This is a genomic window from Saccharothrix luteola (genome assembly GCF_020859565.1).
In the GTDB taxonomy this organism is placed as follows: domain Bacteria; phylum Actinomycetota; class Actinomycetes; order Mycobacteriales; family Pseudonocardiaceae; genus Actinosynnema; species Actinosynnema luteola.
In genome coordinates, this window is record NZ_JAJHUO010000043.1 from 1 (window position 1) to 57,671 (window position 57,671).

Below are 57,671 nucleotides of genomic sequence, written 5' to 3' on the forward strand. Positions count from 1 at the left end.
GCTACCCGATGGGCATCCAGAACATCGTCAACGTCACCGTGCCCCTGGCCTCCTACGCCAAGCCCGGCGCGTTCAACGACCCGGACATGATGGAAGTCGGCCGCGGCGGCATGAACGACACCGAGATGCGCAGCCACTTCGCCCTGTGGGCGATCATGGCCTCGCCGCTCATCGCGGGCAACGACCTGCGGAACATGGACGCCGCCACGCAGACCATCCTGAAGAACGCCAACCTCATCGCCATCAACCAGGACCCGCTCGGGTTGCAGGGCGTCCAGGTGTCCTTCGACGGCACCCGGCGCGTGCTCGCCAAGCGGCTGTCCAACGGGGACGTGGCGGTCTCCCTGTTCAACCAGGGCAACACCACCACGACCATCTCGACGACGGCGAGCACCATCGGCAAGACCGGGAGCTCCTTCACCCTGCGCGACCTCTGGACGGGGGCGACCTCCACGACCACGGGCCCCATCTCGGCGAGCGTGCCCGGCCACGGCACGGCCGTGTTCCGGGTGAGCGGCGGCGGCACCACCACGCCACCCACGACCTTCGCGCTGCGCAGCGCGTCGGCCGGCCGATGCGTGGACGCGCCCGAGAGCTCCACCACCAACGGCACCCGACCGGTGATCTGGGACTGCCACGGCGCGGCCAACCAGCAGTTCACGCAAAGCGGCAACACCTTGCAGCTGCTCGGCAAGTGCCTGGAAACGCCGACCAACGCCACGGCCGGCTCGCCGGTCCAGTTGTGGGACTGCAACGGCGGCACGAACCAGCAGTGGACCCTGAACAGCAGCGGCACGATCAGCAACACGCGCAACGGGCTGTGCCTCGACGTGAACAACAACGGCACCGCGAACAACACCCCGGTGATCGTGTGGACCTGCCACGACGGCACCAACCAGCGCTGGACCCGAGTCTGACCCGACCGATCACCCGTCAGCGCGCCGCGCGCCCCTGACACGCGGACGTGGACCCCGAGTGCCCCGGCCGTCGCCTCACGCGACGGCCGGGGTAATCGGGGTGCCTACTGGCTGATCCGAACACAAGTTGAGCCGTGACTGACCAGGAACCGCCCAGTTTTGCTCGTCTATCGCCTGAACTTCGCTCCTCTGGTTCACTTAGTGCCGTGCACGACGATCCCTGGGGCCCTTCGCCTTCTTCCGGGCAGTTGCTCCGGCTGCTGCTCGACGGGGCGCCGCGCACCCGCGCCGAGCTGACGCACGAGACCGGCCTGACGCGCTCCGCCGTCGCCGCCAGGCTCGACGCGCTGCTCGGCGCCGGCCTGGTGGACGATCGCGGCACCGGTGTGTCCACGGGCGGACGGCCCGCGAGCCGCTTCGCCTTCAACGCACGCGCCCGGCTCGTCCTCGCGGCCGAGCTCGGCGCCACCCACGGAGCCGTCGCCGTCACCGACCTCAACGGCGGCCTGCTCGCGTCCCGGCGACTCGCCCTGGACATCGCCGACGGTCCCGAACCGGTGTTGGCGGCGCTGGTCGGGGCGTGGCGCGACCTGCTCGCGGACCCGGACCTGGCCGGGGTGCCCCTGGCCGGCGTGGGCATCGGCCTGCCCGGTCCGGTCGAGCACTCGTCAGGCCGCCCCAACCGCCCGCCGATCATGCCCGGGTGGCACGGTTTCGACGTGCCCTCGCGGATCCGGGCGGAGTTCGGCGTTCCGGTGCTGGTGGACAACGAGGTCAACCTGATGGCGCTCGGCGAGCACGCGCACTCCTTCCGCGACGTCGACCACATGATCGTGGTGAAGGCGGCGACGGGCATCGGCTCCGGCTTCATCAGCAACGGCGTCCTGCACCGGGGAGCGGCCGGAGCCGCCGGCGACCTCGGGCACATCCGGGCTCCTCAAGGCGGCGACGCACCGTGCCGCTGCGGCAACACGGGCTGCCTGGAAGCCGTCGCCGGTGGTCCCGCGGTCGCCGCGCGGTTGCGGGCCAAGGGGATCGAGGCGCACACGAACGCCGACGTGGTGGCCCTGGTCCGCGACAGCAACGTCGAAGCAGGTCAAGAGGTCCGGCAGGCGGGCCGCGCCATCGGGGAGGTGCTGGCGGCCTGCGTCAACATGTTCAACCCCTCGCTCGTCGTGGTCGGCGGCTCCCTCGCGGCCGCGGGCGAGATGCTGCTGGCCGGGGTCCGGGAGGCGATCTACCGCCGTTCCCTGCCCCTGGCGACGGAGAACCTGCGCATCGTCCCGTCGCTCGCGGGCCGTGACGCGGGCGTGATCGGCGCGGCGACCATGGTCGTCCACCACGTGCTGTCGCCCGCCGTGGTGGACGACCAGCTCGGTTGGCCTTCGCGGTAGCGCGCGCCGCCGTCGTCCCGGATCACCCCCGTCCACCGCCCTCCGGCACGGGGTCGGGCGCGATGACCCCGGAATCCGGCCCCGACGGGAGCTGGACGTGGACGTGGCCCCGCCCCGCCTCGACGTTGATCAGGTCCAGTTGGACCGCCGCCACCGACCAGGTCCGCAGCGCCAGGGTCCGCTGATCACCCGCGAGCGAAACGAGCCTGCTCTTGAGCGGCTCGGTGGCGGTGAGCGACGCTTCGAACCCGTCGACCGCCGTGGCGAGCTGCTGCACGGCGACCCGCATACCGGTCCGCGTCATGTTGATGCCGTTGCCCGCGGAAGGTGATGTCTCGTGCGGCTTCACCGCGGCGGCCACGACGTCCTTCCACCCCTTCACCACATCGGCGCTGGGTGGCGACGCCGGTTGCGCGCCGCCGATCGGGGCCGCCTCCGCCATCGCCGCCAGCACCGGCGTCAACCGGTCTCGCGTCTCCTTGGCCAGGTCCGTCAACGGCCCCAGCTGCGCGAGGTCCCGTTCGGCCTCCTCCTGACGCAGCTCCGCGATCCGCCGCTCGGTCGCGTCCGGCCCGTCCGCCGAGGTGATGACGAACGCCGTGGCCAAACCGAGGACGAACGCGGTGACGAGACCGGACGCGGCGAGCCAGGTGCCCCGGCGCGGCGACGGCGGTGCGGATCGGCGAGCGGGTCCACCGGGGCGTGGCCGCCGGGTCGACGAGGTCCTGACCATCACTTCACTCCTCTGCGTCCACGGATCGCCGGACGGGTGGGTCAGCGGCCCCGGTGCCAGGGACCGGGGCCGCTGACGTGGACCCCTCGCTAGCGGAGGGTCCACCTCTGGTTGGTCCCACCCGTGCACGTCCAGATGATCAGCTGCGTGCCGTCGGCGGAGCTGCCGCCGTTGGCGTCGAGGCACTTGGCGCCGTTGCGGATCGTGCCGTCGGACTGCACCGACCAGTTCTGCCCGGACGAGCCGTTGCACGACCACAGCTGGACCAGCGTGCCGTCGACCTGGCTCCCGCCGTTGACGTCCAGGCACTTGTCGAGCGTCCGGAACGTGCTGCCGGTCTGCGTCCACTTCTGGTTCGCCTGGCCGTTGCACGTCCACAACTGCACCTTGGCGCCGTCGGTCGAGGCGCCGCCGTTCACGTCGACGCACTTGCCGCCGACACCGACGATCTCCTTCGCGCCGCCACCCCCGCCGCCGCTGCCCGCTCCCGGCCCGATGTAGGTGATCGAGTCGAGGTCGAAGTTGTTGTTGGCGGAGGACTTGAACACCACGAACAGCTCGACCGTGCCGCCGGGCTTCGTCACGTTCACCGGCGGCGTGCTGACGTAGTTGTCCCAGTTACCGGTGTTGACGACCGGCGCCGAGGCGATCAGCGGGCCGGTCGGCGAGCCGGAGCGCAGTTCGACGGAACCGCCGCCCGTGGGCGAGGACACCTTGAACGACACCTGGTTGATCCCGGTGAAGTTCACCGGCTTGAACGAGATCCAGTCGTTGTTGCTGATGTCGCCGACCCTGGCGCCCGACTCGGCGCCGGCCTGGGACACCACCCGCACACCGGACGAGCCGTTGAAGAACTCGGCCTGCTTGTGCTTGGGCTGCAACACCACCGTCGCGCTCCCGGTGAGCGAGGGCAGACCGGTGGCACCCTTGTCGGCGTACTCGGTCGAGCCGATGATGTGCGCGTTCCCGTTCTGGTGCTCGGCGTCGGCCTCGGCCTTGAGCGAGCCCGAGCACCCGGTGATCGGGCCCCCGAGCGGGTGCTTGTGCGCGTCGTGACCGATGTTGCCCTGGGTGATCACCCGGGCGCAGTCGATCGTGCCGTCCTCGGGGTCGCTGACCGACACCGCGTAGGGAATGGTGTCGCCCCACGCGAACATGGCGCCGTCCGCGGGACTGGTGACGGTCACGGTCGGCGCGGTGTTGCCCGACGTCACGGTGACGTTCGCGGTGCCCGTCCGCCCGCTCGGGTCGGTGACGGTCAACTGGGCGTTGAACGTGCCCCGCGTGGTGTAGGTGTGCGACGGGTTCGCCTCGGTGGACGTGCCGCCGTCGCCGAACCGCCACGAGTACCTCAGCGCGCCGCCCTCGGGGTCACTGGAACCCGCGCTGGAGAACCGCACCGTCAGCGGGGTCCCGCCCGAGCCAGGCGTCGCGGTGGCCCGCGCGACCGGGCTGCGCTCACCGGCGCTGTAGTCGATGCGGAAGAGGCCCGCACCCGGCAGGTGCACGTTGTCGTCCCAGCCCTCGCCCCAGGTCAGCAGGTACATCGAGCCGTCCGGGCCGAACTTCGCGTCCATCGGCGAGGCGAAGGACATGCCCGACAGGAAGTTGTTGATCTTCAGCAGGTTGCCCGACGAGTCGAGCCGGAACTCGAACATCGTGTTGCGAGCCCACTCGCCGAGGAACGGCGTCCCGTCGAAGTACGCCGGGAACTTGGTCGGCGACGGGTTGGCCGCGTTGTACCGGTAGATCGGGAACGCCATCGGCGCCTCGCCGCCGGAACCCATCTCCGGGAACTTGTTGCCCTCGCTCGCGCTGTTGCCGTACCAGACGTCGGCGGCGCGCGCGGCGGGCAGGGTCGACAAACCGGTGTTGTTGGGCGAGTTGTTCACCGGCGCGGCGCAGTTGAACTTGCCGCCGGACGTCCCGGTGGCGAAGTTGAAGTCGTTGTAGGGCGTGTTGTTGCCGACGCAGTACGGCCAGCCGTAGTTGCCCGGCGACTTCACCACGTTCCACTCGACCAGGCCACCGGGACCGCGGTTGGGGTTGTCCGATCCCGCGTCCGGTCCGTAGTCCGCCAGGTAGACCACGCCGGTGGTCGGGTGCACGCTGAACCGGAACGGGTTGCGGAAGCCCATCGCGTAGATCTCGGGACGGGTCCTCGCCGTGCCGGGGGCGAACAGGTTGCCCTGGGGGACGGTGTACGTGCCGTCGGCTTCGGGGTGGATCCGCAGGATCTTGCCGCGCAGGTCGTTGGTGTTGGCCGCGGTGCCCTGCGCGTCGTACAGCGAGCGGCCCGGCCGCTCGTCGATCGGCGCGTAGCCGTCCGACGCGAACGGGTTGGTGTCGTCGCCGACACCGACGTAGAGGTTCTTCCCCGGGCCGAACGCGAGGTAGCCGCCGGTGTGGCCGGGCTCCTCCTTGCGCGACATGGGCACCTTGAGGAGGACCTTCTCGGTGGAGAGGTCGACCGCGTCCCCGTTCATGGTGAAGCGGGAGATCCGTGCGGCTTCCTCGGTCGTGCTCCCGGGCGAGTAGTTCAGGTAGACCCACCTGTTGGTGGCGAAATCGGGGTCGAGCGCCAAGCCGGTGAGGCCGTCCTCCGAGTTCTGCCCGCCGCCGTACACGTTCAGCGTGGCGGCGGTGACGGTGGTGCGGGTGTCCGGCTTGTAGATCTTCAGCTTGCCGCCGTACTCGGTGAAGAACACGCGGCCGTCGGGGGCGATGTCGACCGCGCCGGGCGCGATCGTGGTCTCGTCCAGCGCGATCTTCTCGAAGCTGCTCCACGAGGTGGGACCGCAGTCGGCCTGCACCTTGCCGCCCGCCGACTCCACGCCGCCCTTGACGTGCTCGCGGAACAGCGGCTCGGAGTAGCTGGACGCCTGGTGGCCCATCGCGGTGGCCCACAGCCTGCCGCCCTCGAAGTTGCGGCACCACGAGATCGGGTGGTCCGCGCCCATCCTGGACGACCCCGGGTCGTAGGTGGACTCGTCCGCGGTGACCAGCACGTGCGCGGTGCCGCGGACCGAGCGGGTGAAGTTGTACCACTCCTCGGTGCGCGTCCAACGGTCCGGCAGCGCCGCACCGGACGGGTGCTTGCGGTCGGCGACCTTGGCCGTGCCGGACACGATGGCCGAGTGCGCGGTCATGCTCGCGCCGAGCATCTGGTCCCACCACGGGAACTGCTGCTCGATGTTCATGTCCGTCGCGTTGTGGATCGCGACGAAACCTCCGCCGCCACGCATGTACTTCTGCGCCGCGGCGCGCTGCGCGTCGTTGTCCCACACCATGCCGGAGGTCTGGAGCATGACCACGACGTCGAACGTGGCGAGGGCGGCGTCGTTGAACACCGACGAGTCCTCGCTCCTGGTCAGCTCCCACTCGTTCTGGGCGGCCAACTGCTCGAACATCGTAATGCCTGCGGGGATCGAGTCGTGCCGGTACGCCCCGGCGGCGGTCTTGCTGAACAGCAGGACGTGGAACCCTTCCGGGTGCGCCTGGGCGGCCACCGGGACCGCGACGCCGGTGCCGAGCAGGACACAGCCGATCACTGACAGCAGTCGTATGAAGTAGTGCACAACCACTCCAAGCTCTCGTCGTTGAGGCGACTTGGTCTCGTGGTGGTTCAACGGCTCCGCGGCCGGGCGGGCACCTTCGCCGCCACGCGCAGGCCTTCACCGCTCAGCGGCGACTTCCCAACCCATGTGCTGACACCGATGTCCCACATGGGGAGAACGTAAGTCACCAGATACGGCGCGGTCAATGCATAAGTACAGCTGCTAAAAACCAAACTTTGGACGATCACTAGCCAAAAGGGCCGTACGGGCGAATCCCGCGGTCACGCCTCCATCTCGGCGTCGAGCACCTGCGGTGACAGCAGGTGCCTCGTGACCATCGCCGCGGCGCCACGCGCCCCTGCCGTCGAGCCCGTGCGCGACGCGACGATCCGCAGGTTCTCCGTCGCCAGCGGCAGGGACCGCCGGTAGACCGACTCGCGCACGCCCGCGAGCAGCATCTCCCCCGCCTGCGCCACCATGCCGCCGATCACGACCAGCGACGGGTTGAACATGCTCACCGCGCCGGCCAGCACCTCGCCGAGCTCCCGTCCCGCCTGCCGCAGCACCCGGCCGGCCTCGACGTTGCCGGACCGCACCAGGTGCACCACGTCGGCGGTGCTGTTCGCGTCGAGGCCCAGCCCCCGCAGCCTCGCCGCCAGCGCGGGGCCTCCCACGACGGCCTCCAGGCAGCCGGAGTTGCCGCACCGGCACGGCACGTCCCCGGCGTGCGGCACCTGGATGTGCCCGAGGTCGCCCGCCGCGCCGGCCGCGCCCCGGTGCAGCACGCCGTTGCTGATCAGGCCGGCCCCGATGCCGGTCGCCATCTTCACCACGATCATGTGCTCGACGTCCGGGTACGACGCCGCGTGCTCGCCCAACGCCATCAGGTTGACTTCGTTGTCGACCAACACCGGCACGCCGAACTCCGCACCGATCGACGCGGGCACGTCGAACCCGTCCCAGCCAGGCATTATCGGCGGGTTGACCGGCCTGCCGGTGGAGTGCTCGACCGGCCCGGGAAGCCCGATGCCCACGCCCGCGACCTCCGCGCCACCCGCCGTGCGCAGCAGCTCCCGCCAGGCCTTCACCAAGGACGCCAGGATCGGCACCGGTCCCTCGGCGATGTCCAGGCCCACCTCCTCGACCGCGGTCAGCCCGCACGAGAGGTCGGCCACCGCCACCGTGGCCTGTGTGGCGCCCACCTGGGCCACCAGCACCAGTCGAGCCCCGGGGTTGAAGACGAACCGACTGGCCGGGCGGCCGCCGGTGGACTCGTCGGCGCCGGTGTCCACGATCAGGTTCGCCGCCAGCAGCGAGTCCATCCGGGCACGCACGGTGGACCGGGCCAGACCGGTCTCCTCCACCAGTTCCGCCCGCGTGCGCGGCCGGCCGTCCATCAGCAAGTGCAACAACGCGGACGGCGAGCTGGGGTCGGTACCGGAAGGGCTTGGCATGCGGGCAATTGTCGCAGCAAGTACACAAGGCCGCCCGAGCCGCCCGGATGTCACCGCGGACGGCGGTCAGGGCCGCCTACCTGGGATGTGCGGCAGCCGTAAGCCACCGCCGTCGGTCCGAAACCCGGCGCCGGCGACTACCGGAGGTCCAGGCGCGAGCGGTCGTACAGCTCCGTGTGGATCGCGGCGTGCCGCGAGCGCAACGCGGCGTAGTCGGCGCCGAGCGCGGCCAGCTCCGCCTGCAACGGCAGTGAGTCCCACGCGGTCGGCGATTCGTACCGGTCGAGCTTGGTGAGCAGCGGCAGTCGCGTCGCCCCGGTCACGACGATGGTGGAGCCGCCGGCGGTGACGGTGCCGCCGGTGGGAACGACCCGCGTGACGCCCTCGTAGCCGAAGGCGGCCGGCCCGGACGGGTAGGCGCCGCGCAGGTTCAGGTAGCCGGAGCCGTTGCTGACCGTCGCACGGGTGGTGAAGCGCAGGTCGGCGAGCAGCCCTTCCAGCGCGGCGTCGACGCTGAGCGTGGTGTCGACCGTCCGGCCGGGAGCGGGCGCCGGCTCGTGGACGATCACGTGGTCGGCGCGGGAGGCGAACGCGCGGCGGGTCCAGGTGCCGTGGTCGTCGGTCCACGTCGAGCTGACCTCGCCGGTGCGGGAATCGGTCACCCGGCGGTAGTCCTCGACCGCGGTCGCGCCGGGGGCCGAGACCCGGAGTTCGTGGGCCGGGTGGTTCGGGGTGAGGTCGCGGCTGCCGTTCGGCAGCACCACGCGGTGGTAGTTGAAGATCACCTTCTCCAGCGCCGGCGTGCCGCGCCGCACTCGCCGTTCCCGGTGTTGAACGACGACTGCATGGGACTCCCCCTGTCGGGGCGCACACCGCCCGACGAACCGCGAGCGGGGTGTCCATCGTGGATGGTCCTGTCGTGACTGCTCGAACGCCGTCTGCCGTGATCGTGACCCGCTAGCCCGGCCGCGGCCTTCCGGAACGGTTCCTGCCCGGTCCCGCCCGCCGGTCGAGGCGGGCGGGACCGGGCAGTGCTCAGCCGGCCCGTCCGGCGACCACGCCCACGGCGTCGACGACGAGGGTGCCGCTCAGCACCTTGACCTGCACGGTGTGCTCCTGGTTCGCCAGACCCCGCAAGGCGTACGTCTGGTGGAACTGGGGCGAGGCGACGGTGGCCGCGGAGGCGTGGACGACGGTCCCGTCGACCGTCACCTCCAGGACCGCCGACCCGTTGTTCTGCCCCACGATGTCGAGCCCGGTCCCGGTGAACACGTAGGTCAGGGTGGAACCGGCGCCCCGGCTGGTCGAGAGGGTGCGCTGGATGTCGTACATGTTGGTGCCGTTGACGTGCGACCACGACCCGCCGTAGCGCAGCTTGACCGCGGGCGTCTGGCCGAGGTCGTGCATCTCCAGGTTGTCCAGCAGTTCGGCGTAGTTGGACGGGGTGGTCCCGACCGTCTGGACGCGGAGGTTGTCGAACCGGGTGTAGTAGTAGCCGCTGCCCAGTTCCACCCGTCCGGACAGCTTCGGGGTCGCGTCGGCGAGGGTGTGCAGGGCGGTGCCGTCGAGGTAGGCGGTGACCTGGCTCCCCACCGCCCGCAGGGCGATGTTGTGCCACGCGGTGTGCGCGGTGTCGAAACCGGGGATGGTGACCCCGCCCGCACCGGTGGCGACGTTGCCGCCGGCCACGACGCGGTCCTCGACCAGGACGCTCCAGCCGCCGTCGAACCAGAACTTCAGCTTGTACGGCGCGGCCTTGTCCCCGTGCTGCTGGCGGACGCCGATGGCGGCGTAGTTCTTGCCGGACTGCGTGCTGTTGTCCTCGAAGGAGACGTCGGCACCGGCCTGGTAGTCCAGCCACCGGTTGTCACCGATCCGGGTGACCGGGTCACCGGGGTTCCAGGCGCCTCCCAGGCCTTGCGCGACCTGGTCGACCTGCTGCCGCAGGACGTAGTTGCCCGACCCGTCGGGCAGGTACGCCTCGAACGCCCCGTTGCGATCACTGGTGAACAGCGGGATCGCGCTCTTCGAACCACCGCGGGATTCGACGAAGTCCTGGCTGCCGACGACCTTGCCGCCCGAGCCGATCACCGGCACGGTCTTGTCGCGGTAGTCGAAGTCGTCCGCGTACAGGACGTCGTCGCTCGGGTCGTGGCCCGAACCGGTGCGGTCGGTGTCGAGGACGGTCCGCTCGCCCTCGACGGGGAGCGGGGTGCCGAACGCGGGCCTGGGGATGTTGGGCAGCGTGGTCGCGGTCAACGCGGAGTACGGCTTCACGGTGATCGTGTACGTGCCGTCCTTGTCGGTGTTGACGTTGCCCACGTGCCGCAGGTGGTTGGCGTTGAACCGCTGGCCGGCGTCGGCCGCGCGGGTCTCCCACAACTTGAGCACCTGGCGGCCGGTGTAGGCCATGTCGACCGCCCGCAGGTGGTAGACCCGAGGCCACTCGCTGTCGTTGACGAAGACCGTGGAGAAGTTCTTCTTGTCGGGCGCGGCGAGGGTGAGGTAGCTGGGGGTGCCGTTGCGCCCGTTGACGGGGTTGGTGCCGGTGGCCCCGGTGTAGCTGGCCTGCGGGACGGCCCGCCAGATGCCGGCGGTGTTGTCCGGGTTCTCCCACCCGGTCTTGGCGAACCAGCTGAAGTGCCGCAGGACGTCGATCGCCAGGTCGTAGTGCAGCCACCCCGACCACGGGTCGCGGGCGCTGACCAGCTCCTTGTAGCCGTACTGGCCGCCTTCGTAGAACGAGCCGACGGCGGGCTGGTAGATGAAGTTCGTGCGCCGGGAGTTGGCGAAGCCCTTGATGACGGTGTTGCCCATCTCCAGGGCGCTGTTCTTGCCGCCCACCCCGGTGCCCACCGTGGTCGGGTCCGCCATGGTGTTGTTCGGCCGGAACGAGGAGTTGCCGAACGTCGCCTGCGCCTCGCTGTTCCAGACCTCCTTGTCGAAGGACTCGGCCAGGCGCTTGAAGTCGCCCGCGGCGGTGTCGTCGGTGTTGTAGTGGTAGGCCGCCACCGCGACGGCGTCGCGCAGCGAGGCGTCCGCGACCATCTCGTCGCCGAAGGTGCCGAGGCTCGCCTCGTCGGAGATGGTCACGCCGATCCGGCGGTACAGGTCGCGCTCGGTGGCGTCGGCGAAGCCCGTGCCGTCGGTGCGCACCAGCTCGGCGTACCGCTTGGACCAGTTCAGGTCCGCGGTGTGCTCGTTCACGCCCGGGTTGACGTAGTCGACCATGTAGCCGTAGGTCCGGTAGGCGGCGAGGATCGACTTCTTGTACCAGGTGTAGATCTTGTCGTTGGTGTTCGCCCAGGCGGGCGCGTTCCACCGCAGGATCGACACCTTCAGCGCGGGGTTGATCTTCTTGGCGTCGGCGGCGAGCTGGAAGCCCTGGTGCCGCGTGACGTTGACGTCCTCGGTCTCCCAGCGCATCGTCGAGGGGTCCGGGCCGGTGGAGTTGTTCCGGTCGTTGCCCATCTCGATCTTGACGTTGGTGAGCACGGGGTTCTTACCGCCGAACAGCACTTGGAGCAGTTCGAGGTACTTGGCGGGCTGCTCGGACTTGTAGTCCATCAGCAGCTCGCTCGAGCTGTTGCCGCTCAGCAGGCCGAAACCCTTGAACGTCAGGCCGTTGACGTTGTCCGCGCGGACGTCGTCGCCGTCCACCACGACGGCGCGCGGGGACAGGTCGGGCGGCCCCACCACGGACCACTGCTGGTTGGTGCTGCCGCTGCTCGCGTACATCTTGAGGTCGGCGCCGGAGTCGCTGCGCCCGGCGCCGTCGAGGTACAACCCGGTGGCCGCGTTGCGGAACTTGACGTGCCCGTCGACGTTCTCGCGCGTCCACTGCTGGCCCTGCGACGACGTGGTCTGCCACTGGGCGCACACCGCGCCGTTCGCCGCACGCCCGGCGCTGTCGAGGTAGAGCCCGGTCGCCCGGTTCCTGATCCGGACGTGGGAACCGGACTCCTCGATCAGCCACTGCTGGTTGGCCGACCCCGAAGGGGGGTGCTGCGCCGCGGCGTCGCCGTCGGCGGTGCGGCCCATGCCGTCCACCGACATCCCGGTGGCCCGATTGACGATCGTCACGTAGGTGACCGACGCGTCCTGGGCGACGGCGGTGGGCGGCAACGCGGACACGTGGAGCCCGACTGCCGTCACCAGCGCGACGAGCGGCTTCACCACACGCCATCGCGACTTCGGTCGAGATGAACGACCAAGGACCATGACTTCTCCAATCGGGACCTGACACGGCAACGCTGCACGGCTCGCGGGTCACCGCGCGTCGGTGGTCCCACCGGTCCTGCGCAGGCAGGCGGGAGGACGAGCCGAACGCGGCGGCTCCTTGGCGAGGTGAAGAGGTCCGACCGCACGGCGGATGCCTCGAACCCTGTTCCGAGAGACCGAGACGCATTTGTGCGATCGTGTTCGATGGTGTTCGTTTGACGTCCCGACAGATTTTCGCCACGGTCGCAATGCTTGTCAAGGAGTCGTTTCGACAGCCCAAAGGCCCGATTCAATCAATTTCGCACGTTTTACGACATTGGCAAACATCAGCGGACATCGGCGATCGGGGCCTGTTCGCAGAACCGCACCCGTGCGCGGACGTCCGGCTGGCAACCGACGTCCGCACCCGGGTGCGGTCAGGTCAACTCGCGGTGCAGGAGGTTGCCGGGGCGCTGTTGGCCCCGCGCGACGAACCCGTGAAACCGAAGGTGGTGCGGTGCCCGCATCGCTTTCGAGCAGCAGCCCGCGGTCCGACGTCATCGGGCGCTGAACCGGGGTCCCGTGGAGAGGTGGCGGCCGCTCCACGAGACCCGTCGTCGAGTGGTCAGGCCGTCGTGCAGACGGCGGTCGGGACCGGGTTGGCGCCGGTGGAGGAGCCCGTGAAGCCGAACGTGGTGGTGCCGTTGGGTGCGAGGTTGCCGTTGTAGTTGGCGTTGCGCACGGTCACTTCCTGGCCGCTGGTGGTGGACACGCCGTTCCACAGGCTGCCCACGGTCTGACCCTGGGCGAGGGTCCACTTGACGGTCCAGCCGGTGATGCGGACGGCACCGGTGTTGCGGACGGTGACTTCGCCCTGGTATCCACCGTTCCACTGGCCGACCACGCGGTAGGTGGCCGTGCAGCCGGTGCCGTTGTTGCCGGTCGTGGTCGTGGTGGTGGTCGTGGTGCCGCCGAGGGCTTCGTACACGGCCCAGTAAGAGGGCTTCTTGTTGAAGTTCTCGTCGTAGATCAGCGCGGCGCCCTCGCCGGGGAACACCGAGGGGATCCAGGAGTAGCCGTCGGAGAAGTCCCACACCGTGATGCCGACGCAGCGGGTCACCGCGAGGCAGGCGTTGGTGACGGTGCGGTAGTCGGCGGCCTGCTGGGCGTCCTTGGCCGCGTCACGGGGCGTGCGCATCCGGATGTCCAGCTCGGTGATGGCGACGTCGACGCCGAGGTCGGCGAAGCGCTTGATGTTCTGCTGCAGCGTGCCGGGGACCTGGCCGAGGATCAGGTGGGCCTGCAGGCCCACGCCGTCGATCGGGATGCCCTGCTGCTTGAACGACTTGACCATGTTGTACATGGCGTCGCTCTTGGCGTTGATGCCCTCCACGTTGTAGTCGTTGTAGTAGAGCTTGGCGTTCGGGTCGGCGGCGCGGGCGGCCTTGAACGCCTCGGCGATGTAGCTGTCGCCGATCTTCTGCTGGAACACCGACTGGCGGCGGGTGCCGTCCTCCTCGAACGCCTCGTTGACGACGTCCCAGTGCACGACCTTGCCCCTGTAGTGGCCGGCGACGTTGGCGATGTGGTTGCGCATCACGCCGAGCAGCTCACCGGCCGGCACGCCGTTGACCCAGTCGGGGAGCTGGTTGTGCCAGACGAGGGTGTGGCCGCGCACGATCTGGTCGTGCGCCTGGGCGAAGGCGACGATCTGGTCGGCCTGGGTGAAGTCGAACCGCCCGCGGCTGGGCTCGCTGTACATCCACTTCTGCGTGTTGCCGACGGTGATCTGGTCGAACTCGCTGCCCAGCACGGCGGTGTAGGCCGAGTTGTTCAGCGTCGGGTTGTCCGTGGCGGAGCCGAAGTAGCGGCCCTTGGCGGCGGCGAGCTGCCCCAGGGTCGGTGCGGCGGCCTCCGAGGACGGCGCGGCGACCGCCATGCCGACGGCGAGCGTGCCGGTGACCGCGGCGGCGGTCGCGGCGGCGAGGACGCGGCGTGCGCGGCCTGCTGGTGCTGACATGTTCATTCTCCTGACATCGGTGTCGGGACCGGCCGCACGGGTGTGCCAGGGCGGGTGGCGTGCCGTGCGGCCGAACGGGTGCGGGAGGGAGGTGCCGTGCACCCGCTCGTGGCCCGGTCGAGCGCATGTTCCGACCGGGGCCGTGATCGGCGTCGTGGTGCCGATCAGGTCTGTCGCGACCCGTGCTCGACGGGTCGGCCGGGGTGGTGTCGTGCCGGTGGGCCCTCACCGCGGGCGCGGCAAGACGTCGGCGGCCTCGTAGTCGAACCAGTCGAAGCAGGCCGTGCCCCCGGTGACGCACATGCCGATCACCCGTCCGGTGAAGCCGGTGGAGACCTCCGCGGACAGGTGGCGGCCGTCGAGTTCGGCCAACGGCTCGGGTTCACCGCCGACCTGGGAGCCGACGAGGTCCGGCGCGCCCGGGCGGACGTCGGCGCCGTCCGCGCGGGTGGTGATCACCAGGGTCACGGGGCCGGGCGGCACGGGTCGTTCGGCCACGCGTTGGCGCAGCGGTCCGATCCGGGCGATGACGGCGACGTGCCCGTCCGCGACTTCCAGGTCGTACTGGTGCGCCTCGTCCGACCGCACGGACACCCCCGCGCGGCCCGTGCCCGGATGCAACCCCCGGTCGCGCCAGGACGGGTCGGAGTTGCGCGGGCGCCCGCGAGGGCGAGTGACCAGGTGGTACGGCGGAGGTTCACGGTGGGTGTCTCCAGGTGGACGGGGGGAGGAAAGGCGAGATCGGGAGGGTGCCCCGGTGGGAGCGACCACCGCGATCCGTGGTGGTGCGACGTTGCGGGCGGTCGGTGCAGGGTCCGCTAGAAAGTTTCGGCGCGATTTCCGATCGTTAATGCGGCAGACAGTAAGCCGCGTCACGTAGGCCGTCAAGAGTCAGGGCGAAACCTTCCGAAAGTTTCGGCCGAATTGCCGTACTAGACTCCCCGCCATGACCTCCACCGACCACCCGTCGACAGACGCCACCGACCGCGGTGGTGCGACCATCGCCCGCATCGCCGAGCTGGCGGGCGTGTCGACCGCCACCGTGTCGAAAGTCGTCAACGGGCGCGCGGAGGTCGCACCGGAGACCCGCGCCCTCGTCGAGGCGGTGATCCGGGAGCACGGGTACCGCAGGCAGAAGAAGGCCAACCGCGCGACGCTGGTCGAACTGGTGCTCCACGAGCTCGAAGGCGCCTACGCCATGGAGATCATCAAGGGCGTCGAGCGGGTGGCGGGCGAGCACGAGCTCGCCGTCGTGCTCACCGAGCTGAACGGCCGCCACACCCCCGGCCGGACCTGGATCGACGGCGTGCTGGCCCGCAAACCCGCCGGCGTCATCACCGTGTTCTCCGCGCCCGACTCCGCCCAGCGCGCGCAACTGTCCAGCCGCGGCATCCCGTTCGTGCTGGTCGATCCCATCAGCGACCCCACCCACGAGTACCCGTCCGTGGGGACCAGCAACTGGGACGGAGGCTTGGCCGCGACCCGCCACCTGGTCGACCTCGGCCACCGGCACATCGCCGCCATCACCGGCCCCTCCCACGTGCTGTCCAGCCGCGCCCGCCTCGACGGCTACCGCGCCGCGCTCGACGCCGTCGGCGTCCCCGTCGACCCCGCGCTCATCCGCGTCGGCGACTTCAACGTCGTCGACGGCCTCACCCACGCCCGCGAACTGCTGCGGCTCGCCGACCCCCCGACCGCGATCTTCGCGTTCAACGACGCCCAGGCCCTCGGCGTCTACCAGGCCGCCCACGAGGCCGGCGTGCGCATCCCCCACGACCTCAGCGTCGTCGGCTTCGACGACCTCCCGTCCGCCCAGTGGGCCATCCCCGCGCTCACCACGGTCCGCCAACCCCTCAGCGACATGGCCGCCGCGGCCACCGGCATGATCGTCGCGCTCTCACAGGGCGACCCCCTCCCCCAGAACCGCCTCATACTCACCACCGAACTCATCCCGCGCGCCAGCACGACCGGGCCCGCGAGGTGACGTGACGACGACCAACGTGCTCCAGCAACGTTCGGATATCCGAGCGGAACGTTAATCAAGGCCACAGCCATGAATCGAGCCGGGCAGCCCCGCCCGACATGGCGGCGTCGAGGAACTCGCCGCTGTCGCGGTTGACGATCCGCTCGAAGGTCGCCACCGGCTCCACCTGCAACGGCCAGGAACGCGACTTCTGCTCGTAGCGGTGGGACCTCGTCCACGTCGATGCCCCCACCGCTCAGCTCGTCGGATCCGCTGCGCGCAGCGGCCGGGACCGGTCCCTCGCCGCGGTCGCTAGCGTGTGCGCATGATCCGACGAGCGGTGGTCGTGGTGACGGCTGCGGTGGTGGTTTCCGGTTGTTCCCCGAGTGGTGGCGGGTCCGTCGCGGAGCGGACGAGCGGTACGACCGCGACCACCATCACGACGACGACCACTCCGCCCGTTGCCGGGGAACAGCGGCTGTGCGCCCAGCTGGCGTCCATCGACCTGACGAATCCGCAACAGCTGCTCACGATCGAGCTGCCCAGGACCACGGACCGCGCCTTCGACGTCCCGTCGGCCTTCCTGGCGGCGAAGCTCACCGCGCTGGAGTCCGCGCTCAACGCCGGCACCGACCCGGCCTACCCGACGCAGGAGGCGGCGACCGCGGTGACGAGGGTGCTGGACGCGTGCCGGGAGGGCGGCTACCTGTAGCGCGCCGGACGCTCAGGCAGAGCCCGGGTCGGGCGTCCGTTCGAAACACGTCTCCAGCACCACGATCGCATTCGTGCCGGACACACCGGCGATGTCGTGCACGTCCTTCAGCACGGCCTGCAACGCGCGCGTGCCCGCCGTGCGCACCTTGAGCAGCAGCGACGCCGTCCCCGCCACGATGTGGGCCTCCTCCACCGCGGGCAGCGCGCGCAGCGCGTCGGCCGTCTCCGGCGAGCCGACCCACGCCGACGAGTCGACCAGCACGAACGCCAGCACGTCCAACCCGAGCGCGACCGGGTCGATCTCCACCGTCGTCCGCCTGATCACACCCCGCTCGCGCAGCTTGCGCACCCGTTCGTGCGCTGCCGCCGCAGACAGCCCTACTTGCGCACCCAGCACGGCGTACGACTGCGTCGCGTCCTCCCGCAGCGCGGCCAGCACGGCCCGATCAGTATCGTCCATCTCCCCTACCTCCACCTGATGTCATCAAGCAGTATAGGTTGCACACCAGATGTGATTCGGCGATGAAGGGGAAATGATGGACGTCATCCCGACGAAGGTGGAGTCGTTCGACGACCGGCTGCTGCTGTTCGGCGACGACCTGCTGGAGCGCCTGGCCACCGGGTGCAAGTGGACCGAGGGCCCCGCCTACGTCCCCGCCGGCCGGTACCTGCTGTTCAGCGACATCCCCAACGACCGCGTCCTGCGCTGGGACGAGACCACCGGCCACGTCGGGGTGTTCCGCTCACCCGCCGGCTACGCCAACGGCCGCACCCTCGACGCGCAGGGCCGCGTCGTGACCTGCGAGCAGGGCGAGCGCCGGGTCGTGCGCACCGAGCACGACGGCTCGACCACGGTCATCGCCGACCGGGTCGACGGCAAGCGGTTCAACAGCCCCAACGACGTGGTGGTCGCGGCCGACGGCGGCGTGTGGTTCACCGACCCGCCCTACGGCATCCTCAGCGACTACGAAGGCGTGCGCGCGGAGTCGGAGATCGGGGCCTGCCACGTCTACCGGGCCGACCCCGCGACCGGCGCGGTCGAGGTCGTCGCGGACGACTTCGTGCGGCCCAACGGCCTCGCGTTCTCCCCCGACGGCACGCGGCTCTACATCGTGGACACGCGCCGCAACCACATCCGGGGCTTCGACGTGGACGGCACGAGGCTGCACGGCGGCGAGGAGGTGGCCCGCTGCACGAACGGCCAGTTCGACGGCATCCGCCTGGACGAGCAGGGTCGGATCTGGGCCGCCGCCGGGGACGGCGTCCACTGCATCCACCCCGACGGCACGCTGCTGGGCCGGATCGGCGTGCCGGAGGTGGTGTCGAACGTGTGCTTCGGCGGCCCCAAGCGCAACCGCCTGTTCATCACCGCCACCACGTCGGTCTACACGTTGCTCTTCAACGTGAACGGCACCCGGCCGCCCTACTCGGTCGCTCCCGATTCGCCCGACCCGGAACACCGGACCAATGTCGAATGAGCAAGCCCGCTCGACCTGCCCGCCAAAAAAGCATTGCCGCCATCTCGGGCGACGTGCATACTTCAAGCACACCGAGAGAAGAAGGGTCGAAGCCATGACGAGCATGTGGAAGCAGGGTTCGCAGCGCTTGCGCCAACGCGCCGCGATCGTCGCCACGTGCCGGTCCTTCGACCAGCCGATGCCTGGGTTGCCCCGGCGCGAGACGTCGCTGAACTGCGCGGACTCCCCGCCCTGACCTGATCGGGTCACGTGGACAGGGAGCCGCCCATCGGGGAACCGATTCGGGCGGCTCCTCTATTTCCCGCACCTGGAACAGCTGTTCATGGTGACGTGCTTGGGAAGCGGAACGGTCTCCAAAACCGTTGCCCGAGGGTTCGGCTCCTTCCGTCACTGCTGAATGCCGCCCATTCTTCGACCGGGCCGGCGTGTTCGTTGACAACTCCACAGCGGAGCAGACATGTATTCATTCGCCTCGTCCCGGGCCTTGCGGTCAGGGCGGGGCTCCACGCCCCTGTAGCTCAGGCGGAACAGAGCGCGACGCTACGAACGTCGAGGTCCCAGGTTCGAGTCCTGGCAGGGGTGCGACCCGCCGACGGCCACGTCGGCGGCGCCGGATGCGAGGGGCACGGCGACCCCACCTGATTTGGGATCAGGACGTACCGCGTTCGACTCGCGGGCATCCGACAAGGCACCGGACGGCACGCGCCGCCCGGAGCCCCGGTCACCCCGACGGGTGACGATCACAGCGCGTTGGTCCAGCGGAACGGACACCGGACCCTCACTCCGGTGACGCGGGTTCGATCCCCGTACGCGCTACGAACGGGTTCGCCCCCGCGGCGGCCCTACTGCCTCTTCAGCTCAACAGGCCGAGCACCCGCCTCGTAAGCGGGAGGACCGGGTTCGAGTCCCGGGAGAGGCTCGCAGCACCGCGATCCCGGTTGGTGTAGTCGGCAGCACGGCGGATTTTGGATCCGTCCAGCCCAGGTTCGAGCCCTGGACCGGGAGCCGGCCGAGCACCGACCCGATGCCCGTTGGTCCAGTCGGCATGGACACCGCGTTCTGACCGCGGAGACCGAGGTTCGAACCCTCGACGGGCAGCGCACGAGCAAGGCCCCTGTGGCGGAACGGCAGACGCGCACGGCTCAAACCCGTGTGTCCGCGAGGACGTGCAGGTTCGAGTCCTGCCGGGGGCACGCACGACCGGGGAGGATTGGCCGAGTCCGGCAAGGCAGCCGTCTCGAAAACGGTGGTCGGCGCGCGAGCGTCGTGCAGGTTCGAATCCTGCATCCTCTGCGGGTCGCTAGCTCATCAGGCCAGAGCAGTCGCCTCTTAAGCGACGGGTGCGGGGTTCGAGTCCCCGGCGACCCACCACGAGCCCTCGTGGTCCAACGGACACGACACCGCCCTCCGACGGCGGAAATGCAGGTTCGAGTCCTGCCGAGGGCACGCGACGCCATTCCCCCGAAGTGCACCAGGCAGCACGCCCGACTGTTACTCGGGAAGATCAGGTTCGAGTCCTGACGGGGGAGCCACCACCACCGTGTCGGTGGTGACGCGCGTGGCCCGGCGGCCACCCGGAGCTCATATCTCCAGGTTCCCTGGTTCGACACCAGGACGCGCGACCGGTCTGCTCCGCGGTGGAGAGGGCGCCAGTCCGATGACGACTTCGCCGGCTTCGTCCAGGACGCCATCTCGGTGTCCGCCAACCCGAAGGGGCCCTCCGTGCAGGGCCCCTTCATCGTCACCTCACCGGGAGCCCTTGGCGCGGCAGCCGACACCGCCCTGTTCGGCCAGGCTCTTGGCGGCGGCGCCGACCGGCGAGTAGCGGATCCCGGCCACCACACCGAGGTCCTGCACGAGCAGCGCCTCCAACGCGGTCTTCGCCTCGGCGTTGGCCGTGCCGTTGGTCAGGAAGTACGCCTGGCCGTCCTGTCCGGTGACGAACTCGCCGTTGAAGAAGTTGTGCGCCCAACCGGCCTCCAACTTGACCTGGCGCACCTCCAGCCCGGCCCTCTCCAGGTCGGCCCGGGCGAGCGACTCCAGGCCGCTGCGCAGTTCGAGCTTGGCGACGAGTTCGGTGTCCGTACTCCCGCCGGCCACGGCGGCGCGCGCCGCCTCCAGCTCGGCCCGGCAGTCGTTGAGGACCACCCTGCCCTGGCCGACGAACATCAACCCCATGTCGAGGTGGAACTTGCCCGGCTGCTCCACCGGCACGACCTGCCCGACCTCCAGGCCGAAGTCCTCGGCGATGATGCGCAGCACGTCGTCGTCATCGGTGAAGAAGTACTCCGCCTTGGTCGCGGCGATCGCGTCCCGGCCGACGAGGACGACCACCCGGCCGTCGGCGAGGTCGCCGGTCACGAGGTTGCCGCCCTCGCCGTAGAAGCGCAGGCGCCGCACGGGCCCCGCCCCGGCCTCCTCCACCGCCCGCGCGCGGTCGTCGCCGGTCGGGCTGCTGTTGACGGACAACCCCTCGGGCACCCAGTCGTTCACCTGCATCCGGTCGAAGGGCTTGCCCTGGTGGGCGGGATCGCTGATCAGACCGGCCCAGCGCTGCCGGCGGCCGGCGGTCAACCCCTCGGCCAAGCCGATGGGGAGGAACTTCTCCAGCACCGCGACCTGGCCCGAGACCAGGAACTCCACGCTGTCCTCCGCCCACTTGGCGGGGTTGTGCGCCGCCCTGAGCACCTCGACCCCGGGCCTGCCGAGCAGGCCCGCGGACTTCAGGTCCGCGCTCCCCTTCTCGGTGGTGAAGACGGTGAGCCGGAAGCCCAGCTCCTCGGCGCACTGGATGAAGAACTGCACGTGCTGGAACTCGGTGTCGAAACGGCTCCCGTCGTCCCCCGTCGTGTAGTTCACGTGCAGCGCGCGTGTCTTGCCGGACGGGGTCTTGGGCTGCGAGTGCGACGCGTGCGCGGCGACGGGCGTCACCTTGCCCCGGATCACGACCTCGACCGCCCGGACGTCGGCGTCCCGGCCGATCTCGCGGAGCCTGTTCCGGAGGCTGTGCACGTCCGGTCTCGTCCACGTGTCGAAGCCGTTGGACCGGATCCGCGCCACGATGAAGTCGAGGTCCCGGGCGACCGCCGCGTCCGAGGCCTTCCTCCCCGCCACGGTTAACAGCACGACGTGATCAGCGGGCGTGTTGGCATCCAGCACTTCGAGCTTCTTCGGGTCGTCCCAGTCCGTGTCCCAGATCACCAAGCCGCGGGAGAAGGGTTTCGTCAACTGCATCTGTCACACCGCCGAACGCTCGTCACGAGTTGTCACGAGGATGTCGTCGGCGCGGTGGCGATGGTTACCGATCGTGCTGCTCGACGTTGGCCGGCGTGATCCGGACGTAGATCGTCCGCAACCGCCCCTAGCATCACCGGCATGGCCATCGCCCGCTTCCCCAGCATCGTCATCGACTGCCCGGACCCCGGTGCGCTCGCGAGGTTCTACGGCGCCATGTTGGGTTGGCAGGTCGACGTCTCCACCGAATGGGCCGAGGTCCGCGCGGAGCACGGTCAGTGCATCTGCTTCCAGCAGGTCGACGGGTACGCGCCGCCGGTGTGGCCGAGCCAGGAGTCGCCCCAGCAGATGCACCTCGACGTGACCGTCGACGACCTCGACACCGCCGAGGCGGCCGTGCTCGACCTCGGCGCGACCAAGCACCCGCACCAGCCCGGGACGTCCTTCCGGGTCTTCCTCGACCCGGCGGGCCACCCCTTCTGCCTCTGCGTGAACTGATCGCCGGTGACCGTCAGCCGCCTTCCAGCTTGGCGCGCAGGTCGTCGGCGGCGGGGTCGCCCAACGCCTCGAAGGTGTCCAGCGCCTGCCGCCACGCCTCACGCGCCGCCCGAACGTCGCCCGCCGCTCGGTGGATGTCGCCCAGCTGGGTCAGCGTCTTGGCCCGGTGCGAGTCGTTGCCGGACTCCTGCCACAACTCCAGCGCGCGGCGGTGGTGGGCGACGGCCTCGTCGTGCAGGCCGAGTCCGGCCTTGGCGAAGCCCATGCTGTTGAGGGTGTCGGCCTCGCCCTGCCGGTCGCCCAGGGCCTGGAGCAGTTCCAGCGCTCGACCGCACTGCTCCAACGCGTGGTCGTAGTGGCCCAGGCGTGCCTCGAACCACCCGATGGCGCTGAGCGTCCTGGCCTCGACGGTGCGGTTGCCGGTCCGCTGGTAGAGCTCCAGTGCCTCGTGGGCCCGGTCGATCGCCTCGGCGGGCATCCCGAAGCGGTCCAGCACGACGGCCATGGAGTAGCGCGCGAAGGCCTCGCCCTCCACGTCGCCGATCTCGTGGAACGTCCTCGCGGCCCGCGCCAGCTCGGCCAGGGACTCGTCGCGCCGGCCGAGGTCCGAGTAGGCGTTGCCGAGCAGGCGGTGCGTCACCGCCCGCGCGGCCGCGTCGCCGAGCCGCCGCGTCGCGGCCATCGCCGTGCCCAGGCAGGCGACCAGGTCGTGCCAGTGGCCGTACCAGTACAGGAACGACGTGAACGTCCACGGCAGCTGCCAGGCGTGCACGTCCAGGCCGGTGGTAGCGGCGCGGTCGACCGCCGCCAGCACGCAGGCGTACTCGGCGGTGAACCACGCCGCCGCCTCCCGCCGCGACGCGATCGGGCGCACCACCGCCCCCTGGACCGGCGGGGCGAGCGCGACGGGGTGGCGGAAGGGCTCGATCGCCAGCGACGCGGCGAAGCCGGTGTGCAGGTAGTGGTCCAGCACCCGCAGGACGGCGGCGTCCCGGTCGACGGGGTCCTCCTCGGCCAGTTCCGCCGCGTACGCGCGCAGCAGGTCGTGGCACCGGAACCGGCCGGGCGTGTGCTCTTCCAGCAGGTGGGCCCGGGTCAGCTCGGCCGCCACCCGCCGGGTGGACGACACGTCCGCGCCGATCAGCGACGCCGCGGCGGGCAGGCCGGTGTCCGGCCCCGGCGCCACGCCGAGCAGCCGGAACAGCCGCGCGGCCGGCGCCGGGAGCGTGCGGTAGGACCAGGAGAACACCGCGCGCAGGCTGGTCCGCGGGTCACCGGCGTCCAGCACGTCCAGCCGGTCCTGCTCGTCGCCCAGTTCGTCGGCCAGGTCCCGCAGCGGCACGTGCGGCACCGCGCCCGCCCGCGCCGCCGTCACGGCCAGCGCCAGCGGCAGCCGCCCGCACCGCTCGACCAGCAGCCGGACCGCCTCCGGCTCGGCCGCCGCCCGCTGACCGCCCAGCCGCAGCGCGAGCAGCGCCTCCGCCTCCTCGCCGTCGGGCACCACCAGCGGCACCGCGTGGGCCCCTTCCTCCGTCACCAGGCTCGTGAGCCGGTCGCGGCTGGTGACCACCACCCGGCTGGGCGAATCCCCACCGGGCAGCAGCGGCCGCACGTGCTCGGCGTCGGCCGCGTTGTCCAGCACGATCAGCATCCGCCGCGTCGCCACCCGGCTGCGGTACAGCGCCGCCTGGGCGTGCAGGTCGACCGGGATCGAGTCCGGCGGCACGCCGAGGGCGTCGAGGAACCCGCGCACGGCCTCGGCGTGCAGCAGCGGCGGCGAGAGCGGGTCGACACCGCGCAGGTTCACGTAGAGCTGCCCGTCCGGGAAGCGCCCGGCGTTGCGGTGCGCCCAGTGCAGCGCCAGAGCGGTCTTGCCGACGCCCGCCATCCCGTCGATCACCACCGTCGGCGTGTCGTCCAGCAACACGTCGAGGGCGCCCAGCTCGGCGCGCCGCCCGCTGAACTGCGGGGTGTGCGCGGGCAGTTGGCGCGGCGCGGCACCGTCGAGGGCCGGGCGCGGCTCGCCCGGCACGCGCACCCACGCCGTGCCGGTGGTCTCCTTGACCGTGAACCGGACCCGGCGGAACGCGTCAGGCTCGCTGGCCGGGCTGTGCCGCACGACCTCGTCGTGGAACCAGTCCGAGACGACCAGCACGAGCGGTGACGCCGATTCGGCGAGCGCGGCCTTCACCGGCGGGGCGTCGAGCAACCGGAACGTGTGGTTCACCGCGGCCCCGACGACCCCGTGGTCGTCGAACTGGACCTCGCCCGCGTGCACCGCCACCCGCAGCCGCATCCGCTCCGCCGCCCCGCGCCCGGCGTTGTGCGCGCGCACCTCGGCGAGCAGCGCGTCCGGCAGCACCTCGGTGAACAGGCCCTTCACGACGTCCGGCGGGGTCAGCACGAGCACCCCGTCACCCCGGTCCTCGTGGTGGCCCGCTTCCCACGGGATGCCGCACACCCGGAACGCGGAGACCAGGGCCGAGTACAGCCCGTCGCGCACCGCGACCCGGTCGCGGTCGGAGCGGCCCTGATCGCTGAAGCCGGCGACGTCGACAGCCAGCACGGTGCGGTGGACGGCAGGCTTCACACTCACGCTATCGGCCCGAACCGGTACCGCGTTCCCGTCCGACGGGACGTTGGGTGGCGGGTCGTCGGGACGAAGGGCGGATGGGGTGCCATCCGCCCTTCGTCGTGGTACCGCGGTCGTCAGGTGGTCGGCATGCTCCACCGCTGGTTGGGGCCGCCGACGCAGTCCCAGACCTGCAACTGGCGGCCGTTGGCGGCGTCCCCGGCGGCGAGGTCGAGGCAGCGCTTGGACCACGCGTTCTGGTACTGGTCCGTGCCGATGCGGATCCACCGCTGGTTGTCGCCGCCCCAGCACGCGTGGGTCTTGAGCTTCGCGCCGTTGCCGATGGTCTCCCCCGGCTGGTCGAGGCACTCGTCACCGATCTTGATCTTCCCGGCCGCGGTGAACGTCCAGCGCTGGTTGCCGCCGTTCCAGCAGTCCCAGATGTTCACCAGGGCCGTGGCGTTGTCGCGGTCGACGCACTTGTCGGCGCCATTCCACTTGATCATGCCGATGCCCTGGTCCGGTCCGCTGGGCGCGGTCGTCCAGGCCTTGCTCAGGCGTCGGAACGTCAGCGATTCGACGCGCACCGTGCCGTTGTTGGCGTAGGTGCGGATGCCGAGGCTGCCGCTGGAGGAGTCGAAGTCGACGTTGTCGGTGACCGAGACCCGGCCGTCGTTGCCGAAGGTCTCCAGCTGCCCCCGGTCGACGAGGACCCGCAGCTTCACCCGGTTGTCGATCGGCGGCATGGGGGCGTCGGCGAGGGTCTGCCGGACGCGGTCGTAGCCGATCGCGGCGTCGCGGGTGCCGTCGGCACGGCGGTGCAGCTCGAAGCCGAAGTCGGTGGCCGTGGCCCCGGTCAGGTCGTAGGTCGCCTCGATCTCGTAGGTGTCGGCGGCGATGCCGTTGAACGGGTTGGTCGCGAGGTCGTTGGAGATCGTCAGGTTGCTCCACGTCCGCGCGGCCTGGCGGATGGTGGAGATCTCGCCGACGGGGTTGCGGGTCACCCGGATGCCCTCCCCCGGGAACGTCCTGAGCCCGAGCTGCGCGGGGAACGACGCGTTGCCCGTCCAGGTCGAGCCCTTGTTGCCGGGCTGCCAGAACATCTGGACCACCCGGTCGGTGGGCGTGTTGGTGAAGGTGAGGCCCGCGTAGGCGGTCCCGCCGAAGTCGGTCCGACCCACGTCCATGCGTTGCGGGCGCGACCAGCCGGCGTCCGGCACGAAGACCCCCGCGCTGTCGAGCGTGCCGATGACGTACTCGCCGCTCGCGTCCTGCAGGACCCACTTCGGGTTCGCGGTGTTGCCGTCGACGGGGAGTTGGTAGAGGTCGGGGCACTCGAACAGCCAGTCGGCGCGGAACTCGCCCCGGTGGGTCCAGGTGAGCAGGTTCGTGGAGCTGTAGAACTTCGCGGTGTTGCCGCCCTCGTTGCCCCAGAAGACCATGCCCCAGCGGTTGCGCGCGGCGTCCCAGAACACCTTCGGGTCGCGGGACTCGTACGGGGTGGAGATCACCTTGGCGCCGCCGTTGTACATGCGGAACGTCCTGGCGCCGTCGGTGCTGTAGGCGATGGAGACGCCGTTGGTGTTGGTGAACAGCAGGATGGGCGCGTCGGCGCCGGTCTTGAGGCCGGTGACGTTGTTGGTGTCCACCCAGCCGCCGCCTGAGAACAGGGTGGCGTTGTGCAGGCCCGGTTCCAGGGCGATCGGCTGCTGCGTCCAGTGCACGAGGTCCCTGCTGGTCGCGTGGCCCCAGTGCATGGTGTCCCAGTTCAGGCCGTGCGGGTTGTGCTGGTAGAAGAGGTGGTAGACGCCGTTGTAGTACAGCGGCGCGTTCACGTCGTTCATCCAGCCGCCCTGCGAGCTGAAGTGGAACTGGCCGCGGAACGGCTCGTTGTAGTCGGTCGCGTCGTAGGGGTACTCCGGGTAGGGCGCCGCCTGTGCCGGGGGCGCGGCGATCGCGGTGATCGCCACCAGGATCGCCACTGCCGACAGGACAACGGATCTGCGCATGCTGGCCTCACTTCACGTCTGTGGGAAGAGAGTTCGGGTCAAGCGGTCGCGGAACGGATCTCGGCGGTGAGCAGTTCGTCGAACCAGGGGGAATCGGCGCCGGGGCGGGTGCAGGTGATGGCCGCGACGCGTTGGGCGTAGGCGAGGACGTCGGCGAGTTCGGTGTGGGTGACGGTGGCGAGGTTGGTCCGGGTGAGCAGGTCGTTGCGGTCGAAGGCGGCCAGCAGGCCCGCCATGAAGGCGTCCCCCGCGCCGACGGTGTCGGTGACGTCGACCGAAAGGCCGGGTAGGTCGATGTGCCCGGTAGGCCCGGAGGCGTGCACGCCCTCCGCCCCGCGGGTGACGATCACGAAAGCGGGCCCCTGCTCGTGCCACTCGGCCACGACGTCGGCGAGCGGTCGGTCGGGGGCGATCCACCGCAGGTCGTCGGCGCTGACCTTGACGACGTCGACCATGCCGAGCCAGCGCCGCAGCCGGGCGCGCACGGTGGCGTGGTCGTCGATGAGCATCGGGCGGATGTTGGGGTCGAGGGTGATGACGCGGTGCGGGTGCTCGCGGGAGAGCAAGATCTCGAACGCGGTGGCCATGGGCTCGATCGCGAGGGCGAAGGAGCCGCCCACGTGCAGTGCCGCGTCCGGCGGGAGTTCGGCCGGCAGGTCCGCGACCTGCCAGCCGCCGTCGGCGCAGCCGTCGATGTAGAACGAGTAGTCGGCCACCCCGTCGCGGTCGACGTCCACCACGGCGAGGGTGGTCGGCGCGGTCGACTCGGTGACGTGGCGGAGGTCGACGTTGGAGGTCTCCAGGTGGGTGCGCAGCAGCGAGCCCATGCGGTCGTCGGCAAGGCGTGCCAGCAGCGCGGTCGGGGTGCCGAGCCTGCCGAGCCCGACGGCGGTGTTGGCGGGGCTGCCACCCGGGAGGGGTCGGTAGCCGCCGACGCCGTCGGGCACGAGATCGACGAGGGCCTCGCCGGCAACGATGATCATGTCGTGTTCCTTGTCGGGGAAGGGGAAGCGGTGGTGGAGCCGGGAGAGGTGGCTCCACCACCCCGAGCGGTCAGCGTCGGGAGGAGCCCCAGTGCCACGCGGTGAGGCGGTCGATCCGGGCGTCGCCGCCCTCGGCGAAGACCTCCACCCCGTCACCGGCGGCCGGGTCGGGGAAGACCAGGCTGGTGATCACGGCCTGGCCCGTGCCGCCGAAGACCTCGACCGACGAGCGGTCCACGAGCACGCGCAACGCCACCTTCCCGTTCACGGCGGCCAGCGGCGCGCGCTGCACGGCGGGGAAGTCGGGGCTGAAGTCGACGCGCCCGGACCGGGTGCGGTCCACGTACAGCTCGCCGCGGTTGGTGTCGTAGCCGATCACGGTTTCCTGCCCGGGACCGCTGTGCACCTTCAGGCCGAAGCGCTCCGCATCCCTGGCCGAGAACGTCGCCTCGATGTCCAGCGCCTGGCCTTCGGCACGCCTGCCCAGCGAGCGCGAGCCCTCGCGGACGGTGCTGCCGTGCACGATGACCGGTGCGCCCTGGTGGAGGCGGTCGAGGGCGCGCACCGGTTTCTGGACGAGCCTGACCTCATCGCCGACGGTGCGCAGCTCCAGCTGCCTGACCACGCTCTGCGCGCTGCGCCACGGCGAGGTCGGGGTGTTGCCGGCGTACTGCCAGTTGTTCATCCAGCCGATCGCGTAGCGCTTGCCGTCGGGGGCGTTCTCCCAGGACACGGGGGCGTAGTAGTCCTTGCCGAAGTCCACCCAGTCCGCCCTCTCGACGCCGGACTTCGCGGGTGCGCCGGCGAGGGTGAACCGGTCGGCGAGGACGTGGCCCCACCCGGCGGTGTTGCGGTCCACCACGGAGATCCGCGCCTGTCGGCCGAGGTGCTCGCGCAGGTCGAAGGAGGCCCAGTCGAGGGTTTCGCGGTCCGCCCCGGTGGCCGTGCGCACGACCTTCCCGTCGACCACGAGGTTGACCGAGGTCTCGGTGGAGCGCGGCTTGGCGGGGGCGTCGGCGAGCACCACGTGATCGACCAGGACGTGGCCCCAGCCGCCGGTGTTCTGGTCCACGACCTCCAAGCGCGCCCCCTTCCCGGCGAGGTCGCGCACGTCCCACGAAGCCCAGTTCAGGGCCTCGGAGTCCTTGCCGGTGGCACTGCGCACGACCTGACCGTCGACGACCAGCCGCACCGCGGTGGGTGCTTCGGAGGTGACGGGGTGGTGGCCGCCGCCGATGAGGAAGTTCAGGTACGGCGCGGAGATGGTGAACTCCGGTGAGGTGAGCGTGCCGGTCGTGGCGTCGCCCCGGAGGAAGGTGTTGACCAGACCGCCGCCCTGCCAGCCGGAGACCTCCATCTGACCGGGCAGCGTGCCGGTCGCGGGCGCGGTGCCGAACGCCTCCCCGGTCGCGGTCCAGGTTCCGTAGGAACCGCCCTCGAAGTCGGCCAGGACCTGGCGCACCGGCGGCGTTTCCTCGGTCGCGGCGGCCGGGTCGTGGGGGTGCCTGCCGCCGCCGATCTTGAAGTTGAGGTACGGCTGATCCACGGTGAACGGCGGGGAGGTCAGGGTGCCGGTCGCGCCGTCGCCGCCGTGGAAGCTGTTGGCGTAGCCCGTTCCCTCGACGCCGCCCACGGGGAGTTGGCCTGGCAGCGGGCCGGTGGCCGGAGCGTCGCCGAAAGCGGTGCCGGTGGTCGTCCACCCGCCGTAGGAGGACTCGAAGTCCTGGACGACCACGCCGGCCGGTGGGGTGTAGCTGCCGTCGTCGTCAGGGGTGAAGCGGGTGCCGTCGAAGTCACCGACGAAGTACTGCGCGGCCGAACCGCCCGCGATGCCGCCGGGGTTGATGCTGACCACCAGCACCCACTTGGTCTTGCGGGGGTCGCCGTCGACCCGCAGCGGGAACAGGTCCGGGCACTCCCACACGCCGCCGACCGCGCCCTGCGGGCCGAAATCGCTCAGGTGCGCCCAGGTCTTGAGGTCGGGCGAGGAGTAGAAGCCGACCTTGTGCTCGGTGGACAGCGCGACCGCCATCAGCCACCGCCCGGCCTGCCACTGGACCTTGGGGTCGCGGAACTCGCGGGAGCCGATGTCGAGCACCGGGTTGCCCGCGTGCTTGGTCCACGTCCGGCCGTTGTCGGTGCTGTAGGCCAGCGACTGCGCCTGCCGACCGTCCGCTTTGGAGTGGGTGGTGTAGATCGCGACCAGGGCCGGGTCCTCGGGCGTGCCGAAGCCGGAGGTGTTGCCGTGGTCGACGACGGCGCTGCCGGAGAACACCATCTCGGTGTCGTCGTGCGGGAGGGCGAGCGGGAGCTCCCGCCAGTGCACGAGGTCACGGCTCACGGCGTGGCCCCAGGACATGTCGCCCCAGCTGTTGCCGTCCGGGTTGTACTGGTAGAAGAGGTGGTACTCGCCCTCGTGGTAGACCAACCCGTTGGGGTCGTTCATCCAGTTCTTCGCGGGGGTGTAGTGGAACTGCGGTCGGTGGGGTTCGGTGAACGAGGGCTCGGCGTGGGCGTTCGGCACCGCCCCGAGCAGGACGGCGGCGGTCAACAGGCTGACGAGACGACGACGTCTCATGACACCTCCGGGAAGGCGCGCTCGTCCCGCGCGACGCCCCGGTGAAGGCGTCGCGCGGGTGGCGGCGGCGTCAGACGGCTTGGTCTGGCGGTTCCATGGCGCCGGTCATGATCGCGACGGCGTCGGACATCGAGATGGTCTTCGGGTCGACCACGGCCTTGCGGCGGCCGAGGCGTTGGATGTGGATGCGGTCCGCGACCTCGAATACGTGCGGCATGTTGTGGCTGATCAGGATGACCGGCAGGCCGCGGTCGCGGACCTGGAGCACCAGGTCGAGCACGGCGCGGGACTCGCGGACGCCCAGCGCCGCCGTCGGCTCGTCCATGATGACGACCCGGCTGCCGAACGCGGCGGCACGGGCGACGGCGACGGCTTGCCGTTGGCCGCCGGACAGGGTTTCCACGGCCTGGCCGGGGTTCTGGATGGTCATGATCCCCAACGCGTCGAGCTGCCGCCGTGCCTCCTCGCGCATGCCGTTGCGGTCGAGCATGCGGAACACCGTGCCGAGCACGCCCTTGCGGCGGCGTTCGCGGCCCAGGAACAGGTTCGCGGCGATGTCCAACGACGGCGCCACGGCCAACGACTGGTGCACGGTCTCGATGCCGGCGTCCCGCGCGTCGATCGGCGAGGTGAACGACACCGGTGCGCCGTCGACCAGGATCTCGCCCTCGTCCGGCACGACCGCGCCGGACAGCGCTTTGATCAGGCTGGACTTGCCGGCGCCGTTGTCGCCGATGACGGCCAGGATCTCGCCCGGCAGCAGTTCCAGGTCGGCACCGGACAGGGCGGTGACCCGGCCGTAGCGCTTGACCAGGCCGCGGGCCTGCAACACCGGTGTGGTCATGGCTTCACCTTCCGGATCCACTGGTCCAGCGAGACCGCGACGATGATCAGCACGCCGACGGCCAGGGTCTGCCACAGCACGTCCACCCCGGCCAGCGCCAGCCCGTTGCGGAACACGCCGACGATCAGCGCGCCGATCAGCGAGCCCACGATGGCGCCGCGCCCACCGAACAGGCTGGTCCCGCCGATCACGACGGCGGTGATGGAGTCGAGGTTGTCCATCTGGCCCGCCTGCGGGCTGGCCGAGGCGATCCGCCCGATCAGCACCCAGGCCGCCATCGCGTACACCAGGCCCGCCGCCGCGTACACGCTGAGCAGCACGCGGCCGGTGCGGATGCCGGACAGGCGGGAGGCTTCGAGGTCGTCACCGGTCGAGTAGACGTGCCGTCCCCACGCGGTGTTCTTCAGCGCGAACGCCATCGCGGCCACCAAGAGCACCATCATGATCGAGCCGTAGGTGACGCGGGTACCGCCGATGTTGATCGTCTGGCCGGTCCACAGCAGCAACGAGGGCATGTCGGTGCCGCGGATGGTGGCGCTCTCGGAGTACCAGAGGTTCAACGCGAAGAACACGTTGAGCGTGCCGAGGGTGACGATGAACGGCGGCAGCTTCAGCCGCGTGACCAGCAGGCCGTTGAGCAGTCCGCACAGCGTGCCGACGAGGAAGCCCAGCAGCAGCGCGGGCAGGCCCGGCAGCCCCGTGTCCGCCGCGACCTTCGCCATCACGATCGAGGTCAGCACCATGATCGCGCCGCAGGACAGGTCGATGCCGGCGGTGAGGATGACGATGGTCTGGCCCACGGCCAGCGTGCCGATGACCGCGACCTGTTGCAGGATCAGGGAGATGTTGCCCGGTGTGAGGAAACGGGGCGACAGCACCGCGAACACCACGACGGCGACCAGCAGCACCACGGCCGGCCCGATCGTGGCCTGTGAGTGCAGCAGGTGCTGGAGACGGGCCAGCGGCGAGCGCCTGGTGTCCTCGCCCAGCGGGTTGCCGCCGGGTGAGTGGCCCGTGGACAGGGTCGTCGACATCGCTCAGCCCCAGCAGTTCTGCAGGCCCCAGGCGGAGTCCTTCGACTCCACGCCGGACGCGGGCTGGTCGGTGATCAGGGTGACGCCGGTGTCGACGAAGTCCTTGCCCGCGGTGTTCTGCGGCTTGGTGCCGTCCTTCGCGAACTTCGCGATCGCCTCCACGCCCAGCTGGGCCATCTTCAGCGGGTACTGCTGCGCGGTGGCGCCGATGATGCCCGACTTGACGTTCTCCACGCCGGGGCAGCCGCCGTCGACCGAGACGATGGTGACGTCCTTCTCCTTGCCCGCCGCCTTCAGCGCCTCGTACGCGCCCGCCGCCGCGGGCTCGTTGATCGTGTAGACGAGGTTGACGCCCGGGTCCTTCTGCAGCAGGTTCTCCATCGCCGTCCGGCCACCCTCCGGGGCGCCGTCGGTGACGTCGTGGCCCACGATGCGCGGGTCGCTCTCGTCGCCGATCTTCGCCTTGTCCTTCACGTCGACGCCGAAGCCCTCCAGGAAGCCCTGGTCGCGCTGCACGTCCACGGACACCTGGTTCGGGTTGAGGTCCAGCAGCGCGATCTTCGCCTGCTTGCCCTCGGCCTCGAACTTCGCCTTGGCCCACTGCCCGATCAGCAGCCCGGCCTGGTAGTTGTCCGTGGCGAAGGTCGCGTCCGCCGCGGCGGCCGGCTCCAACTGGGTGTCCAGGGCGATCACCAGCAGCCCGGCCTGCCGCGCCTTGTCCACCGAGGGCACGATCGCCTTCGAGTCGTTGGGGGTGATCAGGATGCCCTTGGCGCCCGCGCCGATCAGGTTCTCGATCGCGTCGACCTGCGACTGGTTGTCGCCGTCCTGCTTGCCCGCGAACGACTGCACCGTCGCGCCGGTCGAGCCGGCGGCGGCCTGCGCGCCCTCCTTCATCTTCACGAAGAACGGGTTCGTGTCCGTCTTGGTCACCAACCCCACGAGCGTGCCGCCGCCGGCCGCACCGCCGCCGTCCCCGCACCCGGTGACCAGCGCCAGCAAGGACGCCGACACCAGCGCCGTGAGCCTGACGCCCGTTCGCGACCGTCCGGTCATGTCTCCTCCAACGTCAACGTTGACGTAACCGGCCGCCGGATCCGATTAGGTTCCGTCGTGACCGCCTGTTACGCATGCAGCAGTGGAAAACGCCGCACTTCCGGTCCCATGAGGACAGTTCGAGGAAGTGGGACTTTCGTTAAGTCATCGTTGACGCTAGCTTCGTGGTCCAAGTCACGACAAGCTGCCGTTACACAAGCGTTACCCAGGATGGAGCAGAGGACCATGGACGCACGGGGTGCACGGCGCGAGCCGACCATGAAGGACGTCGCCGCACTCGCCCAGGTCAGCACGAAGACGGTGTCGCGGGTCATCAACGACCTGCCCGGCGCCGGTCCCGACGTCGTCGAACGCGTCCGCGCCGCCGCCCGCACCCTCGGCTACCGCCCCAACCTCACCGCCAGCAGCCTGCGCCGCTCCGACAAGCGCAGCGCCACCATCGGCGTGCTCTTCGAGGACCTGTCCAACCCTTTCGACGCCGCCCTGCTGCGCGCCGTCGAGGACCGCGCCCGGCAGAACGACGTGCTCGTGCTGGCCGGCAGCAACGAGGACGACCCGGCCCTGCAACGCGAACTGCTCACGTCCCTGGCCACCCGCCGCGTCGACGGCATCGTCGCGATGGCCGCCGGCGGCCACCAGGACGCGCTCCAGCAGGAACGCGAACGCGGCACACCCATGGTCCTGGTCGACCGCCCACCGACCTTCGACGGCACCGACAGCGTCACCACCACCAACCGCGACAGCTCCCGCGAGGCCGTCCTCCACCTAGCCGAACGCGGCCACCGGCGCATCGCCTTCCTCGGCGACCGGCAGACGCTCTGGACGAGCCAGGAGCGCTACACCGGCTACCTGGAAGGACTCGCCCACACCGGTCTCACCCTGCGCAAACAGCTCATCCGCACCGACCTGCACGGCCCCGACGCCGCCGAGACCGCCACCGCCGCCCTGCTCGACCTGGACGAACCGCCGACCGCGCTGTTCACCGCGCAGAACCTCGTCACCGTCGGCGCGATGCGCACCCTGCGCGCCCGCGACCTGCACCACCGGATCGCGCTCATCGGCTTCGACGACTTCCCCCTCGCCGACATGCTCGAACCCGCCGTCACCGTCCTGCGCCAGGACGTCCCCGCCCTCGGCCGCAGAGCCGCCGAACTCATCTTCACCCGCATCGACGGCGACCAGTCCCCGCCCACGCACGCCGTCATCCCGGCCACCCTCGTCCAGCGCGGTTCGGGCGAGATCCCGCCGGCGCCGTGATCGGACACGGACGCGTAACAGCGTTGAGCGCTCGTGGTTCCGACAAGCCCTCACCGTGACGGCGACGGCCACCGACACCTACCACCCGACGGGCGGCCCACCTCCTGGTCGAGTGCCCCCCGCCGGCCGACCCGACCTCACCGTGCGGTCAGGTGTGGCCCGGGGACGGGCGAGGCGCCTTGTCGGACGAAGACCGGGATGCGGTCGAGAGGTGCACTGGTGTCCACAGTGGTCCCGCCGGTGGCCGGTGCTCCGGTCCACGCGTCGGTCCAGTCCGTTCCGGCGGGCAGGTACACCGTCCTGGAACGTGCGCGGTACTCGGTGACGGGTGCGACCAGCAGGTCGGGGCCGAACATGAACTGGTCCTCGACCTGCCACGCCCGCTCGTCGTCGGGGAAGTCGACGAACAGCGGTCGCATCGGGGGCAGCCCGGTCTCGTGCGCGACGCGCATCTGGTCCAGGAGGTACGGCTTGAGCCGCTCGCGCAGGTGGAGCTGGTCGCACAGGATCGGGTAGGCGGCTTCCCCGAACGACCACAGCTCGTTGGGTCCTCCGGTCATCTCGGCGGTGAAGGGCTGGTTGGGCGCGCGGTCGCCGTGCAGGCGCAACAACGGGGTGAACACCGCGTACTGGAACCAGCGGATCACCAGCTCGCGGAACTCCTCGTCCTCCGGGTCGCCGCCGAGGAAGCCGCCGATGTCGCTGTTCCACCACGGGATGCCGCTCATCGCCATGTTCAGCCCGGCCCGGACCTGCACGGCGAGCGAGTCGAACGTGCTGGCGACGTCGCCGGACCACACGGCCGCGCCGTACCGCTGGCTGCCCGCCCACGCCGACCGGATCAGCAGCACGACCTCGTCCTCGCCCGCCTCGCGCATCCCGTCGTGGAAGCCTTGGGCGTGCAGGAGGGGGTAGAGGTTGGTCACGGCGCGTCCGGGACCGGCGTGGTAGACCGCCTCCTCGGCGAGACCGGACGCGAGGTCGGGCTCGCAGGCGTCCAGCCACCACACCTTGACGCCGTGGTCGAGGTAGTTGCGCCTGACCTGGTCCCACAGGTACCGGCGGGCGGCGGGGTTGGTCGAGTCGACGTAGGCCAGTTCCGGGTACCCGGACGCGTCGGGCCAGTGCTGCCGCGTGAGCCCGCCGCCCGCCCGGCCGACGAGCAGACCCGCGCGCCGCATGGGCTCGTAGTTCTCGCTGGCCGCGCCGATGGTCGGCCAGACGGAGACCATCAGGCGCACGCCCATCTCCTCCAGCTCCCGCACCATCGCCCGCGGGTCCGGCCACGAGGTCGGGTCGAACCTCCACGAACCCATGGTGGGCCAGTGGAAGAAGTCGGCGACGATGACGCTCAGCGGCAGCCCGCGTCCGTGGTGCTCGCGTGCGACGGCCAGCAGCTCGTCCTGCGTCTTGTAGCGCAGCTTGCTCTGCCAGAAGCCGGCCGCCCACTCCGGCATCATCGGCGTGTGCCCGGTGGCCTCGGCGTAGCGGGCGAGGATGTCGGCGGGTCGGTCGCCCGCGGTGATCCAGTAGTCGATCTGCCGCGAGTCCCGCGCCACCCAGCGGGTCACGTCCATGCCGAGCTCGACCCGCCCGATCGCCGGGTTGTGCCACAGCAGGCCGTAACCGCGGCTGGACACCAGGAACGGGATGGTGACCTCGCCGTTGCGCTGCACGAGGTCGATCACGCAGCCCTTCTGGTCGAGCCTGCCGTGCCCGTGCTGGCCCAGGCCGTAGAACCGCTCGCCCGGGTAGCCCCGGAAACGCTGCTCCAGCCCTTCGGACGTGAAGTGACGCGGGCCGGGCCACCAGATGTAGGGCGGCGCCTCGGCCAGCAGCTCGGCGCCGTCGGCGGAGGAGAGGAACCGGAGGTGCCCCCGGTCGTCCAGCTCGGCGGTGATCGCGCCGTTGACGATGCGGCGCTCCCCGACGACCGGGGCGCTCGCCTGCGGCTTCGGGGTGAGCAGCGCGCCGGGCAGGTCGTCGCGCAGGCTGTCACGCGCCACCCGCACCCGCAGGCTGTCGACACCCCACGGCTCCACCCGCACGACCACGTCGGACGTGCTCCACTCCAAGGCCTCCGCCATGAGACGTCGTTCCCTTCCGAAGAATGCGCCGTGGTGGCGGCTTCCTGCCGTCGGATGCGGCCGGTGTGTGTCGAAGCGCTTCGACAGTCGGCAGGCTACGAGACCGCACTGGGGTCGGCAAGGGGGTCCTCAGCACGGCATCGCGTTCGAGACGGCGGATTCCGCTGTCCGGACGACGCCGGCTCCGTGCGCCCGCGACTACCGTTTGGATCGATTCAGCGGACATCTCGCAATGGAGCGACCATGCCCAAGTCACGCACGACCGCAGGAGTCCTCGCCCTCGCCGTCGTCCTGCCCCTGGTGGCCGCGCCCACCGCGCAGGCGAGCGCCACCATCACCGAACTGCCCGGCCTGCCCGGCCACCCCACCCACCGCGCGATCGCCGTCAACGACCTCGGGCAGGTCGTCGGCGTCGCGGAGGGCAACGGCAAACCGCGTGCCGTGCGGTGGACCGCGAGCGGCGCCGCGGCCACCGACCTCGGGCTCGGCAGACCGTCCGGGCTCAACCAGGTCGGCCAGGTGCTCATCGAGGAAGGTGTCAGCCTCACCGGCCCCTTCGTCCAGCGGGCCCGGATCTGGCAGGACGGCACGGTCACCGACCTCACGCCCAGCGGCGCCGGCGTGGTGATCGCATCGGCGATCGGCAACACGGGCGTGGTGCCGATGACGTACTCCACCTCGCCGTCGGGGTACCACCAGGAGAAGGCGGTCGTGTGGCGGGACGGCAAGCACACGTCGTTGCCCGTGACCGGGCCGCACCTGTGGGCGAGCGCGGTCAACGACGCCGGCGTGGTCGCGGGCTCCAAGGCGCCCATGTTCGGCACCGACCTCCACGCGTTCCTCTGCCCGGACGCCACGACGTGCAGGCCGTTGCCGACCGTGCCGGGGTCGAGCACCTACTCGGTGGAGGCGATCAACGAAGCCGGGGTGGTCGTCGGCAACCGGGACACCAAGGCGTTGCGCTGGGCGGGCGACCAGGTGACCGTGCTGTCGACCTCCGGCGGGGTGGCGAACAGCCCGCAGGCGATCAACGAGCGCGGTGACGTCGTCGGGTGGACCACGGACGCGAGCGGCACGCGGCGGGCGACGCTGTGGCGGGCCGGCGGCGGGTCCGTGACGCTGAACGTGCCCGGTCGGTCCGAGGCGGTCGCGGTCAACGACCGGGGTGACGTGATCGGCTGGACGGGCAGCGCCGGCTCACCCCGCGGGTTCCTGTGGCGGGACGGGAAGGTCGTCTACCTCGGCTCGCTCGGCGGCACGCGCAGCCTGCCGGTGGCCTTGAACGAGCGCGGCACGATCGTCGGCGAGAGCACGACCGCCGACGCGACGCTCAAGGCCGTGAGGTGGACCGTGACCGGCTGACCTGTCGCCGCCGGAGCGGTTGACCTGCCAGGGCCCAACGGACCCGCAGGCCAGGCGCGCTGGTTCCCTGGCATCTGTGAACCACTGCGGTTCGGTGTCATCCGGGCAGTGAAAGGGGTTGAATTCCGGCACTACGCCGCTCGCAGCAAGGAGTGCACATGCGCACAGCAACCGTGGCCGCGGCAGTCGTCGCCCTGGCCGCCGTGACCGCCTGGCCCGCTTCCGCGATCAACACCTACAACGCCGTACCCGCCCCGGAGCGCACCGAGGTCGGCGCCCTGGTCGCGACCTGGGACAACGACGACAACCCCGCCACGCCGGACCGCGTCGACTGGGTGTGCAGCGGCACGATGGTCGACGCCGACACGTTCCTCACCGCGGCCCACTGCGTCGACGGTTGGCCGTCGAACGTCAAGTTCTACGTCTCGCTGCTCCAGGACGTGCAGTCCGCGCTCGACGCCGCGACGGGCACCCCGGCGCAGAAGGCGGCGTCGGTCGGTGTGCAGGGCGTGGCCCACGGCGACCCGGCCTACCCGGGCAACTCCGCCGATTCGCACGACATCGCGGTGGTCGAACTGCCCGCCAGGCAGGTGGCGGCGCGCTGGAACTTCAAGCCCGCCACCCTGCCGACCGCGGGCAAGCTCGACGCGATGGGCCCGAGGGCGCTCGACGCCGCCGAGTACACCGTCGTCGGCTACGGCACGGAAGAAGCCCAGAACGGCCCCGGCGGCCACACCCACCCCGGCGGCGGCGTGCGGATGAAGGCCCCGCTCGGCTTCAACGCGCTCAACAACACCTGGCTGCGGCTGTCGATGATCGAGGCGCAGGGCAACGGCGGCGCGTGCTACGGCGACTCCGGCGGTCCGAACTTCGCCACCATCGACGGCAAGCGCGTCCTGGTGGCGACCACGATCACGGGCGACGCCCCGTGCTACGCCACCAACGTCACGTACCGCCTCGACACGCCTTCCGCCCGTTCCTTCCTCGCGCCCTTCGTCGCCCTCTCGTAACACCCGAAAGACGCGGCTCCACCACTCGTGGGCGGGACATCGTGCGATCCGCCCACGACTGGTGGATCCTCGCGTGCGCGCAATCGGCGTAACCTGGCCACCCCATCTCGCGATTGCGCGGTTTCGCGACGCCGGAGGCCAGCATGGCGATCATCAAGAAACCCTTCGATTCCTACTCGATCGTCCACTCCAGCAACAACTCCCAGTACGAGGCCGACATCGCCTGCTTCATCACGGGCACCGTCGACCTGATCGGGAGAATCCTCTTCTTCAAGGACGGCACCCCTCCGCCGCCGAACGTGCTGCTGGCGTACGGGCCGGAGATCCACTTCCCGCTCAGCAGGTTCCCCGAAGTGGTCGACACCTTGCGCCAGGAGAAGCCTCTCTACCTGTGGCTGGACACGGACTCCCTGGTCGGGGCGGTCGGCACGACCGACAAGGAACCGGCAGGCGAGGAGGAGGGCTGACGTCGACCCGGCCCGGAGGTCGGATCAGGGATGTGACCGATAGCCGGGCAATAGGGCGGGGTAAGCGGCGGCGGGCAGGTTGGTCCTGATGGCACAACCAGAGAGGGGGTCGCCGATGAGCGCGGATGCCGGGGTCACGGCGATGGGGATCGACCACGTCCGGCTCAGCTACCTCTACCTCGACCAGGGCGACCTCGACGGGTACGGCTCGTTGTTCGCGGCCGACGCGCGGATCGTCCGGCCCGGTGAGCGGGTGGTGCGCGCGCACGTCGAGTCCGGGCACGCGGGGCTCAGCGTCGGCAAGCACGTGGTGGAGGAGGTCTTCGGCGTCGACGACCGGGTCACCGTGACCGGGCGGCTGACGCACCGGGTGACGGGGCGGGAGGTGGGCTTCGCGGACGTCTTCGCGTTGTCCGAGCACGGCTTGTTGCGGTTCCAGAAGACCTACTTCTTCGTCGCGCCCGGGTAGCGGGTCGGTGGTGGTGGCGGCGCGTCGCCGCCGGTGGGACCGACTGCCGAAGGCCCGTTGGTCCTGTCGGACGAGCGGGCCGGGTAGCTTCGAGCACGACGGTGACACCGGTGCTCACCCCGAGTTACCGTGATCACGCGGTCGACTTGGGGAGCAGCAGTGGGTTTGCCAGCGCGATTACCGGAAACCGGTTTGGTCTACCGCGTGCTCGGGCCCCTGCACGTCTCCGGCGGTGCCGACGGCGACGTGAAGATCCCGCCGGGGCGGCAGCAGGTGGTGCTCGCCATCCTGCTGCTGGAGGCCAACCGGGTCGTCGGCGTCGACACGCTGGTCGACGCGATCTGGAACGACGCGCCGCCCGCGACCGCGCGCACGCAGGTGCAGATCTGCGTGTCGGCGCTGCGCGGCACCCTGGTCCGGGCCGGGCGCGGCGAGGCCATCGCCACCAAGCCGCCCGGTTACTCGCTGAGGGTCGCCGAAGGCGAGCTGGACCTGCACCTGTTCACCCGGTTGACCGCCGACGCCGAGGAGGCGATCCGGGTCGGTGACCGGGTGGCGGCGTCGACGTTGTTGCGCCAGGCCCTCGGGCTGTGGCGCGGGCCCGCGTTGGGCGGCACCACCAGCCGTGCCCTCAACGCCCGCGCGGCCAAGCTGGACGAGGACCGGCTCGCCGCCTTGGAGATGTCGCTGGACCTGGAGCTGGCCGCGGGCCGCCACCACCACCTGGTCGGCGAGATCAGCGCCCTGGTCGCGCAGCACCCGCTGCGGGAACGCCTGCGCGGCCAGCTCATGCTCGCGCTGCACCGGTCCGGGCGGCAGGCCGAGGCGTTGGAGGTGTACCGGGTCGCGCGCGACCTGCTGGTGGACGAGCTCGGCCTGGAACCGGGCGACGAGCTGCGCCGGCTGGAGGGCGCCATCCTCGCCGGCGACCCCGGGCTGCTGGTCGCGACGCCCGAACCCGAGGCGCCGCCGCAACGCGTGCCGGAGGCCACCGCTCCCTTCCAACTACCGGCGGACATGGGCGACTTCACCGGTCGCGCCCGGCTGATCGCGCGCGCCGAGGAGCTGCTGACCGGCCCGCAACGCGCCACGCGCGTGCTGGCGCTGGTGGGCAAGCCGGGCGTGGGCAAGAGCGCGTTGGCCGTGCACATCGCGCACCGCCTGGTGGACGAGCACTTCCCCGACGGTCAGTTGTACTGCGACCTCGCGGGAACGCGGGCCGCGCCCGCCACGGCGGCCGACGTGCTGGGGCGGTTCCTGCGCGCGTTGGGCATCCCGGGGTCCTCGATCCCGGACGCCGCGGACGAGCGGGCGGAGATGTACCGCCAGCTCGTGGCCCGCAAGCGGGTGTTGATCGTGCTGGACGACGCGGCGGCCGAGGGCCACGTGCAGGCGTTGCTGCCGGGCAGCGGCACGTGCGCGATGATCGTGACCAGCCGGGCCAGGCTGACCGGTCTGCCCGGCGCGCGGGTGCTCGAGGTCGACGTGCTCGACCACGACGAGGCGATGGACATGCTGGCCACGGTGATCGGCCCGGAGCGGGTGGACGCCGAGCCCGCCGCGGCGAACGCGCTGATCCGACTGGTCGGCGGCTTGCCGCTGGCGCTGCGGATCGTGGCAGCGCGGCTGGCCGCCCGCCGCCAGTGGTCGTTGGCGTGGATGCTGGAGCGGTTGTCCGACGAACGCCGCCGGCTCGACGAGCTGGCGCACGGCGAGATGGTGGTGCGGGCGAGCCTCGCGCTCACCTACGACGGCCTCGGCCCGGACGCGCGGCGGTTGCTGCGCCTGCTGGGCCTGCTCGACGGCCTGAGCTTCCCCACGTGGGTGGCCGCGGCGCTGCTGGACGCGGACCTGTACCGGGCGGCGGACCTGTTGGAGCTGCTGGTCGACGCGCAGATGCTGGAGATCGTGGCCATCGACCTCGACGGCAGCCCGCGCTACAAGTTCCACGACCTGATCCGGCTCTACGCCCGTGAGCAGTTGGAGCGGCACGCCGCGGAGGACGCGCCCCAGGACGCGTTGGAACGGGTGTCGGGCGGTTGGCTCGCGCTGGCCGAGGAGGCGCACGCGCGCATCTACGGCGGTGACTTCACCGTGCTGCACGGCGGTGCGCCGCGCCGTCGGCTGCCGCGGTCCTCAGTGGACCGGTTGCTGGCCGACCCGGTGGCGTGGTTGGAGGCGGAGCACCGCAACCTGTGCTCGGCGGTCGAGCTGGCCGCGGGCGGCGACCTGGTCGAGATGTGCTGGGACCTCGCGGTCACGTTGGTGACGTTGTTCGAGGCGCGCTGCTACTTCGACGACTGGGAGCGCACGCACGAGCGGGCGCTGGCGGTGGTGCGCGCGGCCGGTGACCGGCGGGGCGAGGCGGCGTTGCTGTGCTCGCTCGCGTCGCTGCGGCTGAGCTGGTCGCGCGGCGGCGACGAGGTGGCCGACCTGCTCGACCCGGCGCTGGCGCTGTTCGAGGAGCTGGACGAGGTCCTGGGTGTGGCGATGGTGCGGCGCAACCTGGCGCTGGCGCACCACCGGCGCGGCGACGCCGAACGGGCCGAGCCGGAGTACCTGGCCGCCCTGGACGGGTTCCGCCGGGCGGGCGACCCGGTGGGGCAGGCGTACGTGCTGGCGCAGCTGGCGCAGATCGACGTGCGCAACGGCGCGGAGGAGTCGGCGGGAGGTCGGCTGCGCGAGGCGCTGGGCATCTGCCGGGAGGTCGGCAACCGGCGGGTCGAGGTTCAGGTCCGCTACCGGCTGTGCGACTTGATGGTGCGGCGCGGGGAGCACCGGGAGGCCGAGGCGGCGTTGACCGAGCTGCTGGACGGTGTCCGGGAGCTGCACGACATCGTGGGCGAGGTGCGGGTGCTCCGCCTGCTGTCGGAGGTGAAGCTGGCGCTGGGTGACGGCGCGGGGGCCGAGGAGCTGCTGCGCCGGGCGCTGGAGGTGCACGAGCGGGCGATGGACCACGCCGGCGCGGCGGAGACGTCCACGGAGCTGGCGCTGGTGCTGGCCGGCCGGGGTGACCGGGTGCAGGCCGCCGACCTGCTGGACCGGGCGATCGCGGTGTTCGCCGAGCGGAACATGACCGCGTCCCGGGAGCGTGCCGCTCAGGCGTTGGCGGCGCTCGGGGCGGGCTGAACTCCGATCACACCGCGGTCTGGGTCGGGCCCCACGGCGTGTCGTCGGACGTCGGGCCCCACGGGGTGTCATCGGAGGTCGGGCCCCACGGGGTGTCGTCGGAGGCGGTCGCCGTCGTCGGGCCCCAGGGCGTGTCGTCGGCGTGGGCGGCGGTGGCGCCGAGGACCGGGAAGAGGACGATCGCGGCGATCGCGGTGGCGGTGGCGAGGGTCTTGGTGATGTTCATTCCGGGGCCTCTTCCTGGTCGGTTCCTGCTGCTGGAACCGACGTTAGGAATGCTCACCATCGCGGCCTTATCGTGCCGCGATGGAGGCATTATCGCGGCTGAATAGAGATCACCCAGAAGCCGCTCAGACCCACTTCGACCTGCATCTTCGGCTAGGCGGCCGTCGTTGCCACCTTCTTGGCGAATGTGTTGTGGGGCGTGGCAGGCACCGTTCCCGTGGTGTGGTCCACCGATATCGGGGCGCCCAGTTCCCGGCAGGCCGCGCGAATATCGTCGACTTTCGCGTCGTGGTCCGGGTCGGTGCGCGACACCAGCACGCCGACCATCGTCCCGCTGTGCGCGACGGCCACGCCGAGGGCGTCCGCGTCCCGGCTGATCGCGATCAACGGGTCGAGCAGGCGCTTGTGGCAGCGGCGCTGGTTCAGCTCGGCGCTGCGGGTGGCCACCCGGCCGACCGCCGCCAAGTCGCCCCGCGCCAGTGCCGAGCCGACGTCGTCGAGCAGCACGCCGTACTCGCGGCGCTCGGCCGCGGTGATGGGCGGGCGGGTCGTGTTGAAGTCCACGGTGTCCACCTGGCCGCCTTCGTCCACGCCGATCACGGTCAGCGGCGGCGGCGCCCCCAGCGCCCGGCACAGCGCCACCCGGCGGTGGTGGAACGCGACGATGCCGGGGTGCATCAGGCCGTCGGTCGGCTCGACGCCGCGCAGCAGCAGTTCGGTCTCCCGCGGCCCCACGACGCGTCCCAGCGCGTCGCCGACCGCCCGCACGGTGGCGACGAGGTCCGCGGAGGAACTGGCCATGCCCTTGCCCTCGGGCAGGTCGCTGGTGATCTCCAGCGTGCCGCCGAACCCGGCCGCGCCGAACCGGTCCAGGGCCGACCGCGCGACGAAGGCGGACTTCCGCTTGTGCTCGGGCGACACGCGCAGCTCGGACGAGCCCGGGAACAGCGTGATGCGCGCGGTGGACCAGCGGGCGATCGGCAGGGTCACCAGGAAGTCCTCACCCGACCCCGGCAGCGCGCCCTGCAACAGCTCGCCGAAGGTGCCGAAGGACACCCCGGTGCCGTGCCGCACCTCGACCGACGTGCCCCTCCGCGTCGCCGTCATCCCCTCGGTCACGACCCATCACCACCCTGTGCTCGGTTCGTCGTCATGTCGGTCGGTCGTGCCCCGTCGAAGTCGGTCACGGCGTGGGCCTGCCGAGCAGGCGCAGCACGTCGTCGGCGGTGTCGGCCACGTCGAGCATCCTCACCTGGGCCCTGGTGGCGAAGTCGTCCGCCTCCGCGTGCGCCAGCAGCGCCACCAGCGGGTCGAAGAACCCACGCCGGTTGACCAGCACGATCGGCCGGGCCAGGCCGCCCGCCTGTTCCAGCGCCATCAGCTCGGCGAGCTCGCGCAGGACGTCCACGCCGCCCGGCAGCACGACGAAGCCGTCGGCGAGCCGGTGCACCAGCTTGATCCGCTCGTCCGCGGTGCGCACGGCCTGCAGCACCGTGCCGCCCACCTTCGGCACGCCGCCGCGCAACTGGGACAGCGGCACCACGTTGTTCACCGGGCTGCCCGCGGCGTGCGCGGTGCTCACCAACCGGCCGAGCACGCCGACCGGGGCGCCGCCGCACACCACACCCAGCCCGACGCCGCCGAACCGCGCGCCCAGCTCGGCGGCGAAGGCGAGGTACTGCCCGCCCGCGCCCTCCCCCGTGCCGCAGAGCACCCCGACCCGGCGCACCGGTGGGCGCAGGGACAGGTCCAGCACCTCGGCCGTCAGGACCGCAACACCGGCTCGATCCGGCATCGCCACCACCGTCCTCTCCTGTGGGCTGCCGTCCCGCCGAAGCCAAGACGTCGCCGCCATCGATGTCCTATCGCCGGGCACGGCGGTCACCGGCCCGAGGTCGCGGTGCGCAGTTCGCGCGGCTCGGAGGCGCGCGCGGAGGGAAGGGCGAGCACCACGCCCGTCGTCCGGTCCGGCTTGGGGCGGGGTGCGTGCACCCGCCGCGGCCGGGCGTGCTCGGCCTCGCGTTGCCGCGCGAACGCCACGACCAGGCCGCCGACGTGGCAGGTCAGGCCGCCGTCGGGGGCGCGTTCCAGCTCGAGCAGGCCGGCGTCGACCAGTTCGGCGAGCGCGTCGTCGGCCTCGTCGGGGTGGGTTTCCAGCAGCGGGGCGCACAGCGCGCCGGGGAACTCGACCGGTCCGGGTCCGAGCAGGCCGACCCGGCGCAGCAGGCGGCGGGCCACCGGGCTCAGGCGGGTGTGCGGCGCGGTCAGCGAGTCTTCGACGTCCCGGGCCAGTTCGCGCCAGCCGTCGCCGGCGGTGAGCCGGGCGGTCTGGGTCGCGACGGGCCAGTGCGGACGGGCCGCCAGGCGTGCGCCGGCCAGGCGCAGCGCGAGCGGGTCGCCGCGGCACTCCTCGGCCAACCGCAGGACGTCGTCGTGCTGCGCTCCCGCGCGTTCCGCGCCGATCACGGCGGTGACCAGGCGTGCGCCTTCTCCGACGCTCAGCGGGCCGGTCGTGACGTGCCAGGCGCCGACGAGCGTGGTCAGCCCGCGCCTGCTGGTGACGATGACGGCGCAGGTCGGGCTGCCCGGGAGCAGCGGTGCGACCTGCCGTTCGTCCGCCGCGTCGTCCAGCACGACCAGCACCCGGCGGTCGGCGGTCAGGTCGCGGTAGAGATCGGTGCGCTCGTCGGTGCTCGGGGGGATCGCCGGGTCCGGCACGCCCAGGGCGCGCAGGAAGCGGGCGAGCGCGTGGGCCGGGTCGACCGGATCTGCGCCCGCGCCGTGGAGCCGGACGAACAGCTGGCCGTCGGGGTAGTGCGCGCGCAACCTGTGTGCCGCGTGCACCGCGAGTGTCGTCTTGCCACTCCACGCCCGACCACCGACGGCCACCACGCGGGTGCTCGGGTCGGTGGTGGGTGGGGCGAGCAGGTCGCGGACTCGGGTGAGGAGGTCGGTGCGGCCGGTGAAGTCCCGGCTGGTCGGCGGCAGCAGGTGCGGCACGGCACGGCGGGTGACGGCGGTGGGACCGAGATCGGGGCCGGGGTCGGCTCCGGGGTCGGGGCGAGCGTCGGAATCAAGGCCGCGCATCGAGCCGGAGCCGAAGCCGGAGTCCCGACGAGAGCCCAGGTTGGAGCGGGAGCCCGAGCCCGAGCCGGCGCGGGGGCTTGAGCGGGACTGGGAAGGGGAGCTGCGATCGGAAGTCGCGGCGGTGGAGGCGGGCGCGGGGGCGGCGGCGGTGGAGGCGGGAGTGAGGGTGGGACCGGGGGTGGGGTGGGCGGTAGGGCTGGAGCCGGCGAGGATCGCCCGTTGGACCCGCGACAGCTCCTCCCCCGGTTCCAGGCCGAGCTCGTCGACCAGCAGCCGGCGGCCGTCCTGGTAGACCTCCAGCGCCTCGGCCCGCCGGCCGGCCGCGTGCAGCGCCACCATCATCTGCGCGCGCAGCCGCTCCCGGAACGGGTTGGCGGCCACCAGTTCCGCCAGCTCCCCGATCAGGTCCGGCCGCGGGCCGAGCGGTAGTTGGACGTCGACGTGCTCCTCCACCACCGAGATCCGCCGATCGGCGAGCGCGGTCCGGGCCGCGTCGACCAGCGGGCCGTTCACGCCGTCCAGAGGCCTTCCGCGCCACAGCGCCAGAGCCTCCCGGTAGTGCGCGACGGCAACCCGGGGATCGTCACCGGCCACGGCGAGGCGGGCGCGGGCCACCAACCCGTCGAACGCCAGCAGGTCGAGCTGGTCCTCCCCGCACCGGATCAGGTAGCCGGGGGTCTGGCGGACCACGACGTCCGGCAGTCCCGCGCCGTGCAGCGCCCGCCGGATCGCGGAGACGCAGATCTGGATCTGCTCACGCGCCGTGGACGGCGGCCTGGTGTCCCACACGGCGTCCACCAGCCGGTCCACCGCGACGACCCGGTTGGCCTGCAACAGCAGCATGGCCAGCACCGCCCGTTGACGCGGCGGGAACGCCAGGCCGGCCGCGTCCAGCGGGCCGAGAATCCGGAAAATCATGTCTGCGAACCCCCGGGTCGATTTCACCGAGCTGCTTGCGGACTGACCTTCGTCGCCCTTTTTATCCCGCCGCTATCGCGGACTTAACGGTCGCCCCCTTGCCCTCGCGATAGCACCGCGATAAGCCGCCTTCTTAGCGTTCCGCTCATCAAGATGCCAGGTGGGACCCTATGCAGGAGGTGGCGGGATGTCCGTCGAAACGATCGGCACAACCGTCCTGGAGGTCTTCCGGGACGTGCTGAAGAACAGCGAGCTCGGCGAGGACACCGATTTCTTCGAGGCCGGTGGTGATTCCCTGCTCGCGATCGACGCGATCCAGCGGATCGGCGAGGACGTCGGCCTCGACCTCGACCCGGTGGTCATCTTCATGTACCCGACGCCGGCCAGCTGCGCCGGTGCGGTCGCGGACCTCGGGTAAGCGCCGATGACCTCCATCGTCACGGGCCGGCGCCCGCCGGCCCCACCGGTCACCGACGGCTTCCGGTGGTGGCCGGAGCTGATCGTGCGCGGGGCCGGGTTCGCCGCTTCCGGCGTGCTCGACCTGGCCGACGCCGAACTGGGCAAGCACGCCGACGAAGCCGCCGCCGGGGACGACCCCGCCGCGTGGCAGCGGTTCCGCGAGCAGTTCGAGGCCGCCACCACCGCGATGGGGCAACGGCTGCGCGACATCGCCGCGTCCCCGTCGTTCCAGCACGCGGTGACCTGGCAGAACCACAGCCTGCTCCCGCTGGCCGTCGAACCGTTCCTGCGCCGCCCGGCCACCGAGTCCCGCAACTCCAAGAACCGGCAGCGCGAGGAGCTGATCGCCTCGTACTGGCAGCGCTACTGCCTGAAGAACGACTCGATCGGCTTCTTCGGCCCGGTCGGCTGGGCCCGGTGGGACGACCGCCCGCACAGCGAGGTCGTCGTCGGCGACCGGCTGGTGCGCCGGTCCACCGTGTTCTTCGAGAGCTGGGCGGTCGACCGGCTGGCGGAGGTCGTCGGCGCCACCCCCGGCCTGCGGTCCTGGCTCGCGCCCCGGCGGATGCCCTACCTGCGGCTGGTCGGCGATCGGGTCGAGCTGCCCATGGGCGCCCCGGTCGACCTGAACCCCCTGCAGGCACGAGTGCTGCGCGCCTGCGACGGGGTGGCCCGGGCGCGCGACCTCGGCGGTGACGAGGTCGCCGAGGTGCTGGCCGACTTCGCCCGCCGCCGGTGGATCACCTGGAAGATCGACCTGCCGGTGACGCCGTTCCCCGAACGAGCGCTGCGCGCGGTGCTCGCGCGGGTGGACGACGAAGAGCTGCGCCACGCCTGCCTGGCTCCGCTCGACCGGCTGGAGGCGTGCCGGGAGGCCGTCGCACGGGCGGCCGACGCGACCGCGTTGACCGAGGCGCTGACCGCGGCCGACCGGGTGTTCCACGAGCTGACCGGCGCGGACGGGCGACGTCACGGCGGTCAGGCCTACGGCGGCCGGACGCTGATGTACCAGGATTGCGCCCGCGACGTGGACGCCGTGTTCGGCCAGGACCTGATGGCCGCGGTCGAGCCGGTGGAGCTGCTGGCCCGCGGCTGCCGGTGGTTGTGCGCGCAGGCCGCCGACGCGGCACGCGCCACGTTGCTGGAGGTCTACCGCCGCGTCGGCGGGCCGTGCGCCCTGTCGGACCTGTGGGCGGCGGCCCTGGGCCCGCTGCGCCGCGGCGTGACCGCGGCGGTGGACGCGGCCCGCGTCGAGTACGCCGCGCGTTGGGCGGCCGTCCTGCGCCCGCCGCCGGGCGCGACCGAGGTGCGCCGCTCGCACGCCGAACTGCTGCCCGCGGTGCGCGCCGCGTTCGACGTGCCTGGGCCGGGCTGGAGCGCCGCGCGCTACCTCTCCCCCGACCTGATGATCTCGGCGACCGACCTGGACGCGGTGCGCCGCGGCGACTTCCAGGTGGTGGTCGGCGAGATCCACCTGGCGATGAACAGCCAGCGCAGCAACTGCTTCGTCACCCAGCACCCGGAGCCGGCCGACCTGCTGCGGCACGTCGACGCGGACTTCCCGCAGCCGCGGCTGCTGCCCGCCCCACCGCGCAGCGGCCCGGTCCGCCGGTCCACCCGCACCCAGTCCGCGCTCACCCGCGACGCCGACCGGCTGGTCGAGTTCCACCACCACACCGTCCCCGCCGACCGACCGGGGCTGCTGCCCAGCAGCGCGATCACCGTGCAGGAGGACCACGACGGCCTGGTCGCGGTGCTGCCGGACGGCACTCGGCACGACCTGCTCGACGTGTTCTCCGAGGTCCTGATGGACGTGGTGCTCAACGCGCACAGCCTGTTCGCCGGGCACGCGCACGTGCCGAGGGTGGTCGTGGACCGCGCCGTGGTGCAGCGCGAGACGTGGCGCTTCCGGGCGGCCGAGGTGCCGTTCGCGTCCGAGAAGGACGAGGCGCGCCGGTTCGTCGCGGCCCGCGCCTGGCGGGAGGCCGCCGGCCTGCCGCCGCGGGTGTTCGCCAAGGCGGGCTCCACCGACAAGCCGGTGTACGTCGACTTCGACAGCCCGGTGCTGGTGAACGTGCTGGCCAAGATGCTGCGCGGCGCGGCACCGGACCAGCTCCTCGGCTTCACCGAACTGCTGCCCGACCTGGACCACCTGTGGCTGGTGGACCAGAACGGCGACCGCTGCACGTCCGAGCTGCGCTTCGCGATGGTCGACCGGCTCGGCGCGCCCGATGGACAGGAGGCCCCGTGACCACAGTGCTGCCGGCTCCGGGCGCGATCGCGGACGACGTCCCGCTCGCCCGGCCGGACCACCTGACGCTCGGCGGCGGCTGGCGCTGGTCGCCGCACGTGATCGCGCGCGGCGCGGGTTTCCCCGCCGACGGCGTGCTGCGACTGAGGGCACCCGCGCTGCTCGACCGCGCCGACGACCTGGCCGACGCCGCGCCGGACGACCCGCGGTGGAGCGGGTACCGCGCCGCGTTCGACACCGCCGCCCGCGCCGGCGGGGTCGAGTTGCAGCGGGTGGCCGCCGACGGCGACTTCCGCCGCGCCGTGGCCTGGCAGAACCACCGGCTGATCGACGGCGCCCTCGCGCCGCTGCTGCGCTGGCGGGCGGACGCGGAGCCGCGCAACGCCAAGCACCGCGCCCGGGAGGAGCTGATCGCGTCCTACTGGCAGCGCTACTGCGTGAAGAACGACTCGATCGGGTTCTTCGGCCCGGTGCTGTGGGCGACGGCGGTCGGCGATCCGGCCACCCGGCTGCTGCCCGGGCCCGGTCTGACCCGGAGCATGGAGGTCTACTTCGAGCCGTGGGCGATCGACCGGCTCGCCGACGTGGTGCAGGCGCTGCCCGGCCTGCGGAACTGGCTGCGCCCGCGGCGCAACGCCTTCCTCAAGCTGGACGGGGACGTGGTGTCGCCGCCCGGCGGCAAGCCGGTCGCGGTGAGCGCCGCCGAGGCCTCGGTGCTGCGCCTGTGCGACGGGCGGACCCGGGTCCGGGACCTGCCCGCCCTGCTCTCCGAGCCGTCCACTGTGGACTCGGTGGTCGCGGTGCTGGACGGTTTCGCCAAGCGCCGCTGGGTGAGCTGGAAGCTGGACGTGCCGGTGTCCAAGTGGCCCCTGCGCGAGCTGCGGGCGTTCGTCGAGGGCGTGTCCGACGACGCGCTGCGGGAGTCCGCCGCACGGCTGCTGGACCGGCTGGACGCCGGGCGGGCGGAGTTGCAGGCCAAGGTCCACGCGCCGGCCGACGAGGTCACCGCCGCCCTGCTCGACCTGGACGCCACGTTCACCGAGCTGACCTCCGGGCCGTCCACCCGCAACGCGGGCCAGGCCTACGGCGGTCGGACGCTGGTCTACGCCGACTCCCGCCGGGACGCCGACCTGACCATCGGCACGACCGTGCTGGCCGCGGCGGAACCGGTGCGGCTGCTCGCGGACAGCGCGCGCTGGTTCTGCGCCGAGGTCTCCGCGGGCGTGCGGCCCGCGCTGGACGAGGTGCACCGGTCGTTCGACACCGCCGCCCCGGTCGACTTCGCCTCGTTCTGGGTGAAGTCGCTGGTGCCGCTGCGCTCGGCGATCAACCGCGCGGCCGACGCGACCGCCGCGGAGTTCCGCCGCCGCTGGGCCGAGGTGCTGCGGCTGCCCGAGGGCGAACGGCGGGTGCGCCGGACGTTCGCCGACCTGCTGCCCGCCGTGGGCGCGGCGTTCGCCGCCACCGGGCCGGGGTGGTCGGCCGCCCGGCACTTCAGCCCGGACCTCATGGTGGCCGCGCGGGACGGCGACGCGATCAACCGCGGCGAGTTCGAGCTCGTGCTCGGCGAGGCGCACATGGCGATCAACGCGCAGCGCAGCAACTGCCTGGTCAGCCAGCACCCCGACCTGCCCGCGCTGCTCGCGCGGACCGACGAGGAGTTCCCCCGGCCGAGGCTGCTGCCGGTGCTGCCCAAGGGCAGCCTGCCGCGCCTGTCGATCCGCACGCACCCCGGGTTCGTGCGGGACCGCGACTTCCTGCTGGAGACCACGCACCACACCGTGCACGCCGACCGGCCCGGCCTGGTCGCCGCGCGCGACGTGGCGGTGGTGCGGGTGGCGGGCGGACTGGCGCTGCGCCTGCCGACCGGCGAGGTGTTCGACGTGCTGGACGCGTTCTCCGAGATCCTGATGGACGCGGTGATCGACCGGTTCAGCCTGTTCGACGACCGCCCGCACACGCCGCGCGTCACCGTCGACAAGGTGGTGCTCAGCCGGGAGAAGTGGCGGGTGCCGAGCACGTCGGTGCCGTTCGCCAAGTGCAAGGACGAGGCGCTGAGGTTCGTGCTGGCCCGGCGGTGGCGGCGCGAGCTGGGCCTGCCCGAGCAGGTCTTCGTCACGCCGGTGAAGGGCGCCAAGCCGGTCTACATCGACTTCGACAGCCCGGTCTACGTGAACCTGCTGGCGAAGTTCGCCCGGCGGGCGGCGGAGACGGGCTCGGTGCTGACCGTCTCCGAGATGCTGCCCCGGCACGACGGGCTGTGGCTGCGCGACGGCGCGGACCACCGCTACACGTCCGAGCTGCGGCTGGCGGCGTTCGACCTGACCGGCGGCGGGCTCTCCACCGACGGCGACCGATTCCGGACGGAGGGACCGTGATGGCCGACCCCGTGATCGCCGACTCCCCGATCGCCGCCCCCACGGCGACGGGCCCGGCAGCGACAGGCCCGGCGGCGGGCGCGCTGCCCCGCAACCAGCGGCGCCTGTGGTTCACCCACCAGCTCGACCCCAGCGGCGAGGAGCTGCTGGTGCCGCTGGTGCTGCGGTTCTCCGGACCGCTGGACGTGCCCGCGCTGCGCGCCGCGCTGACCGGGATCACCGCCCGCCACGAGGTCCTGCGCACCTCCGTGGTCACGGTGGACGACGAGCCGGTCGCGGTCGTCCGGCCGGTGGGCGCGTTCGACCTGGCGGTGACCGTCCTGCCCGAGGGCGCCGAGCTCGGCCCGGCCGTGGACGCCGAACTGCGCGTCCCGTTCGACCTGGCGGGCGGGTTGCCGATCCGGGCCCGGCTGTTCCGGCTCGCCGCCGAGGAGCACGTGCTGTGCGTGAGCGTGCACCACATCGCGTTCGACGGCTGGTCGGCGGCGGTGTTCCAGGACGAGCTGGCCGCGCTGTACGACGCGCACCGCGCGGGCGTCGCCCCGGAGCTGCCCGCACCGCCCGCCCAGTTCCGCGAGGTCGCGCTGGCCGCCGACGAGCAGCTCGCCGTCGGTGACCGGCTGGCCCGCGGCCTGGCATTCTGGCGCGCCGAGCTGGCCGACGCACCCGCGTTCGAGCTGCCACCGGACCGGGCGCGGCCCGCCCGCCGCTCGGGTCGCGGCACGACGGCCTCGTTCACCCTGTCCCCGCGGGCCGCCGAGGCGCTCGCCGGGGTGGCGCGCTCCCGGCGGGCGACCCTGTTCTCGGTCCTGCTGGCCGCCGCCCAGGTGTTCTGCCACCGGGTGTCGGGGCGCGGCGATGTGGTCACCGGCACCTCGCTCGCCGAACGCGACCAGGCCGTGCGCAAGAACCTGATCGGTCCGTTCCTGGCCATGTTGGTGCTGCGCAACAACCTGACCGGCAACCCGCCGTTCGCCGAGCTGGTCGGGCGGGTCCGCCGCCGGATGATCGAGGCCTACGCCCACCGGCACGTGCCGTTCGACCTGCTCGTGGAGGAGCTGGCGCCGGAGCGGGACCTGTCGCGGACACCGCTGTTCGGCGTGCTGGTGGACATCCAGCCCGGTGCGGTGCGGCTGCCCGAGCTGGCCGGCGTGACGACCGGCGCGGTGCCGGTGGCCGGGAAGACGGCGCGCTACGACGTCGAGATCGCCTTCACCACGTGGGCCGACGGCCGGATCGACTGCCGCGTGACCGGTGACGCCGCGCTCTACCGGGCGGACACCGTGCGGCGCTGGGCCCGTCAGCTCGACACCTTGCTGGCGGACCTGGCGGAACGACCGGAGCAGCGCATCGACGAGGCCGCGCTGTCCTCGTCCGACGAGGTGGCCGGGCTGCGCGCGGTCACCGTGCCCGAGGCCGTGCCCTTCCCCGCCCGCACGCTGCACGAGCTGTTCACCGACCAAGCCGCCCGCACCCCCGACGCGACGGCCGTGGTCACGGCGGACGGCGAGCGGCTGTCCTACCGGGAGCTGGCCGACCGGTCCGACGTGATCGGGCGGGCGCTGGTCGCCCGCGGCGTGCGGGTGGACGACGTGGTGGGCGTGCGCATGGACCGCACGGCGGACCTCGTGCCCGCGCTGCTGGGCGTGCTCAAGGCCGGTGCGTCGTTCCTGCCCCTGGAGACCGACACGCCGCCCGCCAGGGTCGCCAAGCTGCTCACCGGCGCCCGCGCCCGGCTGTGCCTGTCCGATCGCGGCCTGCCCCACGCGGGCGTGGCGACCGCAACCCCGGACGAGCTGGTCGACCCCGGCCCGGACGTCGCGCTGCCCGAGGTGCACCCGCTGGACCTGTGCTCGGTGTACTGCACGTCCGGGTCGACCGGCGAGCCGAAGCGCGTGGCCAGCACGCACGAGGGCTGGGTCAACCGGATGCTGTGGATGCAGCGCAGGCACGGCCTGCGGCCCGGCGGGACGGTGCTGCACAAGACCACGCTGACCTTCGACGACGCCGCCGTGGAGGTGTTCTGGCCGCTGCTGACCGGCGGCGTGGTGGCGTTGCTCGGCCCGGGGCTGCACCGCGACCCGCGCGCGATCGTGGCCGCCGGCGTCCGGCACGACGCGGCGCACGTCCAGTTCGTGCCCAGCATGCTGGAGTTCTTCGTCGAGGCCGTCACCCCGGCCGACCTGGCCGGGTGGCCGTCGCTGCGCAGCGTGCTGTCCAGCGGCGAGGCGCTGCGACCGGACCTGGTGCGCCGGTTCCTCGACGTCACGGCCGCGGCGGGCCGGTCGATCAGCCTGGACAACACCTGGGGCGCCACCGAGGTGTCGATCGACTCGACCTTCCACGTCTGCGGCCCCGACGACGTGGGCCCGGACGCCGCCGCCGGCGCCGTGTCGCTGGGCGTGCCGCTGGACAACAACGAGGTGCACGTCCTGGACGAGCACCTGCGGCCGGTGCCGGTCGGCGTGCCCGGCGAGCTGTACCTGGGCGGTGTCGGGCTGGCCAGGGGCTACCTGCACGACCCGCGGCGCACCGCCGAGTCGTTCGTGCCGCACGTCGAGCGGCCCGGGGAACGGCTCTACCGCACTGGCGACGTGGGCCGGTTGCGACCGGACGGGTCCGCGGAGTTCCTCGGCCGCGCCGACGACCAGGTGAAGGTGCGCGGCGTGCGCATCGAGCTGGGCGAGATCGAGGCCGTGCTGCGCGAGCACCCCGGGATCGCCGACGCCGTGGCCGCCGTGCGCGCCACCGCCGCCGGTCCGACCGTGGTCGGCTACGTGGTGCCCGCACCCGGCGCCGCCCCGGGCACGGCCGAGCTGCGCGCGTTCGCCGCCGACCGGCTCACCGGGTACGCGGTGCCCGGCGCGCTGGTGGTGCTGGACGCCCTCCCGTTGCTGCCCAACGGGAAGCTCGACCGGCGGGCGCTGCCCGTGCCCGAGCAGGCCGACGTGCCGGCGGCGGAGTTCGTCGAGCCGCGCGACACCGCCGAGCTCGCCGTGGCCGAGCTGTGGGCCGAGGCGCTGGGCCGGCCGCGGGTGGGCGCGACCGACGACTTCTTCGCGCTCGGCGGGCACTCGCTGCTCGCGATCCGGGTGACCAACGCGATGAGCCGCGCGTTCGGCGTGGCGCTGTCGCCGGTCCTGCTGTTCGAGCGGCGCACCGTCGCGGCGGTGGCCGAGCGGGTCACCGACCTGGTGCTCGCCGACGTGGACGCGCTGAGCGACCACGACGCGGAACGACTCCTGACCTCCTGACCGCACGAGACCCGACGGGAACCACGATGACCACCGAAGCAGTGCGGCCGGGCCAGATGAGCACGGCGAAGCAGCGGTTGATCGAGCAGCGGTTGCGCGGCCGTGCGTCGGCCGGCGCGCCGGACCGGCCGGAGATCGGCCGGTTCACCGGCGACGGGCCGACCGCCCTCTCCCCCGTGCAGCACGGGATGTGGCTCGCCAACCAACTCCTGACCGACAACGCCGTGTACGGCGTCCAATGGTCGATGTGGCTGCGCGGTGCGGTGGACCGCAGCGCGCTGGCCGCCGCGTTCGCCGCCTTGGTGCACCGGCACGAGGTGCTGCGCAGCGCCTACCCGGAGGGCGAGGACGGTCCGGTGCAGGTGCTCGGCGACGTGTCGGCGGACCTGCTGCGGGTCGAGGAGCCGCACGACCACGACGGCGCGCTCGCCCTGGCCGCGACGCTCGCCCGCGTCCCCTTCGACCTGGCCGCCGGGCCGCTGTTCGGCGCGGTGCTGGTGCCGGTCTCCGGGGACGCCGAGGAGCACCTGCTGGTGATCCGGGCGCACCACCTGCTGGTGGACGAGTGGTCCGGCGGCATCCTGGCCCGCGAGCTGACCGCGCTCTACGAGGCGTTCCACACCGGCGGCACGCCCTCGCTGCCCGAGCTGGACGTCCGTTACGCGGACTACGCGCGGTGGCAGGCCGAACGGGTGGCCGGACCGCTGGGCCGCCGCCAGCTCGACCACTGGCGCGCCGCGCTGGACGGGGCCGCGCCCGTGCTGGAGCTGCCGACCGACCGGGCCCGCGACGTCGCCGACCACCGCGGCGCCACGATCCGCGCCCGGCTCTCCGCCGAGACCTCCGCGGGCGTGCACCGGCTGGCCGCCGCCTCGGGCACGACCGTGTTCAGCACGGTGCTGGCGCTGTTCGCCGGCCTGCTGCACCGCTACACCGGGCAGCCGAGGTTCGCGATCGGCTCGCTGGTCGCGGGTCGGCCCACGCCGCAGACCGAGCCGCTGGTCGGGTTGTTCGCCAACACCGTGGCCATCCCGGTCGACCTGACCGGCGACCCGACCGCGGCCGAGTCGGCGCGCCGGGTGAACCGCTCGGTGCTCGACGCGCTCGCCCACTCCGACGTGCCGTTCGACCAGGTGGTCGCCGACCTGCGGGTGGAGCGCAGCGCCGAGCACAACCCCGTGTTCCAGGTGCTGTTCCAGGCGTTCGAGGCGGGCGCGACGCCGTGGCGGTTCGCCGGGCTGGCGGTCGAGCCGGTCCCGGTGGACGACGGCCACGCCAAGGTGGACCTGACCCTGTTCGCGATCACCAGGCCGGACTGCGTCGAGCTGGTCCTGACCTACGCGCGCGGCCTGTACGAGGACGCGACCGCACGGCGGCTGCTGGACCACCTGACCGAGCTGATCGGCCGCGCCGTCTCCACGCCGGACTGCCCTCTCGCCGACCTGGACGTCCTCACCCCGGCCGAGCGCGACCGCGCCGTGCGGGGCTGGAACGACACCGACGCGGTGTTCCCCGACGACGCCACCGTGCACGGGCTGTTCGAGCGGTGGGCCAGGGAGGAGCCCGACCGGGTCGCGGTCCGCGCGGTGGACGGCGGCACCGTGACGTACCGGGAGCTGGACGAGCGGGCCAACCAGCTCGCGCACCACCTGCGGGCGATGGGCGTGGGCCGGGAGTCCCTGGTGGCGGCGTGCGTCGGCCACTCGACCGAGATGTTCGTGGCGCTGCTGGGCATCCTGAAGGCGGGTGCGGCCTACGTGCCGCTGGACGCCGCCCTGCCCAGCGCCCGGCTGGAGTGGATCCTCACCGACACCGCCGCGCCGATCGTGGTCACCACGGCCGCGCTGCGGTCGGCCGTGCCGGCGGCGTTCGCGGGCCGGTACGTGCTGGTGGACGAGGACTGGCCGGAGATCGACGCCCGACCGCGCAGCGCGCCGCAGCCGCTGTCCGACGCCGGGAACCTGCTCTACGTCATGTACACGTCCGGCTCGACGGGCAAGCCCAAGGGCGTGCTGGTGCCGCACGTCGGCGTGGTCAACTACCTGCACTGGGCGATCACCGGCTACGGCCTGGAGGGCGA

At 71.9% G+C, this 57,671-nt stretch carries 40 protein-coding genes and 11 tRNA genes (1 of these 51 running past the window's edge); 29 read left to right on the plus strand and 22 right to left on the minus strand.

Annotation, left to right across the window (positions count from 1 at the left end; all coding sequences use genetic code 11):
* Positions 1–917 (plus strand): ricin-type beta-trefoil lectin domain protein (locus LNK82_RS41770; RefSeq protein WP_230572411.1); only part of this gene is annotated, 917 nt, incomplete at its 5' end.
* A 206-nt stretch (positions 918–1,123) separates the two neighbouring features.
* Positions 1,124–2,311, plus strand: coding sequence for an ROK family transcriptional regulator (locus LNK82_RS41775; RefSeq protein ID WP_230572412.1), 1,188 nt, complete (start codon positions 1,124–1,126; stop codon positions 2,309–2,311).
* A gap of 22 nt (positions 2,312–2,333) precedes the next feature.
* On the opposite strand, the gene LNK82_RS41780 is transcribed toward LNK82_RS41775, so the two are convergent.
* From LNK82_RS41780 to LNK82_RS48060, 7 genes are all read right to left on the minus strand, one after another.
* Positions 2,334–3,044, minus strand: coding sequence for a hypothetical protein (locus LNK82_RS41780; RefSeq protein ID WP_230572413.1), 711 nt, complete (start codon positions 3,042–3,044; stop codon positions 2,334–2,336).
* An 89-nt stretch (positions 3,045–3,133) separates the two neighbouring features.
* Positions 3,134–6,595, minus strand: coding sequence for a ThuA domain-containing protein (locus LNK82_RS41785; RefSeq protein WP_230572414.1), 3,462 nt, complete (start codon positions 6,593–6,595; stop codon positions 3,134–3,136).
* A gap of 287 nt (positions 6,596–6,882) precedes the next feature.
* Positions 6,883–8,055, minus strand: coding sequence for an ROK family transcriptional regulator (locus tag LNK82_RS41790; protein ID WP_230572415.1), 1,173 nt, complete (start codon positions 8,053–8,055; stop codon positions 6,883–6,885).
* Positions 8,056–8,192: 137 nt separating this feature from the next.
* Positions 8,193–8,870 (minus strand): glycoside hydrolase N-terminal domain-containing protein, encoded by a 678-nt coding sequence (locus LNK82_RS41795; protein WP_230572416.1) that lies wholly within the window; start codon positions 8,868–8,870, stop codon positions 8,193–8,195.
* Between the two features lie 220 nt (positions 8,871–9,090).
* Complete coding sequence (locus LNK82_RS41800; protein ID WP_230572417.1) at positions 9,091–12,231, minus strand: RICIN domain-containing protein; 3,141 nt, start codon at positions 12,229–12,231, stop codon at positions 9,091–9,093.
* 649 nt (positions 12,232–12,880) lie between these two features.
* Positions 12,881–14,275, minus strand: coding sequence for a glycoside hydrolase family 10 protein (locus LNK82_RS41805; RefSeq protein ID WP_230572418.1), 1,395 nt, complete (start codon positions 14,273–14,275; stop codon positions 12,881–12,883).
* Positions 14,276–14,500: 225 nt separating this feature from the next.
* Complete coding sequence (locus LNK82_RS48060) at positions 14,501–15,151, minus strand: beta-xylosidase family glycoside hydrolase (RefSeq protein ID WP_308257505.1); 651 nt, start codon at positions 15,149–15,151, stop codon at positions 14,501–14,503.
* 70 nt (positions 15,152–15,221) lie between these two features.
* Here LNK82_RS48060 and LNK82_RS41815 point away from each other — a divergent pair, with 70 nt between their 5' ends.
* Positions 15,222–16,259, plus strand: coding sequence for a LacI family DNA-binding transcriptional regulator (locus LNK82_RS41815; protein WP_230572420.1), 1,038 nt, complete (start codon positions 15,222–15,224; stop codon positions 16,257–16,259).
* Between the two features lie 55 nt (positions 16,260–16,314).
* Here the strand turns inward: LNK82_RS41815 and LNK82_RS41820 are convergent, their stop codons facing one another.
* The gene (locus LNK82_RS41820) at positions 16,315–16,491 is read right to left on the minus strand and encodes a hypothetical protein (protein WP_230572421.1); all 177 of its coding nucleotides are present in this window, start codon (positions 16,489–16,491) and stop codon (positions 16,315–16,317) included.
* 72 nt (positions 16,492–16,563) lie between these two features.
* On the opposite strand from LNK82_RS41820, the gene LNK82_RS41825 reads away from it, so the two are divergent.
* Positions 16,564–16,950, plus strand: a complete 387-nt coding sequence (locus LNK82_RS41825) for a hypothetical protein (protein ID WP_230572422.1) — start codon at positions 16,564–16,566, stop codon at positions 16,948–16,950.
* Between the two features lie 12 nt (positions 16,951–16,962).
* Here the strand turns inward: LNK82_RS41825 and LNK82_RS41830 are convergent, their stop codons facing one another.
* Positions 16,963–17,412: an Lrp/AsnC family transcriptional regulator gene (locus LNK82_RS41830; RefSeq protein WP_230572423.1), complete on the minus strand. Its 450-nt coding sequence runs from the start codon at positions 17,410–17,412 to the stop codon at positions 16,963–16,965.
* Positions 17,413–17,488: 76 nt separating this feature from the next.
* Between LNK82_RS41830 and LNK82_RS41835 the strand changes: the two genes are divergently transcribed.
* From LNK82_RS41835 to LNK82_RS41895, 13 genes are all read left to right on the plus strand, one after another.
* Positions 17,489–18,430: an SMP-30/gluconolactonase/LRE family protein gene (locus tag LNK82_RS41835; protein WP_230572424.1), complete on the plus strand. Its 942-nt coding sequence runs from the start codon at positions 17,489–17,491 to the stop codon at positions 18,428–18,430.
* A gap of 94 nt (positions 18,431–18,524) precedes the next feature.
* Entirely contained in the window at positions 18,525–18,665 is a 141-nt protein-coding gene (locus LNK82_RS41840) for a hypothetical protein (protein WP_230572425.1), read from the plus strand.
* An 89-nt stretch (positions 18,666–18,754) separates the two neighbouring features.
* Positions 18,755–18,823 (plus strand) — tRNA-Trp (locus LNK82_RS41845).
* A gap of 114 nt (positions 18,824–18,937) precedes the next feature.
* Positions 18,938–19,012, plus strand: a tRNA-Arg gene (locus LNK82_RS41850).
* A 162-nt stretch (positions 19,013–19,174) separates the two neighbouring features.
* A tRNA-Glu gene (locus LNK82_RS41855) sits at positions 19,175–19,246 on the plus strand.
* 31 nt (positions 19,247–19,277) lie between these two features.
* Positions 19,278–19,349 (plus strand) — tRNA-Thr (locus LNK82_RS41860).
* A 13-nt stretch (positions 19,350–19,362) separates the two neighbouring features.
* Positions 19,363–19,435: transfer RNA gene (locus LNK82_RS41865), tRNA-Gln, on the plus strand.
* Between the two features lie 20 nt (positions 19,436–19,455).
* Positions 19,456–19,528 (plus strand) — tRNA-Gln (locus LNK82_RS41870).
* 12 nt (positions 19,529–19,540) lie between these two features.
* Positions 19,541–19,623, plus strand: a tRNA-Leu gene (locus tag LNK82_RS41875).
* 11 nt (positions 19,624–19,634) lie between these two features.
* A tRNA-Ser gene (locus LNK82_RS41880) sits at positions 19,635–19,723 on the plus strand.
* 1 nt (position 19,724) lies between these two features.
* A tRNA-Lys gene (locus LNK82_RS41885) sits at positions 19,725–19,801 on the plus strand.
* A gap of 3 nt (positions 19,802–19,804) precedes the next feature.
* A tRNA-Arg gene (locus LNK82_RS41890) sits at positions 19,805–19,876 on the plus strand.
* Between the two features lie 11 nt (positions 19,877–19,887).
* Positions 19,888–19,962, plus strand: a tRNA-Asn gene (locus tag LNK82_RS41895).
* 214 nt (positions 19,963–20,176) lie between these two features.
* On the opposite strand, the gene LNK82_RS41900 is transcribed toward LNK82_RS41895, so the two are convergent.
* Positions 20,177–21,664 carry a hypothetical protein gene (locus LNK82_RS41900; protein WP_230572426.1) on the minus strand — a complete coding sequence of 496 codons (1,488 nt, stop codon included), beginning with the start codon at positions 21,662–21,664 and terminating at the stop codon, positions 20,177–20,179.
* 141 nt (positions 21,665–21,805) lie between these two features.
* Between LNK82_RS41900 and LNK82_RS41905 the strand changes: the two genes are divergently transcribed.
* Positions 21,806–22,162: a VOC family protein gene (locus LNK82_RS41905; RefSeq protein WP_230572427.1), complete on the plus strand. Its 357-nt coding sequence runs from the start codon at positions 21,806–21,808 to the stop codon at positions 22,160–22,162.
* A gap of 13 nt (positions 22,163–22,175) precedes the next feature.
* Here LNK82_RS41905 and LNK82_RS48065 read toward each other — a convergent pair whose 3' ends face one another.
* The 7 genes from LNK82_RS48065 to LNK82_RS41940 form a co-directional block, all read right to left on the minus strand.
* Positions 22,176–24,752 (minus strand): ATP-binding protein, encoded by a 2,577-nt coding sequence (locus tag LNK82_RS48065; RefSeq protein WP_230572428.1) that lies wholly within the window; start codon positions 24,750–24,752, stop codon positions 22,176–22,178.
* Positions 24,753–24,871: 119 nt separating this feature from the next.
* Positions 24,872–26,743 carry a ricin-type beta-trefoil lectin domain protein gene (locus tag LNK82_RS41915; RefSeq protein ID WP_230572429.1) on the minus strand — a complete coding sequence of 624 codons (1,872 nt, stop codon included), beginning with the start codon at positions 26,741–26,743 and terminating at the stop codon, positions 24,872–24,874.
* 38 nt (positions 26,744–26,781) lie between these two features.
* A complete protein-coding gene (locus tag LNK82_RS41920) occupies positions 26,782–27,726 on the minus strand; it encodes a carbohydrate kinase family protein (protein WP_230572430.1) in 945 nt (314 codons plus the stop codon).
* A gap of 70 nt (positions 27,727–27,796) precedes the next feature.
* Complete coding sequence (locus LNK82_RS41925) at positions 27,797–30,304, minus strand: glycoside hydrolase family 32 protein (RefSeq protein WP_230572431.1); 2,508 nt, start codon at positions 30,302–30,304, stop codon at positions 27,797–27,799.
* Between the two features lie 70 nt (positions 30,305–30,374).
* Positions 30,375–31,148, minus strand: a complete 774-nt coding sequence (locus tag LNK82_RS41930) for an ATP-binding cassette domain-containing protein (RefSeq protein ID WP_230572432.1) — start codon at positions 31,146–31,148, stop codon at positions 30,375–30,377.
* Positions 31,145–32,182 carry an ABC transporter permease gene (locus LNK82_RS41935; RefSeq protein WP_230572433.1) on the minus strand — a complete coding sequence of 346 codons (1,038 nt, stop codon included), beginning with the start codon at positions 32,180–32,182 and terminating at the stop codon, positions 31,145–31,147. The genes LNK82_RS41930 and LNK82_RS41935 overlap by 4 nt, the downstream gene beginning before the upstream one ends.
* A gap of 3 nt (positions 32,183–32,185) precedes the next feature.
* Positions 32,186–33,238, minus strand: coding sequence for a sugar ABC transporter substrate-binding protein (locus LNK82_RS41940; protein ID WP_230572434.1), 1,053 nt, complete (start codon positions 33,236–33,238; stop codon positions 32,186–32,188).
* Positions 33,239–33,463: 225 nt separating this feature from the next.
* Between LNK82_RS41940 and LNK82_RS41945 the strand changes: the two genes are divergently transcribed.
* On the plus strand, positions 33,464–34,495 hold the full coding sequence (locus tag LNK82_RS41945; RefSeq protein WP_230572435.1) for a LacI family DNA-binding transcriptional regulator: 1,032 nt from the start codon (positions 33,464–33,466) through the stop codon (positions 34,493–34,495).
* Positions 34,496–34,632: 137 nt separating this feature from the next.
* On the opposite strand, the gene LNK82_RS41950 is transcribed toward LNK82_RS41945, so the two are convergent.
* On the minus strand, positions 34,633–36,582 hold the full coding sequence (locus tag LNK82_RS41950) for a glycoside hydrolase family 31 protein (RefSeq protein ID WP_230572436.1): 1,950 nt from the start codon (positions 36,580–36,582) through the stop codon (positions 34,633–34,635).
* Between the two features lie 243 nt (positions 36,583–36,825).
* Here LNK82_RS41950 and LNK82_RS41955 point away from each other — a divergent pair, with 243 nt between their 5' ends.
* The 5 genes from LNK82_RS41955 (at position 36,826) to LNK82_RS41975 (ending at position 43,019) form a co-directional block, all read left to right on the plus strand.
* Positions 36,826–37,944: a hypothetical protein gene (locus LNK82_RS41955; RefSeq protein ID WP_230572437.1), complete on the plus strand. Its 1,119-nt coding sequence runs from the start codon at positions 36,826–36,828 to the stop codon at positions 37,942–37,944.
* A gap of 158 nt (positions 37,945–38,102) precedes the next feature.
* A complete protein-coding gene (locus LNK82_RS41960) occupies positions 38,103–38,954 on the plus strand; it encodes a trypsin-like serine protease (protein WP_230572438.1) in 852 nt (283 codons plus the stop codon).
* Positions 38,955–39,097: 143 nt separating this feature from the next.
* The gene (locus LNK82_RS41965) at positions 39,098–39,421 is read left to right on the plus strand and encodes a hypothetical protein (RefSeq protein WP_230572439.1); all 324 of its coding nucleotides are present in this window, start codon (positions 39,098–39,100) and stop codon (positions 39,419–39,421) included.
* A gap of 115 nt (positions 39,422–39,536) precedes the next feature.
* Positions 39,537–39,890 carry a nuclear transport factor 2 family protein gene (locus tag LNK82_RS41970; protein ID WP_230572440.1) on the plus strand — a complete coding sequence of 118 codons (354 nt, stop codon included), beginning with the start codon at positions 39,537–39,539 and terminating at the stop codon, positions 39,888–39,890.
* A 159-nt stretch (positions 39,891–40,049) separates the two neighbouring features.
* The gene (locus LNK82_RS41975; protein WP_230572441.1) at positions 40,050–43,019 is read left to right on the plus strand and encodes an AfsR/SARP family transcriptional regulator; all 2,970 of its coding nucleotides are present in this window, start codon (positions 40,050–40,052) and stop codon (positions 43,017–43,019) included.
* A gap of 7 nt (positions 43,020–43,026) precedes the next feature.
* Here the strand turns inward: LNK82_RS41975 and LNK82_RS41980 are convergent, their stop codons facing one another.
* The 4 genes from LNK82_RS41980 to LNK82_RS47350 all read right to left on the minus strand — a co-directional run bounded on the left by LNK82_RS41980 (position 43,027) and on the right by LNK82_RS47350 (position 47,249).
* The gene (locus LNK82_RS41980; protein ID WP_230572442.1) at positions 43,027–43,245 is read right to left on the minus strand and encodes a hypothetical protein; all 219 of its coding nucleotides are present in this window, start codon (positions 43,243–43,245) and stop codon (positions 43,027–43,029) included.
* A 152-nt stretch (positions 43,246–43,397) separates the two neighbouring features.
* Positions 43,398–44,363, minus strand: coding sequence for a GHMP family kinase ATP-binding protein (locus LNK82_RS41985; RefSeq protein ID WP_230572443.1), 966 nt, complete (start codon positions 44,361–44,363; stop codon positions 43,398–43,400).
* A 64-nt stretch (positions 44,364–44,427) separates the two neighbouring features.
* On the minus strand, positions 44,428–45,039 hold the full coding sequence (locus LNK82_RS41990) for an LOG family protein (RefSeq protein ID WP_230572444.1): 612 nt from the start codon (positions 45,037–45,039) through the stop codon (positions 44,428–44,430).
* Positions 45,040–45,125: 86 nt separating this feature from the next.
* Complete coding sequence (locus LNK82_RS47350; RefSeq protein ID WP_268997990.1) at positions 45,126–47,249, minus strand: AfsR/SARP family transcriptional regulator; 2,124 nt, start codon at positions 47,247–47,249, stop codon at positions 45,126–45,128.
* Positions 47,250–47,436: 187 nt separating this feature from the next.
* On the opposite strand from LNK82_RS47350, the gene LNK82_RS42005 reads away from it, so the two are divergent.
* The 5 genes in view from LNK82_RS42005 to LNK82_RS42025 are tightly spaced (at most 26 nt apart) and all read left to right on the plus strand, a layout consistent with a single transcriptional unit that may run on beyond the window.
* The gene (locus tag LNK82_RS42005; protein WP_230572445.1) at positions 47,437–47,667 is read left to right on the plus strand and encodes a phosphopantetheine-binding protein; all 231 of its coding nucleotides are present in this window, start codon (positions 47,437–47,439) and stop codon (positions 47,665–47,667) included.
* A 6-nt stretch (positions 47,668–47,673) separates the two neighbouring features.
* Positions 47,674–49,959 (plus strand): lantibiotic dehydratase, encoded by a 2,286-nt coding sequence (locus LNK82_RS42010; protein ID WP_230572446.1) that lies wholly within the window; start codon positions 47,674–47,676, stop codon positions 49,957–49,959.
* Positions 49,956–52,337 carry a lantibiotic dehydratase gene (locus LNK82_RS42015; protein WP_230572447.1) on the plus strand — a complete coding sequence of 794 codons (2,382 nt, stop codon included), beginning with the start codon at positions 49,956–49,958 and terminating at the stop codon, positions 52,335–52,337. The genes LNK82_RS42010 and LNK82_RS42015 overlap by 4 nt, the downstream gene beginning before the upstream one ends.
* Complete coding sequence (locus tag LNK82_RS42020) at positions 52,337–55,591, plus strand: non-ribosomal peptide synthetase (protein ID WP_230572448.1); 3,255 nt, start codon at positions 52,337–52,339, stop codon at positions 55,589–55,591. Before LNK82_RS42015 ends, LNK82_RS42020 begins: the two co-directional genes overlap by 1 nt.
* A gap of 26 nt (positions 55,592–55,617) precedes the next feature.
* Positions 55,618–57,671: the start of a non-ribosomal peptide synthetase gene (locus LNK82_RS42025; RefSeq protein ID WP_230572449.1), read on the plus strand. It continues 6,931 nt past the right edge of the window; 2,054 of the gene's 8,985 nt are visible here — the first part of the coding sequence; the start codon lies at positions 55,618–55,620; its stop codon lies beyond the right edge, outside the window.

What these genes read in the sequence shown, in the direction of transcription:
- LNK82_RS41780 (WP_230572413.1), bottom strand. Translation starts at nt 3,044, where the DNA reads ATGGTCAGGACCTCGTCGACCCGGCGGCCACGCCCCGGTGGACCCGCT.
- LNK82_RS41790 (WP_230572415.1), bottom strand. Translation starts at nt 8,055, where the DNA reads ATGCCAAGCCCTTCCGGTACCGACCCCAGCTCGCCGTCCGCGTTGTTG.
- LNK82_RS41805 (WP_230572418.1), bottom strand. Translation starts at nt 14,275, where the DNA reads ATGTCAGCACCAGCAGGCCGCGCACGCCGCGTCCTCGCCGCCGCGACC.
- LNK82_RS41815 (WP_230572420.1), top strand. Translation starts at nt 15,222, where the DNA reads ATGACCTCCACCGACCACCCGTCGACAGACGCCACCGACCGCGGTGGT.
- LNK82_RS41825 (WP_230572422.1), top strand. Translation starts at nt 16,564, where the DNA reads ATGATCCGACGAGCGGTGGTCGTGGTGACGGCTGCGGTGGTGGTTTCC.
- LNK82_RS41830 (WP_230572423.1), bottom strand. Translation starts at nt 17,412, where the DNA reads ATGGACGATACTGATCGGGCCGTGCTGGCCGCGCTGCGGGAGGACGCG.
- LNK82_RS41835 (WP_230572424.1), top strand. Translation starts at nt 17,489, where the DNA reads ATGGACGTCATCCCGACGAAGGTGGAGTCGTTCGACGACCGGCTGCTG.
- LNK82_RS41840 (WP_230572425.1), top strand. Translation starts at nt 18,525, where the DNA reads ATGACGAGCATGTGGAAGCAGGGTTCGCAGCGCTTGCGCCAACGCGCC.
- LNK82_RS41900 (WP_230572426.1), bottom strand. Translation starts at nt 21,664, where the DNA reads ATGCAGTTGACGAAACCCTTCTCCCGCGGCTTGGTGATCTGGGACACG.
- LNK82_RS41905 (WP_230572427.1), top strand. Translation starts at nt 21,806, where the DNA reads ATGGCCATCGCCCGCTTCCCCAGCATCGTCATCGACTGCCCGGACCCC.
- LNK82_RS41915 (WP_230572429.1), bottom strand. Translation starts at nt 26,743, where the DNA reads ATGCGCAGATCCGTTGTCCTGTCGGCAGTGGCGATCCTGGTGGCGATC.
- LNK82_RS41920 (WP_230572430.1), bottom strand. Translation starts at nt 27,726, where the DNA reads ATGATCATCGTTGCCGGCGAGGCCCTCGTCGATCTCGTGCCCGACGGC.
- LNK82_RS41925 (WP_230572431.1), bottom strand. Translation starts at nt 30,304, where the DNA reads ATGAGACGTCGTCGTCTCGTCAGCCTGTTGACCGCCGCCGTCCTGCTC.
- LNK82_RS41930 (WP_230572432.1), bottom strand. Translation starts at nt 31,148, where the DNA reads ATGACCACACCGGTGTTGCAGGCCCGCGGCCTGGTCAAGCGCTACGGC.
- LNK82_RS41935 (WP_230572433.1), bottom strand. Translation starts at nt 32,182, where the DNA reads ATGTCGACGACCCTGTCCACGGGCCACTCACCCGGCGGCAACCCGCTG.
- LNK82_RS41940 (WP_230572434.1), bottom strand. Translation starts at nt 33,238, where the DNA reads ATGACCGGACGGTCGCGAACGGGCGTCAGGCTCACGGCGCTGGTGTCG.
- LNK82_RS41945 (WP_230572435.1), top strand. Translation starts at nt 33,464, where the DNA reads ATGGACGCACGGGGTGCACGGCGCGAGCCGACCATGAAGGACGTCGCC.
- LNK82_RS41950 (WP_230572436.1), bottom strand. Translation starts at nt 36,582, where the DNA reads ATGGCGGAGGCCTTGGAGTGGAGCACGTCCGACGTGGTCGTGCGGGTG.
- LNK82_RS41955 (WP_230572437.1), top strand. Translation starts at nt 36,826, where the DNA reads ATGCCCAAGTCACGCACGACCGCAGGAGTCCTCGCCCTCGCCGTCGTC.
- LNK82_RS41960 (WP_230572438.1), top strand. Translation starts at nt 38,103, where the DNA reads ATGCGCACAGCAACCGTGGCCGCGGCAGTCGTCGCCCTGGCCGCCGTG.
- LNK82_RS41965 (WP_230572439.1), top strand. Translation starts at nt 39,098, where the DNA reads ATGGCGATCATCAAGAAACCCTTCGATTCCTACTCGATCGTCCACTCC.
- LNK82_RS41970 (WP_230572440.1), top strand. Translation starts at nt 39,537, where the DNA reads ATGAGCGCGGATGCCGGGGTCACGGCGATGGGGATCGACCACGTCCGG.
- LNK82_RS41980 (WP_230572442.1), bottom strand. Translation starts at nt 43,245, where the DNA reads ATGAACATCACCAAGACCCTCGCCACCGCCACCGCGATCGCCGCGATC.
- LNK82_RS41990 (WP_230572444.1), bottom strand. Translation starts at nt 45,039, where the DNA reads ATGCCGGATCGAGCCGGTGTTGCGGTCCTGACGGCCGAGGTGCTGGAC.
- LNK82_RS47350 (WP_268997990.1), bottom strand. Translation starts at nt 47,249, where the DNA reads ATGATTTTCCGGATTCTCGGCCCGCTGGACGCGGCCGGCCTGGCGTTC.
- LNK82_RS42005 (WP_230572445.1), top strand. Translation starts at nt 47,437, where the DNA reads ATGTCCGTCGAAACGATCGGCACAACCGTCCTGGAGGTCTTCCGGGAC.
- LNK82_RS42010 (WP_230572446.1), top strand. Translation starts at nt 47,674, where the DNA reads ATGACCTCCATCGTCACGGGCCGGCGCCCGCCGGCCCCACCGGTCACC.
- LNK82_RS42020 (WP_230572448.1), top strand. Translation starts at nt 52,337, where the DNA reads ATGGCCGACCCCGTGATCGCCGACTCCCCGATCGCCGCCCCCACGGCG.